This window comes from Mucilaginibacter sediminis (assembly GCF_051903035.1).
Lineage (GTDB): Bacteria > Bacteroidota > Bacteroidia > Sphingobacteriales > Sphingobacteriaceae > Mucilaginibacter.
In genome coordinates, this window is sequence record NZ_CP170602.1 from 4,783,808 (window position 1) to 4,841,478 (window position 57,671).

The window sequence follows — 57,671 nt, forward strand, 5'->3', positions numbered from 1 at the left end:
ACTCAATTGGCTTAGGGCTGGCGGTATTGTCAATAAACACACAGTTGGGCAGGTTCATGGCCTTCATCCTGGCAATAAACTCTTTCAGGTCGGCACTGTATGGTGATGCCTCTATGTCATTTTGCCAGGTATCTAAAGAGATACCATCGCTGTTAAAAGTCATTTTACGGGTATTGCTGATGCCGGCAACTTTTACCTGGATGCCGTTATTATCTTTCAGATAATCGGTATGGGCATTTAGCTGGGCAAACAAGGTTTTACCAATGTTGCCTGTACCTAAACAGAAAGCATGAAGCGTTTTGGTTAGCTGTACAAAGAAAGCATCATGTACTGCGTTTAGTGCCTTTGAAAGATCCTGGGCCGAAATGATTACCGAGATATTGTACTCTGACGAACCCTGAGCTATAGCCCTCACGTTAACTCCGTTACGACCCAGTGCATGGAACAACTTACCCGACATGCCCGGCGTCTGTTTCATATTTTCGCCCACAACAGCCAGTATGGCCAGGTTTTTTTCGATAACCAGGTGCTCCAGCTTTTTGGCCAGCAGCTCCAGTTCAAACTCCTGTTCTATCAGTTGTTTGGCCTTTTCGGTATCCTGTGGTTGTACCGCAAAGGTGATACTGTGCTCTGACGACGATTGGGTAATCAAGATGATATTGATTTGCTCCCGGGCCAACAACGAGAATAAACGACCGCTAAAACCCGATTTACCAACCATGCCGCTACCCTCTAAATTAAGGATACTGATATTGTTTATAGACGAAATGCCCTTGATAGGCAGGCTTGACGCCTTACAATCATGACGGATCACGGTACCTTCAAATTCCGGCTCGAAAGTGTTTTTGATAACAATAGGTATCTTTTTCAGGAAAGCCGGGATCATGGTTGGCGGATAGATCACTTTGGCACCAAAGTAAGAAAGCTCCATGGCTTCGGTATAGGTAAGCTCGGTTAAGGAGAATGCTTTTTTAACCATGCGTGGGTCGGCGGTCATCATACCGTTTACATCAGTCCATATCTGGATCTCTTTGGCGTTAAGCGCCGCGCCGAAAATAGCAGCTGTGTAATCAGAGCCGCCGCGGCCTAAAGTGGTGGTTTGGCCGGCGTCGTTACCTGCAATAAAACCGGTAACAAACAATATTTTATCTTTATTTTCCTGGTGTAACGTTTTAATCAGCAATTCAGTCAACTCGGTGTTTACCTTGGCATTGCCAAAAGCGCTGTCGGTTTTAATTACATCTGCAGCGTCAACATACAATACATCTTTAAAATGCTGGGCGGCAATTTTACTCACCATAATGGTCGAGCAGCGCTCGCCAAAGCTAAGCACCTGGTCGCGGGTTTTGGGGGTAAGCTCGCGTAGTGTTAATACGCCCTGCAGTAATTCCTCTAACTGGTTAAAGTGAATTTTTAAACGGGTGAAGGCGGGGTTTTGGTTTTGCACATCGAGCAGTGTTTTTACTACATCAAAGTGACGTCTTTCCAGTTCGGCCAGTTGAGCGGTAAACTCTTTACCATTGGCGGCATCTTCGGCCATCGAGGCCAGCAAATTGGTTACCCCGCCCATCGCCGATAATACAACAACCGGCTTAACTTCATTTTTCACTTCGCCTTTTAATATGTTTAAAAGCGTTTGGATACTTGCGGCGGAACCTACGGATGTGCCGCCGAATTTTAAAACTTTCATTGTGTGTTTTTAGCAATATAAATAATAAAAAAGCCTTCCTCGTTTTTGGAGGAAGGCTTCATTTGGTTTCTTTTGTTTATGTTTTACACCATACGATTATCTTCCTCCGAGTTTTATGCCGGTGGTAATAATTGTTGTAATAATGGTGTTGTTAATTGTCATACTTATAATGTCGACAAAGTAAATAGATATTTTTATAATAAGCAAGCTTTATTTTACTTTTTTAAAAACTCATGCCTCATTAACAGCATTATTCAGGACAAACGCATTTAATTGGGTTAACACAACTTAACATATTTCAGGTAAAATAATTGTAAACAATTGACAATCAATGCTTTGTACTTTACCATGGTTAACGCTAAACTGATTGCGCAATTTAGCCGCGTCCAAATATTTGTGCCTGGTGTTGGCCAATACAAGTCACTTGGGAACCTCTGTCATTTAACCAGGATCGGGCAACAAAAACAAGGTATCGCTTGATTACTCATTTCCCCACACCATAAGCTTATTCTTAAATAACAGCTTTTCACCGTTAACTATTTAGATGCATTTACCCCGCAGCATTATGGCATTAATGGTGATATAAGCATAGTATTTGTTACTTTTGAACCTTAATTACTATGCAGGGATTACTCATAAAATCAACCGGAAGCTGGTACCAGGTGCAAACACCCGATGGCCAACGGATTGATTGCCGGATAAAAGGAAAATTCAGGATGCAAGGCATCACCACAACCAACCCCGTGGCCGTGGGCGATGTAGTGGAGTTTGAAATGGAACCCGAGCAGGAAAGCGGGGTAATTACCAAACTGCACCAGCGTAAAAACTATATTATCCGCAAGGCTATTAACCTGAGCAAGCAGGCCCAGATCATAGCTGCCAATCTTGACCAGGCGTTGTTGGTAGTTACTTTAGCTTCGCCACGCACTTCATTAGGTTTTATCGACCGTTTTTTGGTTACCGCCGAAGCTTATGATATCCCCGCCCGATTGATATTTAACAAAGTAGATTTGTTTAGCGACGAAGGCCTGGAAATACTGGCCGACCTGAAAGCCGTTTACGAAAAAATTGGATACCCCTGCTTTGAAGTATCGGCATTGGAGGGCACCAATATTGATAAAGTACAGGAACTTTTAAAAGATAAGGTAACGCTGTTTTCCGGCCACTCCGGTGTAGGTAAATCAAGCCTCATCAATGCCCTTTTGCCAAACCTTGACCTGCGTACCCACATGGTATCTGAGTGGAGCGACAAAGGCATGCACACCACAACCTTTGCCGAAATGTTTGAACTGCCACAGGGAGGTTTTATTATCGACACCCCCGGCATCCGTGAATTGGGTGTCATCGACATAGAAAAAAACGAACTAAGTCACTTTTTTCCAGAGATGCGCTCGCGCATGAACCAATGCCGCTTTAACAATTGCCGCCATATTAATGAACCCGGCTGCGCTGTGCTGGAAGCTTTGGAAGAGGGCGATATTGAATTATCGCGCTATGAAAGCTATTTGAGCATTTATAATGGGAATGATACGAGGGCGTAGTTAGGGACTTAATAATGAATATAAATTGGCCATTCGAACAAATGGCAGGTTAGTTGAAATGCTCGGCCGTTCTGGGATCTGTTTTACTGAAATGGAAGCCCAAAGTAACTTCGTGCGTTGCGTTACTAAACCCCGAGATACTGGTTGACGATGTGCCAAATTGATAACTGTATCCCAGCCTGAAATTGCCCAGGGTAAATGAAACAAGCCCTGCTACCTCGCTGTTTGTGCGATAATTTATGCCCATGCCAAAGTTATCTTTAAATATAAAAGATGTGGAAACATCGGCAATAATCGGCACCCCCCTTGAATAAGCAACCAATGTAGCAGGCTTCACCTTAATGCCATCGCTTATTTCGGCAGTAAAGCTGCCCGAAAAATAATACCTGTTTCTGAAAAACCGATTATCTGTTACCGAAGCATTCCCTAACGAACGAAAAGTTAATTTGGGGGCAGATAACCCGATATAAAAATTATTACCGTAATATAATATTCCAAAACCCACGTTCGGCTTTGTTTCCCTTATATCATCTTTAAAAGCCTGATCGGTAGGATCAAGCGTAGAATAATTGGCTACATATCGTCTTAAACCGCCGTTAATTGATACCCCCAGGTACTGATCGTCGTTAACAGCTATCGATTTTGCAAAAAACGCGTCAATTTCCGTTTGATCCTCAACGGCCAAATGATCGTTCATCACAACCAGGCCCGCTGCTGCCCCTATAGTATGGAGCGGTAAATTTCCATTAAAAATAAAGGTAGATGGTGCACCTTCAATACCCACCCATTGCTTGCGTACCAACATATTTACAGATCCGTCTTTATCAACTAAAGAAAAAGCGTGGTTTAACGGGCTTAAATTATTCATGTATTGCGTATAGCTAAATGACTGCTGCGCACTTGCATGAATTGATATTATAAAGAAAATGGAACCCAGGACACAAATTTTATAATTAAAATAACGTAGGGTATTATTTTTATACATTGGCCGCTTATTAGTATTTTAACACGAAATATCCTGTTTTGCGTACCTTTTTTCCGTTTTGCTTGTAATCAATAAGATAAAAATAGGTACCCTGCTGCTGATAAACACCGGTAATATTTGAGTGGCCATCAAATACCTTCTCTTGATTATCGTAGCCAGATATCTCGAATATTTTTATGCCATCGCGGTTTGCAATCACAACGTGGTTGTCGGGATAATCGGTTATCCCAGTAATGTTTAAAAATTCATTCTTTGCATCCCCATTTGGCGATAGGGCTTTACTTACTTGTAAAACAGGAAACACATGTGTGGTATCTGTTGGTGGTATAATAACCGGAACAGAATCGACAGTGAGCGTACCGGATACATAAGTAAGATAATAATTTAAATAACTTCCCCCGCTTACAGTAATAGGATATTCGCCCACCGGCGAATTTTTATCGGCAGTAGTTGTTATTGTGGGGTAAAATAGTGTTTGGGTTGAATCATCGCCATTAACAAATCCCTTAAAATGCATAGTAAGTACTGGATTATCTGTACTCTGTACTTTTGTTTTGTCATCAGCCGTCACCACCACTTTTGCTGCGCTAATTTGCAGGTGGTGTGCCACCGGCGATGCTGTGCCGCCAGTTTGCTGGGCTGTAATAATAAGTTGACCGGTTTGTACAACATGCGCCATGCCAGTTGGCAATATTTTTAAAATAGATGTATCGCTGCTGGTATACGTTACCGGGATAGTTTTATCCGTACTGGTTCCACTAAATGAAAAATCAGGTGCGCCATATATTATAAATTGTGGTAGGTCAAAAGTTATTTTATCGGCAATCGTTTCCGTAATTAAATTATTTCTGAATATAGAAATCGTATTATCAATTAAATTAGTTACCACCAGCTCCGGCGCACCATCGCCGTCAAGATCATTTATCGCAATTCCCTGCGGACTTTTGCCTGTTTTGTATGATACTTTTGACGCAAAGCTAATGTTATTTATATCTCCGGTATTTTTATAAACAGATATCGTATTGTCATTGCTGTTACTTACAGCCATGTCTGGTTTTTGATCGCCGTCAAGGTCGGCTATGCAAACGGATATGGGCCCGTTGCCTGTGGCAAAATCTACACCTGGCGCAAACGTTATTTTGTCTACGGAAGATAGATTTTTATAAATGGTTACAATATTTGAACCTGTACAGGGAATAATTATATCGGGTTTATTGTCGCCGTTAATATCTGCTATAACAACTTTTTTGGAGTATTTACCTCCTATTAATTTTGCCGCAGCTGCAAAAGATATGGTATGTGGCGAACTGTTATTTTTAAAGATGGATATCTCCGCCGGATAATCGCTAATAGCAGTTGTTGATACAATTTCGGGCAGGCCATCACCATCCAGATCAGCAACGGCAATGGAGCCGGGTAAAAATTCGTCGGTGTTATAAAATGGCGCCACATCTTCCAAATAATTGTAATCATTTAAGGTTGTGTAATTACGTAATACTGTGTTATCATGTGTTACAACGTCTGGGCGTCCGTCACCATCTATATCGCCTACGCCAATGGCTTCTGCCGTGTAATTTTTACTATTGTATGGTGCCGGACCTACAAAAGTTACCTCGCCGGCGGCAGATGAATTTTTAAACAAAACAATCTCTCCATCAACCAAAACAACGTCTTTTTTTCCATCGCCGTCAAAATCAGCAGTAGCAATTTGTTTTGCAACATAGGGGATAGCAGGGTTTGTAGAAGTATTGTTGAATATGATTGCTTTTGCGGTACTTGAATTTTTATATAATGAAACACGGCCTACAGCTGCCCCGGCCAGTATCTCTGGCAGGCCATCGTTGTTTAAATCGGCTATTTCGACATTCGTTGGCTCTTCCAGCGTTGGGTAATCTTTTTTGGCAGCAAAAGAGAGCGAGTCGAACGCAGGATTCACTTTATCAAAACTAATATCAAAGGAATTTTGAGCATAAGCGGTCATGTTATTGGTAGTTAAAGTTATCGGCTGGTAACTGCCACCCGACGGCACCTTTACTTGTACCATATCGTTCTTTGCTGCTAAAATTGTTGCTTTTACAGCTCCAAAAAATACTGTATTGGTTGAAACTGCCGAGCCAAAGTTTTTGCCATTGATATTTACGGTGGAGCCAACAGGGCCCGCTTTAGGGGTAAACGATGTAATTACGGGCGGCATCGGGCTATAAGTAAAACCATCAAAGGTAGTGCTCCCATATGAGGTAGTTAAGGTTACAAGGCCCGACGAACCCGAACCAATTATTGCGTTTATTTGAGTACCTGAAACAATGTTGAACGAGGATGCTTCAGTTTGGCCAAATTTTACCGAAGTTGTTTTACCTAAATTAATACCATTTATGACAGCGACTGTTCCTGGGCCGCCAGCATTGGGCGAGCACGTATAAATCACTGGTGTGGCAGGCAAATCATCAGATGTTAATATACGGGCATACACCTCTGGTGCCAGGTATATGTAAATCAAATCTCCTGACGTGGTTGCTGTTAAAACGTGGTCAAATGAGTTAAACGCGCCCGATGGCTTGATTATCTTGCTGCCTGCATCCACCCATTTATCCTGAACCAGTTTTTTTACAACATCAACCGTATTTCCTTCCAGGTAATTTAGGTATGCCGCCCCATTTATATCAAAAAACAACTGAGGTTCGGTGCTGTTAATGCCAGATACCGTTTGACCTCCAACTTCAGCCCAGGTATTGTTAACAAACCTACGGACGGTTATTTTCCTGGCATTCAAGCCATCTACTCCAATGTCGGGATAAGCAATATAAGGGATGTCATCATTTGACACTTTAATGCAAATGTTATCAACGCGGGTGCTCCCAAAATAACTGTCATCTAAAGCTATCCAGGTGTCGCCAACCAGCTTTCGTACCCTCGGTGTCCTTTGCGCTATCCCCTCTGCATATAAAACATAGGGGATGCTTTGGCTGTCGAATGAAAAACTCAGGTTGTTAATAAAATTTACTGAATATTTGGCTTGCCAAACCTGTATCCAACTATTGTTTATCAATTGCTTTATTAAAAACGCTTCGCCTTGCTGTTCAGGAGCCTGTAACAAATAAATATTCCCATTGGGGGCAATTTCCAACTTTGGGATAGCAGAGTAATAGCTTATCTGTTCGCCCACGTTGACCCAATTGCTACCGTCGAATTTCTTAACTATAGCTATCCCATTTTTGTGGCCACTGGTATCCTGATATATTACGTAAGGCGTGCCGGTTGCAGTTATAGTTAACCCCGGACGATTGAAAACAACGGAGTTTATAGCTGCGGCAGAAATACCTGGCTGACCTACGTATTGCCACGAACCCGACTGATACTTTTTTACGGATAAACGACCGCCATACAATTTATCATCAAAAGCTACAAATGTGACATTTTGGGCTGATGTTTTTGCTACAGTTACCGAAGCTGATTGATATGAAATACCACCTTGACCTACACCAACCCATTTATCGTCATCCAGTTTTTTTACCACAATTTTGGTATATAAAGTAGAATCACAGTAAATTACATACGGGATTGCGTTGCGACCAATAGCAATATGATCTGCCCTTGTAGATAAAATTGATATATCGCCCTGGCCTTCACTGACCCACTTGGAGTTTATCAGTTTTTTTACCGTTGTTTGCTGCTTGCTGCCGTCTCTGAAAACCAAATACGGTGTTTCGTCAGGAGCCAGCGCCAAATCCAAAAAACTGGAATTACCTTTGGATAAACTGGTTGTATCTGTAAACCACCATTTGCCATTTTTAAATTGTCGAACTGTTGCTTTCTTATTATTGAGCGAATCCCGATAGCCAATGTATAGAATACCAGTAGATGACATGGCTAGGGCAATTTCAGATGTGCCTTCCGGAGTAAAATCAGCGTCACCAACAAACTCCCATCTATCATTGACGAATTTTTTTACACTCGCTTTAAAGTTAGTTCCTATGGTTGCATATCCTAAATAAAGCGCGCCATTTTTATCAATAACCAATTTATCGCCATGAAAATACAACGTGCCACCGTTTTTGGAATATGTGCTCGACCCGGTAATTGTATTGAACGAATCGGATCCTACGTATTGCCAATCGTCGTTGGTGAATTTTTTCACCGTAATGCCCCTTGTTGTAGCATGAAGATCTTCGTAAGCAATATATGGAGTACTGTCAGGGGCAAAGGCTAAATTTCCACCAATGCCAAAACCTGCTTGTTCTCCAACTTTTACCCATGTACTTCCAATTAGTTTACGTACTATTAATAATACCAGGTTATGGCGTATATCATCTACTGTATAACTAACATATAATGCTCCATCAGGAGCAAAGGCCATATCTATGTAATTGGTGTAGCCTTCAGAGAAACCTGGCCGACCAACGGCAATCCAATTAGCTCCATCAAGTTTTTTTACAGTTATCCTGCCTTCGTGGGTATCATCATTAAAAGCGATATATGGTATATTATTGCTACCGACGGCAATTTTGGTATAGTAGGCGTATGATATATTGGGGTTGTTATTCTGATCGAACCCTAACGGTTTCCACGTTTGTGCAAACAAAATGCATGGCAATAACAAAATCCCCACGAGAAGGGGTAGCAGATAAGGTTTCGACATTTTAGAGGATAATATAACAAATATATATATTATCCTCTAAAATGTCGAAACGATTAACTTGTAGTTTGCAATTTTATTATCCTTCCAGCGCCGTCTTAAAATCCTCCACCAAATCATCCAAATCCTCAATCCCCACCGATAATCGGATCATGCTTTCGGGGATGCCCATTTCGGCACGGCGCTCGGCACCAAGCTCAAAAAAGATAGTTTGGGCTACCGGGATAGCCAAGGTACGGGTATCGCCCAGGTTGCTTGATTTTACTACCAGCTGCAATTTATTTAAAAATGCAAGGCAATCAATACTGTCATCCAGTTCAATACTCATCAGCCCGCCAAATTTGGCAAATAGCTTACCGGCACGCTCATGCTGCGGGTGGCTTTCCAGGCCCGGGTAAAATACTTTTTTAATTTTTGGATGGCTTTCAAAATAAGTAGCCAGCGCAAATGCATTGTTGCAGGCACGTTCTAACCGGAGAGCCAATGTTTCCGAACCTACAGATATAGAGTGCGCAGCCTCGGGCGATAAGGTACCGCCAGCATCACGAAGTCCTTTTTTACGAATCTGCGTCATTCCCAAAGCCTCGGGCTTTACCTGGGTTTTAAAGCCCGGGAAAATGTTGGGGTATATGCTCCAGTCAAACAAGCCGGTATCGGTAACACTGCCGCCTAATGCATTGCCGTGACCGCCAATGTATTTGGTTAACGAGTTGATGACCAGGCCTGCCTTTACGTCAATTGGATTAAACAGGTATGGCGACGTCATGGTGTTATCTACCACATATAAAATTCCTTTTTCGCTGCAAAGTGTACCAATGCCCTCCAAATCTGCAATTTGGGTGGCCGGGTTGGCAATGGTTTCAACAAAAACCAGTTTGGTATTTTCTTTTATTTCGGCGCGAACGTTTTCAACATCTGTAGCGTCAACAAAGGTAATATCCAAACCTAGGTCGATATACGTTTGAAAAATACTGCGGCTGTTGCCAAATAAAAACGAACTGGCTACTATATGATCTGTATGTTTTATCAATGCCATAATGGTGGCCGAAATAGCCGCCATCCCGGTAGAGAACGCAATAGAAGATAAGCCCTTTTCCATTTGGGTTACTTTATGCTCCAATGCAGTAACCGTAGGGTTTCCCTGGCGCGAATAAGCGTAACCTTTCTTTTTGTTCTGAAAAATATCAACCAAATCCTGCACATCCTCGTGCCCGTAAGTAACCGAAGTATGGATTGGTTTATGTAAAGACCCATGCTCTGGCTTGCCCAGGCGGTCGGCATGTAATAGGGTAGTTGTAAAGCCTCTTTTAGTAGTCATTGTGAACCTATCAGTAAAAAAAATAATAGCGGTTGCGAACTTAAGGATTTTTATGCACACGAATTTCACGAATTAAGTCGAATTAACACAAATCCGATAGATAAAGTATTATGTAGACGACACCAATCTCCTGAACTGGGTCGAATAGGCACTAATTTGATGAGCGTGGATAAATTAATTTACCTGAATTAGTGAAATTCGATCCAATTCGTGACATTCGTGTGCATATGAGAGCAGTATTACAACGGGTTACCGAAGCAAGTTGCAAAGTAGACGATAAAATAACCGGGCAAATAGGCGCCGGCTTTCTGGTATTGCTGGGTATTGAGGATGCCGATACTGACGAGGACCTAAACTGGCTGGCCAATAAAATTGCCGGCATGCGTGTTTTTAGCGATGAAAACGGCCTGATGAACAAAGCCCTTGCCGATATCAATGGCAACATATTGCTGATATCGCAATTCACCTTATTTGCCCAAACAAAAAAGGGAAACCGGCCATCATTTATCCGGGCTGCAAAACCCGATAAGGCAATACCGATGTACGAGCAAATGATCAAATCGTTGCAAACAATCACCGGTAAAAAGGTAGCCACGGGCATTTTTGGGGCTGATATGAAGATTAGTTTATTGAACGATGGCCCGGTGACTATTGTGATGGATACCAGGGACAAAGACAATCATTAATTGCACACCAATTTTTCTAATTTTATCGAATTTCACGAATGGAATAAACACGAATTTTCACAGATTTAGGCGAATTTCACGGATTTATTTATCGCCGGGTTAGTGAAAATTAGATTCAATTAGTGAAAATCGTGTATAATAGTAAAATCGTGTCCTTTTCATTTTTATGACTGATATTTTATTCAAAGAGGAATCCTACAAAATAATTGGCGCTTGTTTTGAAGTTCATAAGATATTGGGGCATGGCTTTAAGGAGGTTGTTTATAAAGATGCCCTGGAGTTTGAGTTTAAACGGTTAGGTCTTCCATTCGAGAAAGAGAAACCATATTCCATTTTCTACAAAGAGCAAAAACTCAAACACTTTTTTGTTGCAGATTTTGTATTATATAACACGATCATTCTTGAAATAAAAACGGGAAATTATATTGGCGATCCCTATATTAAACAAACACTTAACTATTTAAAAGCCTCGGGCCTGAGATTAGGTATTGTAATAAATTTCGGCGCCCCCTCGGTAGAATATCAAAGAGTAATCATATAATTATTCCAATTCGAAAAAATTCACCCAAAAGCATTCGTGGTAATTCGCCACATTCGTGAAATTCGTGCCTCATCAAATTCGCGACAATTCGATTTAATTCGTGAAATTCGTGTTTATTTAAATTCGTGTTATGGAAATTAAAGAAGCGCAGCATCTGGTAGATAAGTGGATAAATACCACGGGCATCCGGTATTTTAATGAGTTAACCAATACTGCCATTTTGATGGAGGAGGTGGGCGAAGTAGCCCGCATTATGGCGAGGCAATATGGCGAACAATCATTTAAAAAATCGGATACAGAGGTTAACCTGGCAGATGAAATGGCGGATGTGCTTTTTGTGCTGATATGCCTGGCTAACCAAACCGGTATCGACCTCACGGATGCACTGGAAAAGAATATGGAAAAGAAAAGCATCCGTGACGCCGACCGGCATAAGAATAACGAGAAGTTAAAATAGCGATTACCGAATTATATATTTATTTTTACTATTTAACAGAATTAAATTTGTCAAATCCTGAATTTTAAATACTTTAATAAGGAAATTGTCGTTAAATCTCAAACCCAAGCTTCCTTATTATGAAAAATTATATTATCGCATTTACCTTATTGTTTGCGCTCTGTGCATGCAGAAATAAAAATGAAGCATCAAAAGTGCAGGTTGCGGATGTTATGCTGGCACCGCCGCCGATGGTAGAAGAAAAAAGTATTGGCAGCGCAAATTCTTTAGCTAAATCAACCGCAGATAAAACCGTATCACCTCAAAAAGAAACGATAGATACTTCAAAAAAAATCATTAAGGAAGGCGAAATCCGTTTCCATACCAGCAACCTTAACGCTGCAAAACAAAAAATAGTAAATTCATTACAAAGCCTTGGCGGTTATGTAGCCGAAGAAACTGAAACCAACGGCGGCGATAACAGCCAGAAAGAGTTTGATTTAAAGGTCCGCGTACCTTCAAAAAATTTCGACAGGTTCCTGGATGCGTTGCAAGCCAGTGGGGATAGCATCGACACTAAAAACATCCGCAGGAAAGATGTTACTTCGGATTTTATCGACATAGCAACCCGGTTAAAAAACAAACAGGTATTAGAAAGCAGATACCTGGACTTGCTAAGAAGGGCTACAAAAACAAGCGACTTATTGGAGATAGAGGACAAGATAGCCGAAATACGCACGGATATTGAATCGACCCAGGGACAGCTAAATTATATGACCCGCCAGGTTGCTTTCAGTTCGCTCGATATCACCTTTTACAATAAACATGGCGAACGTACAACTAACGAAAATGGCTTTAGCTACCGGTTTAAGCAGGCAATAACCCAAAGCTGGGATATTGTACAAGACTTGTTTTTTACCGTAATAACACTTTGGCCGGTTTTAGTTATAGTACTAATAGGGTTTTGGTGGTTCAGAAGATGGGCAAGAAAAAGAAAACTGGAGAAGGATGCCGAATAAAAACACGCTGAAAGCCTGTTAATTTATTGCTTTAATTTAACCAGCCGCTCCCCATCCAAAACCGGGATAGCCGTAGTAATATCTACCTGCAAACAAAAATCGATATCCTTTTGGATGCCTAATTTTTTTAGGCGCTCGCCATGAGATGTTTTTTTGAGGTAATCGTTAATATCGTGCTTACCCAACTGGTACAAATCATTGGCGGCCAGCGCTGCATCATCCAAAACATAACCGTCGGTTTTTAACTGTTCAATTACGGCACCGGCAAAAAGGGTATCCTCCAGGTTAAAATTGTTTTTCCAGCCGGCACATACCAGCAGCACGTTTTCGTTCTGCGTTTTGAGCCAATCGCTTAACGCAGTAAGGTTTAGGAACGATCCTATCACAATTTTTTTAGCTGCGCGGGATAAATGCAGCGCGTGGGTGCCGTTTGTGGTGGTAAGCACCACTGTTTTACCTGCCACCTTTTCGGCAGTGTATGAAAATGGCGAATTCCCAAAATCAAAACCCTCAACTACTTTCCCGTCGCGCTCTGCTGCCAAAAGGTAATCCAGCCCTTTCTCTCTATACGCGGAACACTCCTCAACCTGTGATACCGGGATAATAGCCTCAGCACCGTTTTCAATACCATAACATATAGATGATGTTGCCCTGAAAATATCAATAACCACTACAATGTATTCTTCCACATTAAAAAGTGGCAGCAAAGCGGGTGTAAGGCAAACTTGTAAATTCTTGGTCATTAGTCATTAGTCACTCGTCATTGGTCATAAACGCCGCCGATCAATTAGCAGTTAAACCAACTAATAACCAATGACTAATGACCGATGACTATTTGTAAAAAGGCGGCTTTACAATTTTAGCCTTGATTTTATTATCGCGGATGCTGATGAAAATTTCTGTACCTTCTTTAGCGAAAGTATTGTCAACATAACCCATGCCAATGGCTTTTTGTAGCGATGGCGATTGCGTGCCCGATGTTACTTTGCCTATGTTATTGCCATCGGCATCAACAATAGGGTAATCATGGCGGGGGATACCGCGGTCAATCATTTCAAAACCAACCAGCTTTTTGCTTACGCCTGCTTGTTTTTGTTGCTGCAAAGCTTCGGCATTGGTAAATTCTTTATTGAATTTGGTTACCCAGCCAAGGCCGGCCTCTAATGGCGATGTGGTATCGTCAATATCGTTACCATACAGGCAAAAGCCCATTTCTAAACGCAAGGTATCGCGGGCCCCCAGGCCAATTGGCTTTATACCAAATGGCTCCCCGGCTTTAAAAATTGCATTCCAAATTTGTTCTGCGTACTGGTTATCAAAATAAATTTCAAACCCGCCTGCGCCGGTGTACCCTGTAGCCGAAATAAGCACATTGTCAACACCTGCAAAAGTTCCTTTTTTAAAGGTGTAGTATTCCATGGATACCAGGTCAACATCGGTAAGGCTTTGTAGTGCTTCAGCAGCTTTGGGCCCCTGGATGGCCAGTAATGATGTACGGTCAGATATGTTTTTCATATCAACACCGCTGGTATTGTATCTGGAGATCCAGTCCCAGTCTTTATCAATATTTGATGCGTTAACTACCAGCATGTAGGTTTTCTCGTCAATACGGTAAACCAGCAAATCGTCAACAATACCACCATCCTCGTTTGGCAGGCAGGAGTATTGCACTTTGCCATCGTATAATTTGGCAGCATCGTTACTTGTAACCCGTTGGATAAGGTCAAGCGCATTATCGCCTTTTAAAATAAATTCGCCCATATGGCTTACATCAAACACCCCTACCGCCTTGCGTACGGTTTCGTGTTCGGCGTTAATACCCACGTATTGCACGGGCATATTGTAGCCGGCAAAAGGCACCATTTTGGCACCAGCTTTTATATGTACATCGGTTAAAGCAGTATTCTTCATGCGGTCAGTTCAATCAGCCGCAAAGGTAATTATTTTGAAGAGAAAATGAGCCCCATTTGTAATGCCCGCGCCAGGGCTAATGATACTTTTTTAGCTGCTGCTTATGCAGAGAGTACGGGTGGAGCACTCAGCCTTTTATAAAATTCAACCAAATCTTTTGCTACTTTATTCACATCGTGCTGCTGCTCAACCAATTTACGTGCATTAAGACCTACGTTTTTGCAAAACTCTTCATCGGATATACAACGTTCAATAGCATGGTAAAACTCCCGCTGATCATTGGCTATCATAATATTGGTGCCGTTGCTAAAGTTTATACCTTCGGCCCCCAGGGCGGTAGATATGATACATTTTTGCATAGCCATTCCCTCAACAATTTTTACCCGCATACCACCGCTTGATAAAAGCGGCACAATCATAATGGCTTTACTGTTTACAAAATCAAAGGCATCATCAACTTCGCCCTGAATAAATATTTTACCCATTACCTCGTAGTCATCAAAACGCTCGGGAATATTGTGCCCGGCCACGTAAAATTTAACACGCAGGTCTCCTTCTGTCAGGTCTTTATGAAAATTATTAATAAACCATTCTATCCCTTCGCGGTTAGGCAGCCAATCCAGCGAACCCAGGAAAAACAAACTCGGGAATTCTGTTTTACTAAAGTCGGGCCGGTAGCGGGTAAGGTCAATTCCAACAGGGAAAATCTCTACCGGAATGGTAGCGCCATATGACAGCACGGTTTTTTTATCCTCAGCGGTAAATACCGCTATCGCATCAAACTTATTAAGCTGTTGTAATTCGTAATCTTTAATCCGCCGGGCAACCATGCGCAAATATCCCCTTTTCAGCAGGTCGCTCTTTTGATGCGCAAGCCTTTCATAAACCTGGTGTTCAATATTATGCGACCGGTAAATAAGTTTGGCTTTTGATACCTTGCGGACAGCTGTCAGGTAGGGCGTAACAAACAAACCCTCAAACTGGATAATATCATACGCATTTTGCTTCAGCTCACGGATAAGCAGCTTTTCAAACTCGGCATCGTAATACCTATCAACATTGTTTGATTTTTTGCGGAACAGGTTCACGGCAGCATCAACCATAGATATGTTGATGTTGATTTTAAACGAGGTGTAATTTATTTTATCCTCCAGCTCGTCCTTTTCATGATAACTGCTGTTATACTTTTGCGCATTTAATGCCACCAGCGACACATCATGCCCCAAAGCAATTAATCCTTTTATGGTATTGCACACCACAATAGCATATCCGCCATTTTGCGGAAATGGCACACGATGTGTTAAAATAAGGATCTTCAAATGATTGATGGGTTTGTCACAAAAATACCAACCAGAAAGGGGTTATCAAAACATCTAACCAAAGTATCTTTAAAAAATACTTAGCTGCGGGTCGGTCACCCTGAAAGTTTTACGATGGTATGGCGTAAACCCAATTTTCATAACGGTTTCGCGGTGTTTTATTGTTGGATAGCCTTTATTAGTGTGCCAGTCGTATTCGGGATGTTCGGCCGCAATTTTCAACATATAATCATCACGATAGGTTTTGGCCAATATTGATGCTGCCGCAATACTGAAATATTTACCATCGCCCTGAATAATGCATTCATGCGGAACGTTTGGATATTTTTTAAACCGGTTACCGTCGATAATTAAAAACTGTGGCGCTATTTGCAATTTTTCAATAGCGCGATGCATAGCCAGGAAAGATGCGTTTAGAATGTTGATCTCGTCAATCTCAAAATTATCAACCGATGCCACAGCATAGGCAATAGCCCTTTCTTCAATCTCTGCGCGTAACCGATACCGTATTTCTTCGGATACCTGCTTGGAATCGTTCAGTAAATCGTGATCAAAATCGTGAGGAAGAATAACCGCTGCGGCAAACACAGGCCCCGCAAGGCAACCGCGGCCAGCTTCATCACATCCCGCCTCAATTAATTCATACTGGTACCTTGCTGCTAACATGTTACAAAGATAGAATAAGTATCAAGTAGTTAGTATCAAGTATCAAGACCGAAGAATAGTTCATTAACACCATTAGACAGGAATTCGTGAAATTCGTGTTCAATTCGCGCCTATTCGTGTGTATTAAATTCGCCTCGATTCGTGAAATTCGTGTGTATTAAATTCGCTTCAATTAGTGAAATTTGTGTATCTAAAATATCTTCAGCGTAAGCAGGGTGATATCGTCTATAGGTTTGCTTTTATGTCCAAGGCTCAGGTGGTCTAATAACAAATCGTTAAAATTATCGGGCGATAGGTTACCGTGGGCTTTTACAAACGAAAGCAGTTTATCTTCATTCCATACCTTAGTACTGGTTGATTCAAAGTCCATCAAACCATCGGTATAGTTTACAATAAGACTGCCTGGTTCAATATCAACCTCTCCTTCGTTCAAAAAAGGTAGGTCTTCAAAAACGCCAATCATCGTCGTTCCCAATTTTAGTGGTATAGCTTCCCCGTCAGCAAAAAGGATGGTTGGGTTATGCCCTGCATTTATATAATTCAGTTTGCGTTTCTTTTGGTTATAACGCGCCAGGAACAGGGTAATAAACCGTTCGCCCTTGGTGTTGTTAAGTACTATTTTATTAAGGCGGTCAATAATGTTTGTCAAGTCGTCTTCCACCGCGGCCCAGGCGTGCAGGCTGGCCTGAAAATTTGCCATCAGCAACGCCGCCGATATTCCTTTACCCGATACATCGGCTATACACCATAAAAATTCGCTCTCATTAAGGCGGATAAAGTCAAAGTAATCGCCCCCGATATTTTGATGGGGCAGGTATTTGGCGCCAACTTCTACTGCATTATCTTTATGAATCCTGAGCGGTATCAACATATTCTGCACTTCAACGGCAAGCTCCATTTCGCGCTGAAAACGTTCTGATTGTAAACGCTCTTTAAATAATTTTTTATTCTCCAGCGCTACTATGATCACATTCATCAGCGTCTGGATAAAGTTAAGATCGTTGCTTAGCATCTCGCCCGACGTATCAAAATCGCCGATAAGCGCATAAGCCAGGGCCTTACTTTTGTGGTATATGGGAATAAAATAATTGTACTTGCGTAGGGTAACATCCTGGTGATCGGCTATCGCGACAGGCGATTTAACTTTGCTTAATTTATCACAAGCCCTGCTTAATGCCATGGCCGATTCCATTTCGCCGCCGTATTTAGAGATGCATATAAACTTATTTTCCTTTTCTATCAGAAAACGAAGCTTGCCAACCTGCAGGTAATTTTGCAGAATAACCTCCAGCATTTGTATAAGTATGGGGGTGGAAGTATTCTTATTAATGGCCCTGGTGATCTCCAATAAGGAATTCAACTCGGATTGCCGTTTAAGCAACAGCCTTATTAATTCGTCTTCGCCAGAACTATCGTCTTTGTATTGCATTTGTTTTTAGTCGCATGACTAAAGTAAAAAAAATATTTTCAAATGCGCGTACTTTGTGATTTTATATCGAAAGCATCACGTAAACCTACTGTAACCAGGTTAAAAGCATACACTAACAACATAATAGCCAGGCCAGGAGTAATAGCCAGGAAGGCCGAATCCATAACGATGTAGCCATAATGCTCCTTAATCATGCCGCCCCAGGTAGGCATCGGTGGCTGGGCCCCAAAACCCAGGAAGCTAAGCCCTGCTTCTAACAAAATAGCCGAGGCGAAGTTTGACGATGCCAGCACCAGGATAGGCCCGGTTATGTTGGGCAAAATATGTTTGGTAATAATGCGCCTGTTATTAAAGCCAAGGGCGCGGGCTGCTTCTACATATTCAACCTGCTTCAGGCTCATTACCTGGCCGCGTACCAGCCGGGCTACCTCAACCCACATGGATAAGCCTACTGCAATAAATATTTGCCAAAGCCCTTTGCCCAATGCAAATGATATGGCAATAACCAGCAGCAATGCAGGCAACGACCATAATATGTTCATTATCCAACTTAAAGCGCCGTCAATCCACCCGCCAAAATACCCGGCTACAGAACCAACGGCTACCCCTAAAAACATGCTGATTATCACCGACATTAGCCCTACTGCCAATGAAATTCGTGTACCCAGCAACAATCGGCTCAACAGGTCGCGCCCGTAAACGTCGGTACCCAGCCAAAAGGTCCTGGTAATTATTTGTTCGCCTTTAATTTTATCAGTAAAATTCTTGTATATCTCCGCCGTTTTTTCGCAGCTGAGCGTTGGGTTTAGCAGCACTTTATTAAAATGATATCGTGGTTTAATACCCGTTACCACTTCAAAAATATTATAGGCTTTTTGATCGGGCTTATCCTCATTGCCAATATATTCGCTTACGTGGATGGAATCCTGTTTAAAATAATACCCTGTAATAGGCACTTCCCTGTAAAAAGATGGCTGCCCAAAAAGCATCCTGTTAAAAAAGCTTATTGTATCTATCTGTTCGCTTTTACGTATAAGCAACATCATGAATTTGGCGCCAGGCTTTTTAATGCTCAATTGTATAGTCATGTTGTTGGCCTGCGGGGTGTTATCGGGCATTATCAAATACCCCAATATGGCCACTAATAGGGTTATCGCAATAAAAACAAGCCCGGCCATGGCAATTTTATTACGCTTAAATGCGTTCCAGGTACGTTTAGAGGGGGTAAGCTGGGCCAATAGTTAATAGTTCCGTTTGGCTAAATATCGCTTAAATAGATACAATAAGCAATCGGCATGAGTACAAATTACATTTACATTAAAAAGGAGTGGTGAGTTCTGAGTTTTGAGTGATAAGTTAACTTGGCGCGAGCGGTATTAATCTCTTATTAAATACCGGATATTCCATTTCGAATAATGAAGGAAAAACTTCGGTGTTGGATATTCGAAATTCCGTGTTCGATATTATTTTTATTGCTGCTTTTCCTATCTTAATTACATTGGAACCTACTTAACCTCCCGCCCTTTCCATTGGTACTTTTTATTGCTGCCTATTAAACCCATATAGGCCAGGTAAACAACGTGTACCGGTATGGTAATTATAAGCAGGCTAACCAGGTAGCTACGCTTAAAAAACGAGGTAACAGGAATCAGGTAAATAGCCTCAAAAAAATATTTAAGTAAAAACTGCGCCAAAAAAAGTTTAAAAATATCGGCAAAAAACAATCCCAGGAAAAAATTCAATAGCAGGGAGATATTAAAAAGCCAGAAGATAAGAGCGACAAGAACAATCTTTTTATCCTTATATAAAGTAAATTTTGATGCCCAACGCTTACGCTGCTGCATAAACTCTTTTAAATTGGGCTTGGCATGAGTATATACAATGGCGTCTGTTTGTTTTATAAAACCAATGCGGCCGGGGTAGCGTACCGCCACTTTTTGCAATAATAATTCATCATCGCCCGATGCCAGCTGATCGATACCTTTAAACCCTCCTACTTCGTTAAATACGTCTTTACGGTAGGCCATATTGGCACCATTACAGGTTGATGCCCTTCCGTTACCAATAAAGGCGGCCCCAATGCCAATTAAAAACGAGAACTCCAGCGTTTGCATCAGCTCAAATATCGATTTCTCCTGGAAAAATGTCACGGGGGCCGAAATAAGCACCGGGTTTTCGGTTTCGTAGTAAGTTACTATGGTTGATATCCACTTGCTGTTCATCCGGCAATCGGCATCGGTGGCTACCATTAGTTCGCCGGTTGATAATTGGATTGCCTCTGTTATGGCCTTTTTTTTATAGGAGTTTAATGGCTGGTTTTCATTGAGTTTTAACAGTGTAATGCCCTGGTCTGCAAAACTTCCGATAATTGCAGCAGTGTTATCTGTAGAGTGATCGTCAACAATAATTACCTCAAGCAAATGCCTGGGGTAATCCTGGGCCAAAATATCACCTATGGTTAAATGGATAATTTCGGCTTCGTTACGGGCCGCTATAAGTATAGTAACCCGGGTATTAAAAGATGTTTTGTTTACCACTGTTGGGGGTTTTATATTAAACCACCCCTTTATGATATAAACTAAAAACAGCAGGTAAAAGGCTGTAAACAATAACGAGATTATACTAAGCGTTGCGATCAAAGAATTTGATTTTAAAAACAAATAAAGAACCTAAAATAGCAGGAATAAATAAATTTATAAGCCATATTGATGAAACACAGGAAATAACGGCCAGCTTTTGATCGGTTATGTACACAAAAAGGTGGGCGGCGGTAAACCCGCGCACACCGATATCAAAAAGATCAAGAGATGGTAAGGCAGATGTTATAAAGAAAAATAACATTAACACCAGTAGCATGGGCCCAACCTGCATTTGCGGCACCACCATCTGAAAAATGAGGTAATACTGCGTGGTGAAGGTAATATACCTTAACAAACTAAAGCACATGATCCTGATCAGTTCATGTGTTTTATACCGGCCTAAAACCTCAAAAAAGCGATGGAATTTTCTGATAAATACAATCCTGTCAAGAACATTAACTATCCATTTGATATGAAAGTAAATGATGAGCTGGACCAAAACCACAACGGCTGAAATGACAGCAAACCCCGCATAGCCCCAGGTTTTTTCATGAATAAAGTTTGCAATAAACCACACCATAGAGACAATGCCCAGCACATTGGTTATCAGCGCCTGGCTAAAGGAGCCCACAGCCATGGCGAAAATACCGGGGATACGCTTGCGGTTTGGCAAAAACATAACACGGCCACCATATTCGCCAATACGGTTTGGTGTGGTAACGGCCCAGGTAAGGCCACAAAAAACAGCTTCAACAGCTTCCCAAAGGGTAATGTTGATGAGGGCTTTGCTCACATAGCGCCATTTTAAAGCTTCCAGGAACCAGTTAACAAACATCAACAATGATACTACCGACATAGTTACTATCACCCTGGTAGCGCTAATGCTTGAAACTAATAGTTCAAACTCCTTCAGGTCATTGTTTTTTTTAGAAAACTGCCTGTAAATAAACAACGCAGATACTATAACTATGCCGGCTTTAAGCAGATAGGAAACTATTTTCTTGGTAGAAGTGGTCAAGTAGTTAAAATTTATGCAATGTTACGAAAAAATGAAGCAAGGATTAACTCGCCACCCAATAACGCAACTTTGGCATTTTTGTTTATTTTAACCTTGCTTTAAAAAACGCAATGGTATTGGCATAGGCATCTTTAGTAGCATCGCTGTTATAGGCCGGGTTGCTTGGGTTGGCAAAACCATGGTCGGCATCATACTGGTGCAGGTACAGTTTTTTGCCTGCAGCTTTCATATCATCATTAAACTTAGCCACTACTTTAGGGTTTATCCATTGGTCTTTATTAGCAAAATTGGCCAACACATCGGCGTTTAGCGTTTTCAGTTTAGCCACATCCTGCTCGGGCATGCCATAGTACATAACGCTGCCAACCAGTTGTTTGCCTGCAAGCAAGCCGGTTTGCAGGCTCCAGCCGCCACCAAAGCACCATCCAATGGTAGCAATATGTGCTTTAGCACCCGCATAAGCAATAGCGCCGTTGATGATGGCTTTGGCCCTATCTTCAACAACGGCCTGCATTAATTTACCGGCATCTTTAGGGTCGGTGGCTACTTTGCCGTCATAAAGGTCAAGATCGATGATGTTTACATTGCCCAAATCATTATAAATTTTCTCCGATTCGCGTTTTACATAATCGTTCAGCCCCCACCATTCATGAATCACCAATATATAGTTATTAGTAGGCTTTGGGGCTTTCAGCACGTAAGCGGTGGCTGTTTTGCCATCGGGTGTTTTATAGGTAATATTTGTACCAATGCTGCTTTGAAAACGGATAGGCAGCGGTTTTAAATGTGCCATCCGGAACATTGGGTTTGAGGCCAGCATGGCAAAGCGCTGGGTTGATGAAGGGTTGGCACAGCAAACCACCTTTTTGTTTTGCGCAAAGGTGAGTGAGCCAAAAGCGATTAATAACGTAAATAAGGCTAATTTTTTCATGGGTTGAGTTTTGAGTTATTTTCAATAACAGTTACGTTGGCTAATTGATTTGCGTTGCCAACTCATTTTTAAATATCCCTGCTAAAACGGGACCGGGCTTTTGAGCCCTCCATTCCCGGGAACGTTAAATGGGGCTCGCTATCCCATCACTTTGTCCGGAGTTATCGGAAGCTCCCGTACCCGTTTTCCGCTGGCGTTGTATACTGCATTGGCTACCGCGGCGGCCATGCCTATGAGGGCTATCTCGGCCATGCCTTTGGCGCCCATCGGGTTAATGATGGGGTCGGGTTTATTTACAAACAGGGCATCTATCTGTGGGATATCGGCATTTACAGGCACGTGATAATCGGCAAAGTTATTGTTGATATACCGGCCATACCGGTGATCAATAACCGACTCCTCCATCAAAGCCATTCCAATCCCCCCTATCGCGCCGCCTATTACCTGGCTACGAGCCGTTTTAGGGCTGATAATGCGGCCGCAATCGGATACGCATGCAACCTTGTCAATTTTAACAACACCTGTTGCAGCGTTCACCAAAACTTTTACAAAATGTACCGACCAGGAGTTCATGGCATACGTTTGCATCCCGTTGCCGCCATCCGTCTCGGTAATAACGTCCAGTGAAGCCAGGTTGTGTTCTTTTAATATTTTCGCATAATCGGGGTTATCGGTGCCGCCATTGCCAATCAGTTTTTGAAACTTCTCTTTCAAATCGGCGCAGGCTTTATATACTGCCGAGCCAACACTGGCCGTTGTGGCCGATCCTCCCTGCGTGGGCGCGTTGGGTAATGATGAATCGCCCAACTCAAATTTTATCTTTTCGGCTGGCATGTTCATTTGCTCTGCTGCTATAAGCACCATGGCGGTACCTGTACCGGGGCCAATATCGCTTACTGCGCTTTGCAGCAATAAGGTTCCGTTGGCTTTCATAGTAGCTTTTATTGTTGCCCTATCCCTATAGGCTCCAAACATGCCGCCGCCCATGCCATAGCCAACATACCAGCCATGCTCTTTTACCATGCCCGGTTCTTGCTTACGGTTTTTCCATCCTATGTGATCGGCCCCCAGTTCGTACGCCTCTTTCAAAAACTTGCTCGAGAATGGCTTGCCGCTATCAGGGTCTTTCTCGGCGTAGTTGCGGATCCTCAATTCAACGGGATCTATTTTCAGTTGGTAGGATAACTCGTCCAGTGCCGACTCCAGCGCGAAAGAGCCGGTGGCTTCGCCAGGCCCACGCATCCATGTGGGTGTTGCAATATCAAGCGGAACAATGTTGTATTTGGTATTTACATTGGGGCAGGCGTATAAATTCTGGCTTACGCCGGTAGGCCCTTCGGTAAAATTTTCGTACGATGAAGTTTGCCCGGCGGCTTCATGGGTAATACCAGTAAGCTTGCCATCGGCTGTAGCGCCAATGCCAATCTTTTGCCAGGTAAACGGGCGGTAACCTACTGATGTAAACATATCTGCACGGCTTAAAACCACCTTTACAGGCCTTTTTACCACTTTAGCAGCAAGTATGGCGGCCACTTCATGCGGCCAGGTACGCAAAGCGCTGCCAAATGCCCCGCCAACAAATTCCGAGTGCACCTGCACATTTTCTTTGGGGAGTTTAAACAGGCGAGCCAAATCTTGCTGGGTATCTTTAACGCCCTGGGTTTTATCCCAAACGCTTAATTTATCATCAGCATCCCAGCGGGCAATAATAGCATGCAGCTCCATAGGGTTATGGGTTACCGTAGGCACAATATATTCCTGCTCCAGTTTAAACGGGGCAGTTTTCCAGGCATCTTCGGCACCACGCTTGTAAGCACCTTCGCCATGTGGAGGAAATCCTTTTTCTATGTTATCAGGCAGGCTGGTGATATGCTTTTCGGCCTGGTATGTTGCTTTTACCAATGATGCTGCAAACAGCGCGCGCTCAAAGGTATCTGCAACTACTACGGCAACGGGCTGCCCGTTGTAATATATTTTATCGTCATAAAAAATCTTTAACGCACCCTTACCGCCCGCTTTCTTGTCTTTTTCGGGCTGGTCGCCGGGCACTTTTGGGGCATTTAAATGGGTAATTATAGCCAATACTCCTGGCGCTTTCAAAGCCGCTTTGGTATCAATGGCAGTAATGCTGCCTTTGGTAATGGTACTGCCTACCAGTACCCCATAAGCTAAACCCGCCGGTGCATATTCGGCCGAGTATTTTGCTGCACCGGTTACTTTTAGTCTTCCGTCTACCCGGCCCATGCCTTCTGCCGATGAGGGCATCGTTTTGATTGTCGCTGTTTTCATGGTGATGTTAAACTAAGCCTGCTGCATGTTTTAAAGCCTCGGTAATAGTAGCCGGCGCCAATTTTAATTTGAATGAATTATTGCCGTAACCTTTTGCCCCTTGCATAGCCAGCTGCGCCGCGTGGGCAAAACTCTCTTCGGTTGCGGGTTTGCCAACAAGTGATTTCTCAGCCTCAAAAAGCCGCCAGGGTTTATGCGCTACGCCGCCCATAGCCAGCCGGGCTTTTTTTATCTGCCCGTTATCTATTTCAAGTGCCGCAGCTACAGAAACCAGAGCGAAAGCATAGGATTGCCGGTCGCGGATTTTTAAGTAGTAGCTATTTTTGGCGAAGTTGTTAATCGGTATTTCTACCCCAACAATCAGTTCATCTTTGGCCAAACGGTTATCCAGTTCAGGATGATCTCCCGGCAGGCGATGGAATTCGGTAAAAGGCAGGCGGCGCTCGCCCTTTTTTCCGGCTATAACTACTGTCGCGTCCAGGGCAGCAAGGGCAACGCACATATCGCTGGGATGTACAGCTATGCATTGGGGGCTTGCGCCGAAAATAGCGTGCATCCGGTTAATGCCTTCCATTGCCCCGCAGCCGGTACCCGGCACACGTTTATTACAAGGCATGGTGGTATCATAAAAATACCCGCAACGGGTGCGCTGCATCATGTTACCGCCAAGCGTTGCCATATTGCGCAGTTGCGGCGATGCCCCCGCTTTAAGCGCCATGGCCAAAAGCGGTTGGTTTTGGACTACCAAATTATTTTCAGATACCGCGCTGTTGAGTGCAAGGGCGCCAATGTGAAGTCCGTTTTTAGTAATACCAATATTTTTTAACGGCAGCTGGTTTATATCAACCAGTTTATCCGGAGTAGTAACGCCCCGTTTCATCAGGTCTACCAGATTTGTACCACCCGCTATAATCTTACTGCCGGGTTTGCCCACAGCATCTAAAACTGCTTGCTGCGTTGCCGGCCTAACGAATTGAAACTGTTTCATACGGCCATCCCCCCGTCTTTTACTTCCTGTATGGCGTTTACTATATTGGGGTAAGCGCCGCAGCGGCAAATATTGCCGCTCATATATTCGCGTATTTCGTGTTCAGAGTTGGCGTGCCCCTCGCGGATACAAGCTACCGCCGACATGATTTGCCCCGGTGTACAATACCCGCACTGGAAACCATCGTGCTTTATAAAAGCCTCCTGCATAGGGTGCAGCTTATCGCCATTGGCAAGGCCTTCAATGGTGGTAATTTTTTTACCGTTCATCATGATGCCCAGGGTAAGGCAGGAGTTTACCCGTTGCCCGTCTACATGAACAGTACAGGCGCCGCATTGGCCGTGGTCGCAGCCCTTTTTGGTACCGGTCAGGTCGAGTTGCTCGCGTAATATATCCAGCAGGGTTGATCGTGGTTCAACGGATAGGTTTTGCTGCCTGCCGTTTACCTGCATTTTTAAAGGCATTTTTTCAAAAACCGCGGCAATTTGCTCATCTACATGGCTGGCCGCAGCTTTTATGGCAGTGCCCGGTGTAAGGGCTACGGCGGTTAGCAGGGTTGATTGTTTCAGGAAATTCCTGCGCGAACTATCCTTCACATCCAGGCCTTCATCAGCCCCGGTACAAGGTTTTTTGCTTTCCATAAATAATCGGCTTTTAGGAATGTTAAATTACATATTTTTAATAAAATGCTGCAACTGCAATCAATGTTTTACAACAGCTGTATTTTGTGCATGGTCACGTATTGGGTATTATTATAAAACAATTGAGGGCATATTGCCGTATAAAGCCGTAACTAATTGATTGTATGTTTACTCCCCCAATCCCCGAAAATGAAATGGACAGGGTAATGACCCTGTCGGAATTTGATTTGGACTATGGCGCCCACGCCGATAGTTTTAAAGATTTAACCAAGCTTGCCGCAAAAGTTGCCGGCACCGAAATGTCGTTGGTTAACCTCATCGATTCATATACCCAATGGACCATCTCGACCCATAACATGGACCTGGAGCAAATGCCGCGCGAGGAATCTGTTTGTCAATACGTATTAATGAGCGACGAAAATATGGAAATTGCCGACCTGAGCACCGACGAGCGGTTTAAAGATAGGCCCTACGTTACCGGCGGGCCGCACCTGCGCTATTACTACGGCATTCCACTTAATGTAGATAATCATAACATTGGCGCCTTATGCGTGGTTGATGCGCATTCGCCAAAGACACTTAACCCCGAAAAGATAGAGTTGTTGAAGATAATTGCCGGCGAAATTGTGAACAGGCTTAAATACATTAAAGTAATTGATGACCTGCGGAACAATTTATCTGAAGCAAAACAAACACAGAAAAAAGTAGCGCACGATATTCGCGGGCCGTTAAGCGGCATTATAGGCCTGGCACAGCTTATTCGTGAACAGGGCGATGAAAACCAGATGGACGAGATATTGGAGTTTATGAACCTGATACACAGAAGCGGCCGATCGATACTGGAGCTTGCAGATGAAATTTTGAGTGCGGATAAAAAAGATAAGAAAGTGCCCGAATTAAAGGGAAACGAATTTAACCAGGTGGTATTTAAAGACAAGCTGGAAAAACTATATGTGCCGCAGGCCATGAACAAACATATAACGTTTACAGTGAATACCTCGTCGGCATCAGAAACCATTCCCTTTTCAAAAAATAAATTACTGCAGATAACCGGGAACCTGATCTCGAACGCTATCAAATTCACCCCGAATAATGGCACTGTTACTGTTGACCTGGATTTGATTGAAAAAAGAAACGAAAACGTATTGCAGATAAAAGTAACCGATTCGGGTGTTGGGCTGGATGCCGATGGAATAGCCAACATATTGCAGGGCAATGCCACATCAACAAATGGTACCGGCGGCGAAAATGGGTATGGGTTTGGCTTGGCGCTTGTAAAGCACCTGGTTGAAAGCCTTAAGGGAACGTTTAATATATTTTCGGTTCCGGGACAGGGCGCCACATTTGAGGTAAAGCTACCGCAGGCATCATCGCCGGAAAAATAACATAAGCATGGTTTTTTGATATAGAACTATCACAGCAGGTAAAAAAACCTGCTAAACCAATCCCACAAAGTACAGTAAGTAGATGTATTATTAACAGCAAAGTGCCGGGTACCAATACCCGGCACTTTGTTTATTTATAATTTACCAACGGCTGCCACCGCCGCCGCCACGGCTATCTTTTGAATAACCACCGCCGCCACCGCCACGGTTACCGCCGCCGCCATAGCCGCCACCGCCGCCACGGTTGCCACCATAACCACCGCCGCCACGGTTGTCGCGTGGTTTTTTGTCTTCAGCCTGGCTAACAGCAATTGATCTGCCTCTAACATCTGATCCGTTTAAACCGGTGATTGCTAATTGTGCAGCTTCATCATCAGGCATTTCAACAAATCCGAAACCTTTGCTTCTGCCAGATTCACGGTCAATAATAATTTTTACAGTGCTTACTTCACCGTACGCTTCAAAAAGCTCTTTTAAATCGGCTTCCTCTAATTGAAAAGGAAGGCTTCCTACAAATATGTTCATCAATCTTTAATTTATAAAAGGCAAGGTTGTTTTGTTTGCCCAGTTTTGTTAACATCAAATATAGTAATAGATATTTGATGATTACTGCATGATTTTATGAATGGATGGTTTTATTTTAAAAAAAAGTTGATTTTTATTGATTTTAGGTTAAAAACAGCACTTTTTAACCGTTAAAATATAATTTGCCCGGGCCGGATATTAAATAAGGCCTTATTTATATGGCGTAGTTTATAAAAGTAATATCGTTTATTATTAAAAAAGCCCCGCGCCGATAAAATTTGATAAATTCACTGCAAATACCTTATCAACAGCTTGAAAATTACCCTTGTGCATATTTGTCATGTGACATCGCCGCCGTGGCTGCGCATATTATTTGGTTTTAAATGTTTGACCAAAACAGCGGAGCAACGCTTACCGGCTCACTTTACAAACGGGCGCGCCTTCCCCCGGATACATTACAAATACCGCAATGCAACATTGCTTAATAGTTATTAACATGGCTCCGGCAGGCAAGTCTGGTATCATGCCTCTTCTACCATCGTTTTAATATCAATATACCAATTCTACCACATACGTTTTCCCGTTCAGCGTAAAGCTGTCGCCAGCTTTTGCCCCGTTCAGTTTAATGCCCACCGGCGAACCGGGCGATACGGCGAAATAGCTTTTGCCATGAAGCGATAACGCCCCCGCGCTTATTGCCAAATAAAAATTGCCATTATTGGTAATAATTACGCTGCCTGCTTCGGCTATGGCCGATGTGCCGGTGGTACCTATGCGATTTAAAGCAACCAGTAATTTATTGGCTTCGTTAAGCTGGGCCAGGTTGCGGTTGGTTTCCTGCTGCGCCATTTCGCGCCCGGTTTCGTATTTATCGCCGGCGCTGCTTTTAGTATCGTCGTTTGATGATTTTTGTGCTTCGCTGATAGCCAGTTCGGCGGCATCCATGCTCCTGCGAACGTGGGCTACACACAGGTCATATAATTCCTTTTTCAGATTGTTCATTTTGCGCTCAACAATAGCTGCATTTTGTAAAATGCAAATAAAGTAATAAATGTTGGCTGATGGCCGGGTAAAATAACACCCGCAGTTTCGGGTTATGCAATGTAACCGACATTACATTATGCAATAAAATCTATTATTGTATTTCAGCCCTTGTTTTTTCAATAAAATAAACCATTTTTATGGCTCACTCAACAAAGCCTTTAGCCAATTTAAACCAATGAACCAAACTCCTGCGTACCTTGAATCAAAAAGTCATTATAAAATTTTAGACGGTCTGCGTGGCGTAGCCGCCTTGCTGGTAGTAGCCTTCCACGTTTTGGAGGCCAATAATGGCGGCAGCCGCTTCGCCCAGATCATTAATCACGGCTACCTGGCTGTTGATTTCTTTTTCCTGCTTTCGGGCTTCGTGGTGGCCTACGCTTATGACGATCGTTGGGGCAAAATGGGCCAATGGGAGTTTTATAAACGCAGGCTTGTACGCTTACAGCCAATGGTTATTATGGGCAGCATCATTGGGGCCATATTTTTTTATTTACAGGCATCACCCACGGTGTTCCCGCTTATCAGCGCAACACCTGTTTGGAAAATGCTGCTGGTTATGGTGATAGGCTTTACGCTTATCCCGATACCCATATCTATGGATATACGCGGCTGGCAGGAAATGCATCCGCTGGATGGCCCGGCCTGGTCGCTGTTTTTTGAGTATATAGCTAATATTTTGTATGCGGTAATAGTTCGCCGGTTTTCAAAAACGGTGCTTGCTATATTTGTGGCCATATTTGCCGGCTTGCTCATCAACTACCTGGTAACCGGGCCGCAGGGCGATGTTATAGGTGGCTGGAGTATCAATAAACAACAGCTGAGTATAGGCTTTATCCGGTTGCTTTACCCGTTTTTTGCCGGTGTGCTGCTTTCGCGCTTAGGAAAACTTATTCATATTAAAAGCGCTTTTGCGGTATGCAGCATACTTGTTTTTATTGTACTGGCTATCCCCAGGATTGGCGGCCCCGATCATCTTTGGATGAACGGTTTATACGAAGCATTTGTTATCATCGTCATGTTCCCGCTGATTGTTGCTGTAGGGGCCGGCGGCGAGCTGACCGGCAAAACTGCCAACAAAGTGTGTAAGTTTTTTGGCGAAATATCCTACCCCATCTATATTACCCACTACCCGCTAATTTATTGGTACACCGCCTGGGTTATTGATAATAAAGTGCCCATGGGCTACAGCCTTTGCATTGGCACCCTGGTGTTGGTTAGCAGTATTGTCATTGCTTATGCCTGCCTTAAACTGTATGACGAGCCTGTTCGCGAATGGCTAAGGAAACGTTTTTTGGTAAAGAAGGCCGCATAACAAAACCGGGCTTTATATTTTGTATCATAAACAAAGTGTGTGTACCGGTACGGGGTGAAACACCCTGGTACGGGGTGGTACACCACCAATAGTTAATTTTTGTAATTCAAATTAAAAAAATCCATTTTGTAAAAAGACGGTAAAACGCAAAAAGCAATTTTATGTCGGCTACGACTCACTACGACGAGGCTACGCTCCTCCGCTTCGCGCATAGAGGGGCTAAAAAATTATTTTTATTTCGTCAACCCTCTTTGCGGCCTCGGCCGGAGAGAGGGTGACCCAGCGAAGCGTCGGCCGGGTGAGTAGTAGCCAGCGTTCAACCGAACGTTCTGTAAATTCCCATACATGATGCGTGCGTACGAAGCGATAGTGATCTTTTTTTATTTTCAGACAGCACTTGGTCGACAAAGCACACTCTACTCAAATCAAACGCGATGCTCTTTTAAAAAGCCTCGTTCAAACCCAAAAAGAAACCTTTGGAGCCAAACTTGCCAAAGGCATAATCAAGGCATAAATTGGTGCGGGTAGCTTTGTTAAACAATACCCGCAAGCCACCGCCGCCGCCGGGCTGAAATTTTTGGAACAATTTAGTTCCGGCTTCGTCATTGGCGGTTTGTTCGCTAAAGAAGGCTACCCCGCTGATGAATTTATTTTTGAGGATAGGGAAACGATATTCAACCTCGCTGTAGTTAAACCTGGTACCCTTAAAATAACCGGTAGTATAGCCCCTGCCGCTGCGGAAACTGCCATCTTTTGCCGTGCCCGGCAGTTCAAGGTAGGGAATATCACCGGTGATCAGGTACGATCCCCAGTTCCAGATTGCAATAACGTGCTCCGGGTTTTCTGACGACAGGCTAAAATACTTCCTGAAATCGGTGGTAAACTGTACCGCGCTTTTGGTGCTGCCCAACCAGGTTTGGTTAACCCGGAAACCGGCATCGGCATAAATTCCCTTATAAGCACGGTTTTGGTTATCGCGGGTGGTGTATTGTACGTTAAAAAGCAAACCATCGGCCCGGTAACTGTCCCGTTTAAATCCGTGCTCATCACTATAAATATTATAGGGGGTTAAATGGTTGGTGGTATCTGCCTTGTCCTGAATTTTGGTTCGGATGTCAAACGATACGCCGGCACCCACAAACAGGTTTTTTTCTACTTCCTTATATACCTTTTCCCTCAGGTTTAAATATATCGAATGATATGCGCGGCCTTTGCGACTGGCATTAACAAGCGCCTGGTCGGCAGCGCTGCCACCGGGATCTGGCTGGCCTATTCCCAAACCAAAATCGGGTGTAACACTTTTGGCCGCCACTATATTACCCTGAAAATTCCACTTGTTGCCGGGTGTGTAAATGTTATGGTTAATATAAAAATAAAGGATGCCTTTTGTGGTATAGGATACCGAAGTTGCTGCAACCGATAATAATGTATTGGGGTCGTTACCCAATTTGCGGCCGGCTACGGCTTTTATACCCAACTGAAACCCGATGCTGGGGTTAGATGCAATATTAGGGATAACGGTTATGCCCGAAGGCTTTTTGAAAACTGAATCGGGTTTCTTTTTGGGGTGAAGAATATCTGTTACCAGGTTGCCAAAATCATACTGTTTTGAAACATCATTGGCTTTTTTCTGAAACTTCACCGAATCGGCATGGTGTTTTATCGAATCCGTTTTCAAGGTGTCGTGAGGTACTACTTCCTGCCCGTAAGCGTAGCTTTGTATGGTTACCAATACAGGCCATAATAAAATCTTCGCTAATATATAAATCCGGCTACTTCTGTTCCTTTGCTGCACTATCAGGATAATAAATATTTAAATTCCAACTAATTATGTTGGCCCTTAAATGCAGGGCCAGTTTTTTAAACCTGAAAACCACTGAAATGTTTTATGTTTTAAACCGGCAACGCTTATCCACAGGGATTTTATTCCCTGTTGTTGTTACTTTTCCTGTCATAATACCTCACTACAATATTCCTGTAACGTTTTTTATTGATATGCGTCTGCGTATTTTGAACAAGCGGCTTAATAACTTATACATACATTATTTGCCCATTGTAAACCGGGAATAAAGACGTCAAATAGTATCATATCTGAAATATTTATCCTATTTTCGGACGTTTTTTGTGTGAATTTTTAATGAATTTCTCTTTTTAATAATAAATAATTTTAGTTCATGATACATATAGGGGCGCGGTACCTTACTGCCGATGATTTTTCTAAGATCCTGTTTGATGGCGAGGAAGTTGGCTTGGATGCATCGGTTGTTAAGAATGTGGAGGTTAATTACCAGTTTTTGCAGGGTTTCTCTTCAAACAAGCTCATTTACGGCATCAACACCGGCTTTGGCCCAATGGCCCAGTATAAGGTAAGCGAAGAAAACCTGTTGCAGTTACAGTATAACCTTATCCGAAGCCATGCCTCGGGTGGCGGCAATTTAATGCAACCCCTGCTGGTTAAGGCCCTGATGATTGCCAGGTTGAACAGCTTTATGCAGGCCCGTTCGGGCGTGCATACCGATTTGCCCGAACTGCTTACCCAATTAATTAATAAAGATGTTGCCCCCAATGTTTTTGAACATGGCGGCGTAGGCGCATCCGGCGATTTGGTACAACTGGCCCACCTGGCTTTAGTATTGATAGGCGAAGGCGAATCAAGCTATAAAGGCGAACAGCACGATACTGCGGAACTGTTTAAAGAACTGGGCATCGAGCCTTTATCTATAAAAATCCGCGAAGGTTTGGCCATTATCAATGGCACATCGGCCATGACGGGTATTGGTATGGTAAACATCATCCAGGCCAAAAAACTGCTGGAGTGGTCAATCGTACTATCGTCTATGATAAACGAAGTGGTGCAGGCTTTTGATGACCATTACTCTTACGAGCTTAACGTGGTAAAACACCACCGCGGCCAAAACGAAGTGGCTGCCATTATGCGCGATGTGCTTACCGGCAGCAAAATGATTCGCGACCGGTCTGAACACCTGTATAATCCGGATAACCTTAACCAGGAAGTATTTTTAGATAAGGTGCAGGAGTACTATTCCCTGCGCTGCGTAACCCAGGTTTTGGGGCCTGTTTATGATACTATTTTTGAGGTTGAGCGTGTAGTTACCGACGAACTGAACTCGGTAAATGACAACCCGGTTATTGACCACGAAGCCAAAAATATCTTCCACGGCGGCAATTTCCATGGCGATTATGTTTCCCTGGCTATGGACAAACTAAAAATAGCTATTACCAAACTGTGTATGCTTTCTGAAAGGCAGTTAAACTACCTGCTTAACGAGAAGCTGAACCACAAATTTCCGCCTTTTGTTAACCTGGGTGTGCTGGGCTTTAACTTCGGGATGCAGGGCATGCAGTTTACGGCCACATCAACCACTGCCGAGAACCAAACCCTATCGTACCCCATGTACCTGCATAGTATCCCTAATAACAATGATAACCAGGATATTGTAAGCATGGGTTGCAACGCGGCATTAATGACCAAGCGCGTTATAGATAATACTTTTGAAGTGCTGGCCATACAAATGATGGCTATTTTACAGGCTATTGATCACCTCGATTGCAGCGAAAAGCTATCGCCGATAACCCACACCGTTTATACCGATCTGCGCGCTATATTCCCTAAATTTATTGAGGATAAGCCAAAGTACAAGGATATGGTGAACGTGAAGCAATACTTTGAAAAAGCCGAGCACGTGCACCTGATTAAAAAGAGAAACTCCCACATTTTATAATTGCAGGCATATTATTTACGTAACAATTTAATACACCAGGACGATGAAATGTGCATTAGTAACAGGCGGATCAAGAGGAATAGGCCGTGCCGTTTGCTATAAACTGGCCACCATGGGCTACTACGTGCTTATTAATTACAAAAGTAACCAGGCAGAAGCCGACAATACCTTAGCTGCAATTAAAGAAAACGGCGGTGATGGCGAGGTTATGAAATTTGACGTAGCCAACAAAGAAGATATCCGCGCTGTATTGGGCGGCTGGGTTGAAGCCAATACCGAAAAATATATTGAAGTGCTGGTAAATAATGCCGGCATTAAGGATGATACCCTGATGATGTGGATGAAAGACGAACAGTGGGACAGTGTATTAAATACCAGTTTAGGCGGTTTCTTTTATGTAACCCAGGCCGTTTTAAACGGCATGCTGGTTAAAAAATATGGCCGCATTATCAACGTAGTATCTTTATCGGGCTTAAAAGGCTTGCCCGGCCAGGTTAATTACTCGGCAGCAAAGGCAGGTGTAATTGGGGCAACCAAGGCCCTTGCGCAGGAAATTGCACGCCGCGGCGTTACTGTTAATGCAGTTGCCCCCGGCTTTATTAAAACCGATATGACCGAAGGCCTTGATGAAAAAGAGCTTAAATCCATGATACCTATTAAACGCTTTGGCTCCCCCGAAGAAGTGGCCAGCGTTGTGGGCTTTTTAGCATCGCCGGAGGCATCATATATTACGGCCGAGGTAATATCTGTTAATGGCGGTTTGTATTCATAATTAACCATTTGTTCATATAAACAAGCACACTAAATATTTCGGGATTAAATAATTTTATTTAGTTTTAAGGGAATTGTTAAATGATTAAGCCGGTATTAGCGTTATGAACAGAGTTGTGATTACAGGGATGGGGATTTACTCGTGCATTGGGAAAACCCAGGACGAGGTAAGAGACTCGCTTTTCCACGGCAAATCGGGGATCCTGCTCGATTCTATGCGCAAGGAGTTTGGTTACCGGTCGGGCTTAACCGGCTTCGTAGAAAGACCCAATTTAAAAGAAAAACTCGACAGGCGTTCGCGTATTATGCTGCCAGAACAGGGTGAGTATGCTTATATGGCCACCATTGAGGCACTGGCCCAGGCAGGCATCGATATGGATTACCTTGATCAAAACGAAATAGGCATCCTTTACGGCAACGACAGCTCGGCCAAGCCGGTTATTGATTGTACCGATATCATCCGCGTAAAAAAAGACACCATGCTGGTAGGCTCGGGAGCGGTTTTCCAAACCATGAACTCCACCGTCAGCATGAACCTGGCCACTATATTCAAATTAAAAGGCATCAACCTTACTGTTAGTGCAGCCTGCGCAAGCGGCTCGCACGCTATTGGCTTAGGCTATCACCTTATCAAAAGTGGTTTACAGGAAGGCATTATCTGCGGCGGCGCCCAGGAGCTTAACCATTTTTCGATGGGCAGTTTTGATGCGCTTTCGGCATTCTCCACATTAGAAAGTACGCCGACCAAAGCGTCGCGCCCCTTTGATAAAAGCCGCGATGGCCTGGTGCCAAGCGGAGGGGCGGCTACCGTAATTTTAGAAAGTTTAGAATCGGCACAACGCCGCGGCGCCACTATTTTAGGCGAGGTTATTGGCTACGGATTTTCGTCAAACGGCGGCCACATATCCAACCCAACCGTTGGCGGCCCGGTACGCTCATTGGCTATGGCGTTGAAAGACGCCGGCATAACCGCTGCCGATATTGATTACATAAACGCCCATGCCACATCAACCCCCGCGGGTGATGCCAGCGAGGCTAAAGCCATTCACGAGGTTTTCGGTTCGAGCAAGCCGCTGGTAAGCTCAACCAAATCCATGACAGGCCACGAATGCTGGATGGCCGGCGCAAGCGAGATTGTATACTCAATGCTGATGATGCAAAATTCGTTCATCGCACCAAACATTAACTTCGAAACCCCCGACGAGGATTCGGCCAGGTTAAACATCGCTACTACCACCATAGAACGGGATTTCGACGTATTTTTGTCGAACTCTTTTGGTTTTGGCGGAACAAATTCGTCGCTGATTATTAAAAAATATTAAACCCTTACCTAACCCACCTTATGAATTTTGCACAAATTATAGAAAAAACAAACGAGTTCCTGGCCGAAGAATTTGAGATTGATGTGGCCAAAATAACCCCCGAAGCTGTTTTAAAAGATACCCTTGAGCTGGATAGCCTGGATTATATTGACCTGGTTGTTGTAATTGAAAGCAATTTTAACTTCAAGGTGCAGCCCGAAGATTTTGTTGGCATAGTCAGCTTCCAGGATTTTTATGAGTATGTTAATACCAGGGTGAACGCCGGGGAATTGGTATAAATAATGGGGCAATACCTGGCCCTATCTACAAAATGTTTTACTGATTTTACCTGAACCATTGATAAAACCTATTAAACCTGCTGATATGTTTACCCCACCTGCCAATACCCCCGACCTTATCCCGCAAAAATTCCCTTTTGTGATGATAGATCATTTGACCTGGACGGATGAGAAAAGCAGCCGCAGCCAATTTTGTATAAAAGCAGATAATGTATTGGTTGAAGACGGTGAATTTAGTGCAGGCGGACTGGTAGAAAACATAGCCCAAACAGCTGCCGCCCGTGCCGGGTACCTGGCCCAAAACAGCCAAAAAGCCGATGCCATAGGCTATATTGGCGCTATTAAAAACCTGGAAGTGTTTTCTTTGCCTAAAATTAATGATATCTTAGAAACGGAAATTATCATTGATAATCAAATATTTGATGTAACGCTGATATCGGGAAAGGTGAAGTGTGGGGATGAAACGTTGGCGCAGTGCCAGATGAAAGTATTTATAATTCAACAATAAATAAATTAATCTACAAAATGAAACCTACAAAAAACACCTGGCTAATAGCCTTTTTACTAACAGTTGTAAGCAGCCTGCCTGCTGTAGCGCAAAGCACAAAAGCCGATATTTTTTCGGGCAGTGCTAAAATTACCTGGTTAGGGCTTGATTTTACACAAACAAAATTTATAGGTACAGCCGAAGCCAAGGTAATGGGCATTGGAAGAAAAGATGATATAACGCCCGAAGAATTCAGAGACGACTACACCGTAGGATGGAACCGCCTTTTTGTTACCGAGCAAAAGAAATATGATGTGGCCGAATCAATTCACCACAGTTCTGTTGACTATGCCCTTGATGTAGCTAAGTCTTCAAACGCCAAAGCAAAGTTTGATAAACTTTATACCGATAATCCAAGCGATTTTAAATTATTGGATGAAGCAAAAATTACGGCTATTGTAAAAAATTATGATTTCCAGAGCAAGGAAGGTATTGGCTATATATTTTTTGTAAGCGGCATGAACAAAGGCCTTGATAAGGCCGGTGTTTGGATAACCTTTGTTGATATGAAAACAAAAACGGTTTTGCTTACCAAATATTACGAAGGCAAACCAGGCGGTTTTGGCCTTAGAAACTACTGGGCAAAAGCGTTTTTAAACGTAATGAAAGATGTAAAATCTGATTATAACAGCTGGAAATAAAAAGTACTAACAGGTATGCATCTGTGCCTTTACCCGCACAGATGCATACTTTACAAAATTGACGCCGGCATAAATGTATCGGCGGTAAACAGAACGAAGAATTGCAAAAAACACTGATAAATGCCACCGAGATAAGTGTGAAGTTTAGCGAGGTTGATTCGCTGGGCATTGTGTGGCACGGGCACTATGTACGCTATTTTGAAGATGGCAGGGAAGCTTTTGGGAAAGCATACGGTATTGACTACCTTACAGTTTACAATAACCAATACGTAACCCCTATTGTAAGCATCGATTGCAAATACAAACAGGTTTTGCGCTACGGCGACAGGGTAATTATTGAAACCGAATATATACCAAGCGAAGCAGCGCGGTTAAATTTTAACTACCGCCTGTTAAACGCTGCAACCGGCGAGGTTGTGGTTACCGGCTCAACCGTACAGGTGTTTTTACAACGCGATAATTTTATGCTTCAGTTAACCAACCCTCTGTTTTTTGAAGAGTGGAAAAAGAAATATGGGTTTGTTTAATTAATTGGTAACGTTGGGGCAAACATGAAATAACGGAAAGTGTTAAGTTGTAAGTCGAAAATGACAAATCAAAAGACTTAGGCCTTCCGTTGCTTATGATTTGATAATGGCGATTACTTAATGATATTATAAATGCTTTAGGGTTTAATTGACAGCCTGCAAGCTTACTGACAATGAACACAAAAGAGTTAAATTGATGAATACAGAAAAAGTTGACGTGTTGGTAATTGGCGCCGGCCCGGCGGGTACGGTGGCTGCTTCTATTGTGAATAAAGCAGGGTTTAAAGTTAAAATTGTTGAAAAGCAAAAATTTCCGCGTTTTGTAATTGGCGAAAGCCTGTTGCCCCGCTGTATGGAAGCATTAACCGATGCCGGCTTTGTTGAAGCAGTGGAGGCAAAAGGATTTCAGAAAAAATTTGGCGCCAAGTTTGTAAAAAATGGCGTTATCTGCGATTACTTCTTTTCCGATCAGTTTACTGATGGCTGGAACTGGACATGGCAGGTGCCGCGCGCTGAGTTTGATAAAACCCTGGCCGATACCTGCGAAACAATGGGTATCCCCGTGCATTATGAAACCACGGTTACCGATATCAAGTTTAACGGATCTGATTCAATAACAACAGTCGAAGATATTGAAGGCAACCAAACACAAATCGAGGCCCGGTTTATTATCGACGGCAGTGGTTACGGCCGGGTTATCCCTAAGTTGTTTAACCTTGATAAACCATCGGGCCTGCCGCAGCGCAAAGCTTTATTTACACATACGGTAGATGTAAAGCGCAACCTGTTTGAAGAACCCAACCGCATTACCATCGTGGTACACAAACCCGGCGTTTGGGTTTGGATCATTCCATTTTCCAGTGGCGTAACATCATTGGGCTTTGTAGGCGATCCGGATTTTTTTGCCGGTTATGAAGGCGCTGATGACGAAGCTAAACTGCGCAGCCTGATTGCAGCGGAGCCTTACCTGAGCGAGCGCTTTAAAGATGTTGAATTTGTTTTTGAACCAAGGATATTACAGGCATGGAGCAGCACTACCAATACTTTTCATGGCGAAGGCTTTGTACTTACAGGCAATGTAACCGAGTTTTTAGATCCCATCTTTTCATCGGGTGTTACACTGGCAACTGTATCCAGTCAAAATGCAGCAAAATTGGTTATCCGCAAGCTAAACGGCGAAGACATTGACTGGGAAAAGGAATACACCGAAAAGGTAATGCAGGGCGTAGATGTTTTCCGCTCATATGTAAATGCCTGGTACGAAGGAACGCTTGATACCATCTTTTTTTCGGGTACTTTTGTTCCCCAGATTAAAAACCAGATCTGCTCTGTTTTGGCAGGATATGTGTGGGACCAGGAGAACCCATATGTTAAACATCATGATACAGCAATAAAAAAATTAGCACGAATTATTAAGTTAGGCGACCAAATTAACTCGCCTGTATAGTTATAAAATGGACAAATTAATGAATGATCTGAAAGAACAGATCATAGACCAGTTAAACCTGCAAGATCTTAAGCCAGGCGATATCGGCGATGATGAATCGTTGTTTGCCGATGGGTTAGGATTGGATTCGATAGATGTGTTGGAACTGATAGTTTTGATGCAAACCATCTATAAAATTAAGCTTTCAAAAGCCGAGGATGGCCCCAAAGTGTTTCAATCAGTACGTACCATGGCCGAGTACATTACAGCTAACCAGGCAGCATAAATAAACACGAATATTTGCAGGGCGGCGACAATTAAAGCGAATTTCACGAATTGGTGCGGTCACTATTCTGCTAAATAATTAAATAATAATGATCCGCGTAAATCCGTTCCATTCGTGTAATTCGTGTCTATATAATGAAAACTCATAAACTAATACTTACTGTAGCCATGCTCGCCGCCGCATTTACCGCCAGTGCGCAGCATGCAGGATATACCCAGCTTGCTGATCTTTCGGCATTTAAAGCCCAATTTACGGCTACCGCTCAAAAAACAACCAGCATTAAAAGCGATTTTGTGCAGGAGAAAAACCTGAGCATGCTATCGGAAAAGATCACATCCAAAGGGAAATTCTGGTTTAAAAAGGATAATATGGTGCGGATGGAATATACGCAACCATCCAAATACCTGATGATCATCAACAAAGACAATATTTTGGTAAAGGATGAGCAAAAGGAAAATAAAATCAATACCAAATCCAACAAACTCTTCCAGCAAATTAATAAGATCATTATCGATTGTGTGCAGGGATCAATCCTCAGCAACCCCGATTTTAAAGTAAAGGTGTTTGAAAACAAGGGGAGCTACCTCGTCGAGCTGGCGCCGCTATCAAAAGGGATTAAAGATTTTTTTAAGTCGATCAATATCTCGGTTGATAAAAAAGACAACTCGGTAAGCAATATTGATATGCAGGAGCCATCCGGCGATAATACTACCATCCACTTTATAAATAAAGAGATTAATGCAAACCTGCCTGACGCGCTTTTTGCTGCTAAGTAGTTGCCTGGTTGCACTTGCCGGCTGCACTTCGGTTTATAAAAACCTGAAGCCGGCTACAGGTAATTTCGATCATATCTACCGGTTTCGCCCCAAATTTTCGGTTGTGCTGTATAACGCCGAAATCAACGTAACAACCCACCATTTAAGCGGCTTGCTGCTGATGAAGGTGATGCCCGATAGCAGTACCCGCATTGTATTCTCGAGCGAGATGGGCGTAAAATTTTTTGATTTCGCATTTCTGAAAGATGGCAGCTTTAAAGTGTATTCCATCATTCCGCAAATGGATAAAGGCCCGGTAATTAAAACATTGCGAAAGGATTTTGATTTGATACTGATGCGCCAGGAGGGCAGCCATGAACATTATATGCTTAAGGATAACTCGCATTTATATTATGTGCTTCCGCAGGAAAAAGGCGCCAACTATTATATTACCAATATGGCCGGCGACGCCCTTTTACGAATGGAAAAATCATCCAAAAGGAAACCAGTTGCGGTTGCTACCATGGCCAATTACAAAAATGACGTACCCGATACTATAGGTATCGACCATAAAAACTTTAAATTTACCATCGGTTTAAAAAAAATAGAGCGATGAGTGGAAAGCCTAAGGCTGAAGGCTCAAAGCCCAAAGCTGAAGGCGGAAAGCTGAATGCTTTAGAATGAAATTTTGACAATATAAAAAGCACAAAGCCCAGGGCTTAAAGCAAAAAGCTTTGAGCTTTCGGCGTTGAGCTTTAAGCTAAATACATATGCTCCAGGAATCGTTTTTTCAATTTACCGCACCGCAAACAGATGGTAATACCTCAAAAACTACCATCACCCTGAATGCGGGTCACCAGATTTTTGACGGGCATTTTCCTGGTCAGCCGGTTGTGCCGGGGGTTTGTATGATGCAGATGGTAAAAGAGGTGCTGGAACTCCTTGTAGGCACCAAAACAAAACTGCTTAAAGCCGGCGATATGAAGTTTTTGGCCATACTAAACCCGCAGGTAAACAGCACCGCCGATATGCAGGTAACCTATACCACTGCCGATGATGATACGTTAAAGGTAGATGCTATCATTCAGCATGAGGCTTCCACTTTTTTTAAATTTAAAGGGGTATTTAAAAAATGAAGAAATTCAGGAACATGTTTTTTTATATCCTCCTTATTGGCGGGTTTTCCTTTTTAATTTACCTGGCATTAACGGCCGGCAGCGAACTTGAAAAGGGCCGTCACATTGTAAAACTGGCGGCAAGCAGTAAAAGCTCAGTACACCAGTTTACCGATGGGTTGATAAAAAACATTACCGGGCCCCTGGCTACCCTACTGGCGCAAATAGCCGTGATAATAATAGCGGGTAATATGGCAGGATGGGTGTGTAAAAAAATGGGGCAGCCCCGCGTTATAGGCGAAATATTTGCAGGGATAGCCTTAGGCCCATCGCTTGTGGGCCGGTTTTTGCCGGCGTTTTCGCATGCTATTTTCCCGGCCCAGTCGTTGGGATCGTTGCAGTTTTTGAGCCAGATTGGTTTAATCATATTCATGTTTGTGATAGGCATGGAGCTTGATTTGCGCGCAATTAAAAGCAAAAGCAAGGACGCCGTTGTCATTAGTCATGCCAGTATTATCATTCCGTTTACATTGGGTATAGGGCTGGCTTATTTTATCTATCAATCATTGGCCCCTGCAGGGGTACCTTTCTTTTCGTTTGGTTTATTTATGGGTATTTCCATGAGTATTACAGCGTTCCCGGTGTTGGCACGCATTTGCCAGGAACGGGGCATTAACAAAACACGCCTTGGCGCTTTGGTAATTACCTGCGCCGCTGCCGATGATATTACTGCCTGGTGCCTGCTTACGGTAGTAATAGCGGTGGTTAAGGCTGGCTCGGTAATGAGTTTTGTTTATACCGCCCTGATGGCCATTGCCTATGTGTTAATTATGCTGAAGGGCGTAAAGCCCCTTTTAAAACGCATCTACAGCCGCAACATTAGGCCGGGTTATGTGGGTATCCCGGTAGCTATGTTTTTTTTAACATTGATTATCTCATCATACGCCACGGAAAGTATAGGCATCCACGCGTTGTTTGGGGCCTTTATGGCCGGCATTGTAATGCCCGACAACATTGCCTTTCGCGGGGTGTTTGTGGAGCGTATAAAAGACGTAGCCTTGTTTTTATTGCTGCCTTTGTTTTTTGTTTTTACCGGTTTGCGTACGCAGATTGGCTTATTGGATACGCCCTACCTATGGGCTATTTGTGGTTTAACCATATTAGTGGCTGTTACCGGCAAATTTGCAGGCAGTGCATCGGCAGCGAAATTTGTGGGGCAGAGCTGGAAGGATAGCCTATCCATAGGTGCGTTAATGAACACCCGTGGCCTGGTCGAGTTGATTGTACTGAATATTGGTTACGACCTGGGCGTACTAAACAAAGAAGTATTTGCCATATTGGTGATTATGGCCCTGGTAACTACATTTATGACCGTACCAATATTAAACCTGCTGGATAAGATCTTCGGCAAATCGCCATCGGAAGATGAACTGCCTGCTGAATTGCCCGAGGATATTTTTATTTCCGGCGATCGATAAATTTAAACGGTTTGCGGCCCGATTCTTTGTACTGCATCTTCTGAATTTCATCGTACTGCACGTAGGTAACATGCGGGCTAACCCTTAATCGTGCCTGTAAATTGGCGCGGATCTTTCGGTCGCACTCATCGGTATAATTTACCGGCAGGATATGCAGCAGCACTTCGTCCATACCAATCTCGTTGGAGTAAACCTCGGCAACAAAATCCAATATTTCTTCCATCCCATTCAGCAAATCAAAAAGCGATGGTGGGTAAAGCGTGGTGCCTTTGAATTTGATCATCTGCTTTTTACGGCCTATAATTGGAGATAAACGTAAGGTAGTTCGCCCGCATTCACACGGCTTATCATCGTACAGGCAAATATCGCCGGTTTTATAGCGCAACAAAGGCATGCCTTCAACGCCCAGCGTGGTAATGGTTACCTCCCCAGGTTCGCCGGGGGCAACCTGTTGGTTATTTTCATCAAGCAGCTCTACAATCAATAATTCGGGCTGATGGTGTCCGCCCCTGCCATACCCGCATTCGGTAAATGCTGTTTGCATTTCGGTTGATGCATAAGTAGAGTATAGTTTGATATCCCAGGCATCAGTAATTTTTTTGCCAAGGATATTGAGCGAAAAATCGGTGTTGCGGATATTCTCGCCAATACAAACCGCTTTTTTTACCGAACTTGAATTGATATCGATACCATGCTCCTGGGCGTATTGGATCAGCTTGTAAATAAACGATGGCACCGCAACAATAGCGGTAGGCTTAAGCCTTAAAATGGTTTCCCATTGTAATGATGGCACCCCGGGACCAAGGCGAATAATGCCTGCCCCTATTTTACGGATGCCAGAGTAATAAGCTAAACCGGCCATAAACTGCCTGTCGAGCGTCAGCATCAGCTGGTACACATCTTCGGGCTTTCCGTCTGCGCAGGTAAAGGAGCTATATTCATTATAGGTAAGCCGTAAAAGGTCATTCTCGGTAAGGGCGATAGTAACCGGGCTGCCTAATGTGCCTGATGTTGAGCTGTATTCGATGATCTGGTCGCGGCTAACGCACATAAAATCGTCATTACGCTTTTGCAGGTCTTCCTTTACGGTCGTCGGGATCAGTTTCAGGTCATCCAGCGTTTTAATATCATCAATATTGATATTGTTTGCATCAAACAACTCCTTATAAAAAGGCGAATGAATGTTAAGGTACGCCAGTAAATCCTGCAGTTTTTGTTCCTGCATAGTCACTATTTGTTCCTGCGATATAAATGTAGATTGGTCTGTCACTTTTCGATAATTACAATGGCCGATGCGATGGTTTTAAGATGCGTTAATGATACGGAAATTTTCATTGGGCCTTGCTCATTTAATAATTCGCCGGTTTTGCCAATCAGTGTAAGTTCGGGTTTTCCATCGGCATTGTTGCTAATCTCCACTTCGTTAAAAGCTGTGCCGTTTAACCAGCCGGTACCCAATGCTTTAAAAAACGCCTCTTTGGCTGCAAAACGTGCTGCATAGTGCTGGTACTTATCAGCCTTACGTTCGCAATAAGCTATTTCATTTTCCGAAAACACCAGTTCGCGAAAGCCGCTGCCCTTTTCAATTTTGACAGCCACGCGGTCAATCTCTATCATATCTATCCCAACACCGGCAACCATCAATCAGTTTTGTTTAAGTTGTTTTTAAACGCCGTAACCTTTTTGCAGGTTCGCTCGTCATCTACAAAAATAATATTTGGTTTGTGATTTGGGTTATATATTTAAGAAGGCCCGGGCAATCGCTTTAAAACTGATGAAATTTATGGATTTACGATATATAGCGTGAATGGTCAACTGTTCGGGAATTTAAAATATTTTATTGTTCCGATACACAAAAGATGGGTAAATGTTTTTATTATTTTGTATTTTTGTAAAATTGTTTAATTAATTTTATTAATTAAACGTTATTATTTTTTCCTAAATATAGGGATTGGTGGGGGCGGGTGATGTATACAGTGCAGGAATAGGTTTAAAGCCACCGGTTAAGCCAAAGCAACAGCGAATGTAACAACCTAAATCGTTCTTTATAAACACCAACAATTGTTTTATTTTTGAAATGCCCTTTAACAGGTATATCCGTGTACACTAAATAAATAACATATTTAAAAACTTTTACAACCTATTACGTAGCATTTGGGTGTCGCCCTGATTCATCCAAAATGTTAGCTAATTAATTTAAACCATTATGCAAACTGAAGAGATCATTGCAAAAATAAATTCCTTCCTGTCTGAAGAATTTGAGGTAGATATTGATACCATTACACCCGATGCCGTTTTAAAAGATACACTTGGTTTGGATAGCCTTGACTATATCGACCTGGTGGTTGTTATTGAAACCAATTTTGCGTTTAAGGTGCAGCCCGAAGATTTTACCGGCATTGTTACCTTCCAGGATTTTTACGATTACGTAGCAACTAAAGTACAGCCAAAGGAGCTTGTTTAAATGTCGTCCTGGAAAGGAAAATCAAAAGGCAAGCCCTGGGGCTATTCAGTATTTCTGGCTATTTTAAAATATGGCGGGGTTAGTCCCGCTTATTTTTTGCTACGGTTTGTATCGTTTTACTACGTAGTTTTCTCTTACCAATCGTCAAAAAGCATTTACTACTACTTCCACAAGCGCCTTGGTTATGGGCGCGTTAAAGCACTATTTAAGGTTTACCAAAACTATTTCATTTTTGGCCAAAGCATTATTGATAAGGTAGTGGTCATGTCGGGCATCCGCAACAAATTCACCTTTGAGTTTGATGGCCGTAGTAACCTGAACCAAATTGCGGCCATGGGCAAAGGCGGCCTGCTTTTAAGCGCACACATTGGCAGCTGGGAAATAGCCGGCGATTTGCTGAAGCATATCAACACCCGCATTAACATTGTGATGTTTGATGGCGAAGACCAGCAGATAAAAGCCTTTATGGAAAGGGTTACCGGCAAACTAAGCGTTAATATTATTGTAATTAAGGATGATATATCGCACATCTTCAAAATCAATGAAGCTTTTCAGAATAACGAACTGGTGTGCATGCATGCCGACAGGTACCTGGAGGGCAATAAAACCATTACCAAAAACTTTTTGGGCGAGGATGCCAAATTCCCGTTAGGGCCATTTATCCTGGCTCAAAAATTCAGGGTTCCGGTGGCCTATGTTTTTGCCATGAAAGAAACTAAGTTTCACTATCATTTTTACGCCAGCACAATTAAGGAATATTTACATTTGGGCAAAGAAGCCGGGATAGCGCAAATGACCAATGATTTTGTGGGCGAGATGGAAAAATACGTGAAAAAGTATCCCGGGCAATGGTATAATTATTATAACTTTTGGCAATAAAACAAGTAATGAGAGGAAATGTTTGTAAGAGATGAAGTCCGTTTTTATTGTTGCCGATAATATCTTGTCGCCTATAGGCAATACCTCTGCCGAAAATTTTGATAAGCTTACCCAAAATATTTCAGGGATTAAAGAGCATCCGGCGGGCGATAAATCGGCGGTTCCCTTTTACGCGTCCTTATTTAATGATGACCGGGAGTTTTTAACTGCGCCCGGCAACTACACAAAATTTGAGCAATTGCTGATAGCTTCCATTACGGATGCCCTAAAAGATAGCGGGGTGGATAGTACCGATCCAAAAACAGTTCTTATTATCTCCACCACCAAAGGCAATATCAGCATGCTGGAAACGGACGCCAGTAACCCGGACCTAAACCAACGCATTGCATTGCCAACATCGGCCAGATTAGTTTCCGAAAAATTTGGTTTCGTAAATAAGCCGCTGATTGTTTCGCATGCCTGTATCTCGGGCTTAATGGCTATGATTACCGGGATGCGCCTGATCCAGGCCGGGCAGTATGATAATGCGGTTGTGGTTGGCGGCGATGTGATCACCCGGTTTGTGTTATCTGGGTTCCAATCATTCCAGGCTATCAGCGCTCAACCTTGCAAACCCTTTGATTTAAACCGCGATGGCATCAATTTAGGCGAGGGCGCCGCCACGGTTATCCTATCGGCAAATCAACAAAAAGAAGAAAATATTCAACTTGCGGGCGGCTCGGTTAGTAATGATGCCAACCATATTTCGGGCCCGTCAAAAACCGGCGAAGAGCTTTTTGATGCCATTAACGCAGCATTGAAAAGCGCCGGCGTTGAACCGGAGGCCGTCGATTTTATATCGGCTCATGGCACAGCTACCATTTACAACGATGAGATGGAGGCCAAAGCCATAAACCTGGCCGGCATGCAGCATATCCCGGTTAATAGTTTGAAAGGATATTACGGCCATACACTTGGCGCTTCGGGGCTTATCGAGGCCATAATAGCGGCCCATTCTTTAAAACGCAACACCATTATCCCCACCAGGGGATTTACCGAACTGGGGGTTACCCAACCACTCAACGTGGCTAAAACGTTACAACAAACACCGTTAACAGCGTGTCTTAAAACAGCATCGGGGTTTGGGGGCTGCAACGCGGCAATTGTTTTGAGAAAGAGCTGAAAGCTTAAAGCGGAAAGCTAAAAGCAAATAATAGATATAAGATTGACACAAGCACTACATATTACATCGCACTGCAACATCGGCAATAATGTCGTTCATGGCAATGGCATTCCTGTTTTTGAAAACCAGGGTGTTGATGCCGGGGCATTCCTGCTTTCGGCTTACCAGTTTCTGGAGGTTAAGTACCCCAAGTTCTATAAAATGGACAACCTGTCCAAGTTGGGTTTGCTCGCATCGGAGGTATTGCTGAAGGATAGCGGCATCGCCGAAAAATATAAGGAGCATGAAGTTGGTATTGTTTTAGCAAACTCCAACTCCAGCCTGGATGCCGACATTAAATATTACGACCAGGCCAAAACTATTGCCAGCCCAGCGCTGTTTGTGTATACTTTGCCAAATATTGTTATCGGCGAAATCAGCATTAAAAACAAGTTTAAAGGCGAGAACGCTTTTTTTGTCTTTGAGACTTTTGATGCCGCGTTTATACAGCAGTACGTGGCATATTTGCTAAATAATAATATATTGCAAGCTTGCATTTGCGGCTGGGTTGATGTGTTGCAGGAAGATTACAAAGCTGTTTTATGCCTGGTAGAAAAGGATGCAGACCTAACATCTGCGCCGTTTAGTGCAGAAAATTTAAATAATATTTACCTGTCGGCTTAATAACCGGCAAACAGATATAATAATGAGCAAAACTGTTTTTGTAGCGGGTGTAGGTGTAATTTCGGGTATTGGCAACAATACCGCCGAATGCCTTAACGCGCTCCGGAACAGCCGCGCGGGCATCGATAAAATTAAATACCTCCAAACCGTACATCAAGATACCTTCCCGGTTGCCGAAGTTAAATTGAGCAATGATGAATTGGCCCAATTATCAGGCTTTGGGCCCGGCATAAGTCGCACGGCTATGCTAAGCCTCATCGCGGCAAGGGAAGCAAAAAATGATGCAGGCATCCAAAATTTCGCATCGCTACGTACGGGTTTTATATCGGCCAACACCGTGGGCGGCATGGATAAAACCGAAGGTTTTTTTGAACAATTTATGGCCAACCCGGCAAAAGGTAAATTGCGTAATGTGGTTAACCACGAGTGCGGCAAGGTAACCGAATTGGTAGCCGATGAATTGGGGATAAAAAATTATATAAGTACCATCAGTACAGCCTGCTCATCATCAGCCAATGCCATTATGTACGGCGCAAGGCTCATCAAAAACAACATACTTGATGTGGTTATAGCCGGTGGCACCGATGCGCTTACCCGCTTTACGCTAAACGGCTTTAATACGCTCATGATATTGGATACCCAATATTGCCAGCCTTTTGACGCCAACCGCCGTGGCTTAAACCTTGGCGAGGGTGCCGGGTACATTACTTTGGTATCTGAACGGGTTGCGACAGGGCTTCAAAAAGCCCCTTACTGCACGCTGAGCGGCTATTGCAACGCCAACGATGCTTACCATCAAACGGCTTCATCGCCTGATGGCACAGGCTCTTTTATGGCGATGGACGGTGCTTTAAAAATGAGCGGGTTAAAGCCGGAGGATATCGGCTACATCAACCTGCATGGTACAGGTACCCAAAACAACGACAACTCCGAAGGGACGGCGATTAAACGATTGTTCGAACCTCACTTCCCTAAAATGAGTTCGACTAAATCATTCACCGGGCATACACTGGGCGCAAGCGCGGGTATCGAGGCTGTGTTTTCGGCGCTCTCGGCGCAACAGGGATTTATTTACCCCAACCTGCGATTTGAGACACAGATTCCTGATCATCCTTTTGCGCCCGAAACAAGTTTTACACAACACGCAGATTTAAACCACGTGCTTTCCAACTCCTTTGGTTTTGGGGGTAACTGTTCGTCATTAATATTTTCAAAACTACCGGCCTGATATGTATATCCGTTCAACAGCAAACATATCGCCCCAAAAAACATTCGGAAATGTTCCGTTCCTGGATGAAGTAGTTGCCTATGAAGGCAACCGCCTCAGCTGCCTAACGCCCGATTATAAAGAGCTCATCGATCCAAAGCTTATCCGCCGCATGAGCCGGGTTATTAAAATGGGCGTGGCATCTGCCATGGCCTGTTTGCAGGATGGAGGCGTAACCAATCCCGATGCCATTATTACAGGTACAGCCTATGGTTGCCTGGAAGATACCGGCGTATTTTTAAGTAAAATGGTTGAGCGCGGCGAAGAGTTGCTTACCCCAACATCATTTATCCAATCAACCCATAATACCATTGGCGCGCAGGTGGCTTTGCTGCTGCATTGCAACAATTACAATAACACGTTTGTAAATGGCGGCTCATCGTTTGAGTGCTCCCTGCTCGACGCGCAGATGCTATTGCAGGAAGGTGAAGCCCAAAACGTACTGGTAGGCGGTATTGACGAGATAACCGATATCAGCCACAGCATACTGAGCAGGTTTGGCCTGTATAAACGGAGCGCCATCTCCAATACCGACCTTTATAATGCCAATTCAAAAGGCACCGTTGCAGGTGAAGGCTCGGCATTTTTCCTGTTAACCAATGAAGCATCGGGAAACGACCTGGCTAAGCTGGATGCAGTAGCCACGTTTTATAAACCGGGCAGCCACGCAGCGGTTGAACAGCAAATTGAAGCTTTCCTGGCAGCACAGGACCTCAGCATGTATGATATCAGCCTGGTGGTAGCAGGTAATAACGGCGATGCACAAAATGATGCCGTTTACGATTACCTGGAGGGTTCGTTATTTAATTACTGTAATGTTGCCCGGTATAAACACTTGTGTGGCGAGTATCCCACATCATCGGCCTTCGCGTTATGGTATGCGGCGCAAATTGTTAAAACAAATACTATTCCGGGGTCGGAACCCATTACCCCGATTAAAAAAATATTGGTTTATAACCATTACCAAAACACCTGTCATTCGTTAATGTTGCTATCGGCGTGCTAACATTCAGAAACACCAATATCGCATTCCTAATCCTGCTGGGTGTTACCATCTGGGCCGACAAAACATATGGGGTAAGCTGGCTGGCATATGGGGCAATCATATTTATATACTCGCTTATTGTTGCTTATGGTTGCTATTTTGTAAGCTCCGGTTTTTTTATGCCAATGTACTGCTCGGCTAAAACAACCGATAAAGTAATAGCGATAACTTTTGACGATGGCCCGGTATCAGAAGGAACTCCGCAGGTTTTACAAATTTTGAAAGATGCCAGCGTCGAAGCCGCTTTTTTTTGCATTGGCGAACGTATTGCGGGCAATGAAGCCATCATAAGGCAAATGGATGCAAGTGGCCATATCATCGGCAACCATAGCTATACACACGCTGCCTTGTTCGATCTTTTCCCCTCAAAAAAAATGCTTGCCGAGATGCAGCAGCTGGACAACGAATTAGATAAAGTCATCGGTAAAAAAACAAAACTCTTCCGGCCGCCTTACGGGGTGATGAACCCCAACCTAAAAAACGCGATTATTAAAGGCGGCTATTTGCCCATAGGCTGGAGTGTTCGGTCGTACGATACTATGTCTACAGATGCTGATGTGCTTTTACAAAAAGTAACCCTCCAAATGAAACCTGGAGCAATCTTTTTATTTCACGACAGATGCCCGGTTACGGTGGCTATGCTGCCAAACTTTTTGGGGGAGGTAAGGGCGAAGGGATATCGGGTTGTTCGGGTTGATAAGATGCTTGGGCTCCCGGCCTACCAGTAATCTCGAATTTATTAGTTAAAAACTCACTTACACCCCGGAATTATATACTTTACCAACAAATCAAAAGCCCGTTTGGCCTTCCAGCTATTGTAATTGCCCTGGGTAAATACAACTACCAAATCTAAATCTTTAATAATCATAATGTACTGGCCGCCATTGCCCGAGGCAAAAACAACGTCTTCCGTATAACCCGGAGTTTTTACCTTTTCGTTGTACCAGTAATAGCCGTAATAAGCAGGCTGCGGAGTGGCCATTTTATTCCTGCTCAATTTAACAAACGAAAAATCGGGAATTGAAATAGTGGCTGTGGTTGATGCCCTGAGCCATTGTGCCGATACTATCCGTTTTCCCCGCCAAACGCCATTGTTTTTTACCAGCAGCCCAATTTTAATCATATCCTTTGGCAGCAGGAAAAAGGATCCGGCAGTGGCGCCATGTCCGGCGGGATCAACTGTCCAGCGGTAGCTGGTAATCCCCAACGGATCAAACAAATGTTTTTTAGCAAAGGCCATAACAGACATATGGGATGCATTACTGATAATACCACTAATAATCATTGGGTTACATGATGTATAGTTCCAAACTGTACCAGGATCGTTTTTCACAGGCAAATCCAACGAGAACTTAATCCAGTCTTTGGTTTCAACCATTTCGGTTTCGCAATCCTTACCGTCATCATCCCATTCATTACAATCAAAGCCCGACCGCATTTCTAAAAGGTTTTTGATGGTGATAAGCTGTTTCCGTGCATCATTATTGGCAAATGATTTATACTCAGGGAAAAACGCATAAACCTTTTGATCTGCATTTTTCACAAAGCCTTTATCAATGGCAATGCCCATCAGCAGGCTGGTTATAGATTTAAATGACGACCGGGAATCGTGCAGCGAATCGGCAGTATAACCGTTAAAATAATGCTCGTAAATTAGTTTGCCACCTTTGGATATCAATATGCTGTGGACGCCGGTGTATTCCTGCTTTTCGATGGCGTGGGTCATCGAATCTAACAAAGCATGCGTTTGCGCATGTGCCCAATTGGATAGAAAGAAGTAAATAAGGGCCAAGTATTTTATTGGAGACGGCATATTTCTGTTGATAATGGCTGATATAACGTTAAATCATCCAGAAGATAAGACGCATGGGATATTGGCGCGTTGCAAAGTGAATCTTTATATTATCTTAAATTGTTTTATCTGTCGCGGGGTTTTTAACTCGTGACTACCGCTGGTTTCAGCTTTCAGCTGAAGCTAAGCCGGAGGCTTAAACCAGGTTAACCCACGAGTTACGCTACGCTAACCTCGAGGGAGGTGATAGGGGCGCATAATTGCGCTTCCCGCAGGACATTCAGGATTTTCAGGGCCGATTTGCATGTGTGATTTGCACGCGGGAGACGCAATTATGCGTCTCCTACAGAAAAACAGAAATTTATGCGGGCACACTCACCAGCATACAACTATGTTGCCCGACTTTATGGGTGTTGTATATCAGTATATTTTTAAAACTACTTGCTTCGCCGTTTCTTTTTATCATATGCTGCGGCATGATTAACGCCCCGCTAACAAAATTGCAGGCCAGCCAAAGTGCAAATGACGATGCCGTTGGATACTCGCCGCACATATGCTTAAAGCGGGCTATGGTGGTATATTTATCGAACAAGCTATCGCAGGAAGTATAAAAAGGGAGCGAGCGCTTATCGCCATTTTCGCCGGTTAACAGCAAGTCTGGCTTTTCGCCTTCGGCAAGGTTTTCTTCAACAAACTTTTTAATGCGGATTTTAATCACCTCAACATCGGCGCTATGTATGGTAGTTATTGCTTTCAATTGCGCCATGGCGTTTTGTTTATTACCACTAACCATAAACATGGCCGCTCCTTCGCCAGACAGACTACCATCGGTTGTAGAACTGTACATGTCGCTGTTCAGGCAATCTTCTTTCTTAAACCAGCCCGCAAGGGTATCAAGGGTATAGTTGTTAAACGAAATTTCGTCAACGCCACCCAATAAATAGCAACTATCCGGGTTTTCATTCAGCAGCATGACTGCATCGATAACCGCGTTTTCAAAAGCCAGCCCACGGTGAACATGGGTAAGGTTATAGTTTTTGTTATTGCTGATAAAGGCTATTTGCGATGATATGGTATTGGGGGTACCCTGCACAAAACTACCCGGTGTGAGCATATCCTCGTTATACTCAATAATCTGGTTCAGGAACTTGCCGTTCTCCTCCATTCCGCTTACCTGGGTGCCTATGATAATGCCATCGGGCTGTACGGCATCTGCAAGCAGCGGCAGGGCGGCTCCCGAGCCGATGCGGGTACTTTTACTCATCCGGCGTAAAGCATTGCCTTTAAACTGCGGATAAGCAGGCTCAATGGCATACAGTTTGTTTTCAACCGAAGGGCGAAGCGTTTCAATGTCGATGTTGTCTCCAAAGGTTTGCTGCGGCGAAATACATGTGGTTTTGTGGATATACAACTTCATCATTAAGCTTTTGAAAAAATTAATGATGTACAATTCCCGCCAAAACCAAACGAATTACTCATTACATGTTTTATAGTGCCGGTGTTGTAAGCCTGCACCGGCTCAAGGCCAATATCAGTTATCGGTTCATTAAAATTCAAATTAGGGTATAGTTCCTGCCTGTCGATATTCAGAATGCTGTACACCGCCTCGATAGCGCTGGCTGCGCCAAGCGTATGCCCTGTAAAGCCTTTGGTAGATGCAAAACCGGGCAGGGTGTTAAACAGGCGCAGCATAGCGCGGCTTTCAACCTCGTCGTTATTCTCGGTGCCGGTGCCGTGGGCATTTATAAAGTCGATATCTGCTGGTTTTAACCCGGCATTATCCAATGCATTTTTCATAGCCAGGTACGGGCCATCGCCCTCCGGGGATAACGAAGATGGATGATAGGCATCATTGGCATTTCCATAACCGCTCACCTCGGCATAAATCTTTTTTCCTGTCGCATCGGCCTCTTTCTCTAATACTAAAAATGCTGCGCCTTCACCTAAATTAAGGCCTTTACGGTTTTGATCGAAAGGGGCACAAGGTTCGTCGGAAAGAATACGCAGGGCGTTAAAACCATTAACCGTGAATTTGGCCAGGCTATCGGCCCCGCCTACAATTACACGATTTGCCAGTCCGTTCTTAATCAGCCTGCAACCGTACATAATAGCATTTGCTGATGACGAGCATGCCGTATTCAGGGTGTTAATTACTCCGGTTATCCCATAACGCGTTTGTATGTATAGGTTTACCGATGCATAATCGTATGATTTTACGTATTCAATATGTTCGGCATCGCCATGGGTATTGGCGTATAACTCGTCGGTAAGGCACATGCCACCTACGGTTGTAGCACCCACAAGCGCGGTATCGGCGGCCGTTAATTCGTTTTGGGTTAACCGGGCATCGGCAATAGCTTCGTTAAACGCATGTAAGGCAAGCAGGGTGGTGCGGGTAACACCCGGTTCTGTTACGCCAAGTTTTGTTTTTAATTCCTGGGTGCCGGTCAATACTTCGCCGAAAGGCAGAAGTCCCGAATAGCGCGAAGGGAAATTGCCCCCTCCCTTAATAATTCCGGTTTTGCCTTGTACCAATGCAGTATGATTTTCAGCTACCGAGTGGCCAATAGCGCTGATCACTCCAATCCCGGTTACTACAATCCTGTCCAATTTTTTATCCGTGTTTATTTTTGCCCGTTTTGCTCAATATACCTTGCCATGGTGTTCACGTCTACAAGTACCTTGCGGCCTTCCTTAGGGTCTTGAATGTTGATGCCGTACTCGCGTTTTAACAGTACTATAAGTTCCAGTGAATCGATGGAATCAAGCCCCAGGCCATCGCCAAACAACGGCTCATCGTCTTTAATGTCTGCCGGGGTAAGATCAGTTAAATTCAGGAACTGAATGATCTGAACTTTTAACTTCTCTTTTAGTTCTGTAGTTTCCATTTGGTATCTATATTAAATTCTTTCTTTTTAAACCAATAAATGTTAGCGCCTGGAATACAAATGTAATTCCAACCAACGGAATAATGCTGATAACAACATCCTTTAATCCCGCGCCCTCTAAAAATAAGCCATAATAGGCTTCAATGCACCAATGCAATGGCGATAATGAGCTTATTGTTTTTAATGCCCCCGGCATGGCAAATGAAGGCACCATCAGGCCGCCAATAGCCGATAGTATCACTATGGATACCGCTCCAAAGCCGTTTGCCTGCTCCTGCGTATGGGCAAACACGCCCACACAAATGGCGTAACTTACCGCGCAATAGCCAACGGCCACCGTTACCAATATCAAACCGAAGATATCTGCCGGTAAGTTTAACGCGGGCAAATTAATATACGGAAAAAACCATAATCCCAACGAAAAAATCACCAAAGCCTGGAACAAGGTGACGCACAGATAGGTGATCTGCTTAGATAACAGGCCTACAGCAAAATTAGTAGGCAATGTTTTTAAACGGATAAAGCTGCCGCTAACCTTTTCCCTCACCACACTGCCACTTAACGACATGATGATAAAAAACATGGCGAATATAGTCCAGGCGGGTACATTGTGCTGGGTGGCGTTTGGCGCGGTTATACTGCCGCCCTTTGATACCGGCACCTGTTTTATTTCGGCCTTTCCGTTCAGCATTTCCTGTTCCAGCTTTTCGGGCATCTCCTTTTCGTTTATAGCAAAATAGAGTGTGCGCAGTGTTTCCCGGCTTTCCACAATCTGTAAGGCGCTGGTTAAGGCTCCGTTTACCGAAAAGCGGATAGACTCGGGTATGGAAGGATTGTAATGTAAGATCAATGGCGTAGGTGCTGTCAGCGTTTCTTCTTTAGCTGAGTCGGCCTGCAGGCCAAAACTTTTTAATGCTTTGTTGGATGATGATTTGGCTTTTGCCTCAATCTTTGCCGAAAAATCGGGCGGAATAGTAATGGCCAGCATGGCGTCGGCGTTATGCATGGCATCGCCCATTTGCTGCTCGTTTAATTTTGATGCTGCCTGCACCACTTTAAACATGCCAATTTTGCTGATGGTGGTTGTGAGTTGTTTGCTTAGCTTACCGGCATCATTATTAGAAACCACTACGGTGAGCTTGTTTTTGTTCATCAGCTGAAAGGTGCTGTTTTGAATAAGCGTAACCACAATAACCAAAATAACGGGCATGATAAACATTAGCGATATGCCTACTTTGTCGCGCAGCAATATCCTTACATCTTTTACTATGGAGGCCCAAAGCTTAAACATTAGTTCCGGTAATCCTTTCCTGTTAAGTTTAAAAACAGTTCCTCCAGGTCCTGGTGGCCATACTCTTCCAGCAAGCTATCCAGTTTTCCTTCCCTAACAATCTCGCCCTTATCAACAAGGGCTATCTGCTCGCACAGACCCTCGGCTTCGGCTAACTGGTGCGAGGTATAAATCAACGTGGTGCCCTGTTTATTCAGCTGTTTTAAATAATCAATGATAGCGTGGCGGGTTTGTACATCCACACCAACAGTTGGTTCATCCAAAAACAAAATCTTCGGATTATGAATAACCCCTATGGCCAAATTCACCCGGCGTTTCATTCCTCCCGAAAAATTTTCAACGGCTTTGTGGCTTACATCTGTAAGCCCCAATATCTCCAATAATTCAGCCGAACGATGGGCTATCTGTTTGCGGCTTAAGCCGTACCAGGCCCCAAAAAACTCCA

Annotated in this window: 54 protein-coding genes (2 of these 54 running past the window's edge); 27 read left to right on the plus strand and 27 right to left on the minus strand. The window is 43.5% G+C overall.

Translation table 11 applies throughout. The features are described 5' to 3' along the window. On the minus strand, nucleotides 1-1,690 hold the 5' portion of the coding sequence (gene thrA, locus ACFGVS_RS19590; RefSeq protein ID WP_439695246.1) for a bifunctional aspartate kinase/homoserine dehydrogenase I. Its footprint begins 761 nt before the window's first position; 1,690 of the gene's 2,451 nt are visible here — the first part of the coding sequence; its start codon is at nucleotides 1,688-1,690; its stop codon lies off the left edge, out of view. A gap of 620 nt (nucleotides 1,691-2,310) precedes the next feature. Between thrA and rsgA the strand changes: the two genes are divergently transcribed. After that, nucleotides 2,311-3,231, plus strand: coding sequence for a ribosome small subunit-dependent GTPase A (gene rsgA / locus ACFGVS_RS19595; RefSeq protein ID WP_274210758.1), 921 nt, complete (start codon nucleotides 2,311-2,313; stop codon nucleotides 3,229-3,231). Between the two features lie 49 nt (nucleotides 3,232-3,280). Here the strand turns inward: rsgA and ACFGVS_RS19600 are convergent, their stop codons facing one another. The 3 genes from ACFGVS_RS19600 to ACFGVS_RS19610 form a co-directional block, all read right to left on the minus strand. After that, entirely contained in the window at nucleotides 3,281-4,216 is a 936-nt protein-coding gene (locus tag ACFGVS_RS19600; RefSeq protein ID WP_439695247.1) for a PorP/SprF family type IX secretion system membrane protein, read from the minus strand. A 10-nt stretch (nucleotides 4,217-4,226) separates the two neighbouring features. Next, complete coding sequence (locus ACFGVS_RS19605; RefSeq protein WP_439695248.1) at nucleotides 4,227-8,852, minus strand: FG-GAP-like repeat-containing protein; 4,626 nt, start codon at nucleotides 8,850-8,852, stop codon at nucleotides 4,227-4,229. A 76-nt stretch (nucleotides 8,853-8,928) separates the two neighbouring features. Continuing rightward, nucleotides 8,929-10,167, minus strand: a complete 1,239-nt coding sequence (locus tag ACFGVS_RS19610; RefSeq protein ID WP_439695249.1) for a cystathionine gamma-synthase family protein — start codon at nucleotides 10,165-10,167, stop codon at nucleotides 8,929-8,931. 227 nt (nucleotides 10,168-10,394) lie between these two features. On the opposite strand from ACFGVS_RS19610, the gene dtd reads away from it, so the two are divergent. The 4 genes from dtd (at nucleotide 10,395) to ACFGVS_RS19630 (ending at nucleotide 12,849) form a co-directional block, all read left to right on the plus strand. Next, nucleotides 10,395-10,853, plus strand: coding sequence for a D-aminoacyl-tRNA deacylase (gene dtd, locus ACFGVS_RS19615; RefSeq protein ID WP_439695250.1), 459 nt, complete (start codon nucleotides 10,395-10,397; stop codon nucleotides 10,851-10,853). A 166-nt stretch (nucleotides 10,854-11,019) separates the two neighbouring features. Then, nucleotides 11,020-11,394 (plus strand): GxxExxY protein, encoded by a 375-nt coding sequence (locus ACFGVS_RS19620; protein ID WP_090638194.1) that lies wholly within the window; start codon nucleotides 11,020-11,022, stop codon nucleotides 11,392-11,394. Nucleotides 11,395-11,524: 130 nt separating this feature from the next. Then, nucleotides 11,525-11,851, plus strand: a complete 327-nt coding sequence (locus ACFGVS_RS19625; protein WP_090638190.1) for a nucleotide pyrophosphohydrolase — start codon at nucleotides 11,525-11,527, stop codon at nucleotides 11,849-11,851. Between the two features lie 119 nt (nucleotides 11,852-11,970). Further along, the gene (locus tag ACFGVS_RS19630; RefSeq protein WP_439695251.1) at nucleotides 11,971-12,849 is read left to right on the plus strand and encodes a DUF4349 domain-containing protein; all 879 of its coding nucleotides are present in this window, start codon (nucleotides 11,971-11,973) and stop codon (nucleotides 12,847-12,849) included. 23 nt (nucleotides 12,850-12,872) lie between these two features. Here ACFGVS_RS19630 and ACFGVS_RS19635 read toward each other — a convergent pair whose 3' ends face one another. From ACFGVS_RS19635 to ACFGVS_RS19690, 12 genes are all read right to left on the minus strand, one after another. Next, nucleotides 12,873-13,592, minus strand: a complete 720-nt coding sequence (locus ACFGVS_RS19635) for a 2-phosphosulfolactate phosphatase (RefSeq protein WP_439695252.1) — start codon at nucleotides 13,590-13,592, stop codon at nucleotides 12,873-12,875. A gap of 88 nt (nucleotides 13,593-13,680) precedes the next feature. Continuing rightward, a complete protein-coding gene (gene gcvT, locus ACFGVS_RS19640) occupies nucleotides 13,681-14,760 on the minus strand; it encodes a glycine cleavage system aminomethyltransferase GcvT (protein ID WP_439695253.1) in 1,080 nt (359 codons plus the stop codon). A 101-nt stretch (nucleotides 14,761-14,861) separates the two neighbouring features. Further along, a complete protein-coding gene (locus tag ACFGVS_RS19645) occupies nucleotides 14,862-16,079 on the minus strand; it encodes a glycosyltransferase family 4 protein (protein WP_090638176.1) in 1,218 nt (405 codons plus the stop codon). Between the two features lie 69 nt (nucleotides 16,080-16,148). Next, entirely contained in the window at nucleotides 16,149-16,745 is a 597-nt protein-coding gene (locus ACFGVS_RS19650) for a ribonuclease HII (RefSeq protein WP_274210766.1), read from the minus strand. Nucleotides 16,746-16,935: 190 nt separating this feature from the next. Continuing rightward, the gene (locus tag ACFGVS_RS19655) at nucleotides 16,936-18,174 is read right to left on the minus strand and encodes a PP2C family protein-serine/threonine phosphatase (protein WP_090638168.1); all 1,239 of its coding nucleotides are present in this window, start codon (nucleotides 18,172-18,174) and stop codon (nucleotides 16,936-16,938) included. Between the two features lie 38 nt (nucleotides 18,175-18,212). Then, entirely contained in the window at nucleotides 18,213-19,412 is a 1,200-nt protein-coding gene (locus ACFGVS_RS19660; RefSeq protein WP_439695254.1) for an ABC transporter permease, read from the minus strand. A 267-nt stretch (nucleotides 19,413-19,679) separates the two neighbouring features. Further along, nucleotides 19,680-20,711: a glycosyltransferase family 2 protein gene (locus ACFGVS_RS19665; RefSeq protein WP_439695255.1), complete on the minus strand. Its 1,032-nt coding sequence runs from the start codon at nucleotides 20,709-20,711 to the stop codon at nucleotides 19,680-19,682. An 85-nt stretch (nucleotides 20,712-20,796) separates the two neighbouring features. Further along, entirely contained in the window at nucleotides 20,797-21,771 is a 975-nt protein-coding gene (locus tag ACFGVS_RS19670; RefSeq protein WP_439695256.1) for a hypothetical protein, read from the minus strand. An 82-nt stretch (nucleotides 21,772-21,853) separates the two neighbouring features. Then, nucleotides 21,854-22,702, minus strand: coding sequence for a dienelactone hydrolase family protein (locus ACFGVS_RS19675; RefSeq protein ID WP_439695257.1), 849 nt, complete (start codon nucleotides 22,700-22,702; stop codon nucleotides 21,854-21,856). Nucleotides 22,703-22,840: 138 nt separating this feature from the next. Next, nucleotides 22,841-24,991 (minus strand): xanthine dehydrogenase family protein molybdopterin-binding subunit, encoded by a 2,151-nt coding sequence (locus ACFGVS_RS19680; protein ID WP_439695258.1) that lies wholly within the window; start codon nucleotides 24,989-24,991, stop codon nucleotides 22,841-22,843. A 7-nt stretch (nucleotides 24,992-24,998) separates the two neighbouring features. Next, a complete protein-coding gene (locus tag ACFGVS_RS19685) occupies nucleotides 24,999-25,979 on the minus strand; it encodes an FAD binding domain-containing protein (RefSeq protein ID WP_439695259.1) in 981 nt (326 codons plus the stop codon). Beyond that, a complete protein-coding gene (locus ACFGVS_RS19690; protein WP_439695260.1) occupies nucleotides 25,976-26,620 on the minus strand; it encodes a (2Fe-2S)-binding protein in 645 nt (214 codons plus the stop codon). The genes ACFGVS_RS19685 and ACFGVS_RS19690 overlap by 4 nt, the downstream gene beginning before the upstream one ends. 164 nt (nucleotides 26,621-26,784) lie before the next feature. Between ACFGVS_RS19690 and ACFGVS_RS19695 the strand changes: the two genes are divergently transcribed. Further along, nucleotides 26,785-28,005, plus strand: coding sequence for a GAF domain-containing sensor histidine kinase (locus ACFGVS_RS19695; protein WP_439695261.1), 1,221 nt, complete (start codon nucleotides 26,785-26,787; stop codon nucleotides 28,003-28,005). A gap of 141 nt (nucleotides 28,006-28,146) precedes the next feature. Here ACFGVS_RS19695 and ACFGVS_RS19700 read toward each other — a convergent pair whose 3' ends face one another. Both ACFGVS_RS19700 and ACFGVS_RS19705 read right to left on the minus strand, forming a co-directional pair. Continuing rightward, nucleotides 28,147-28,530, minus strand: a complete 384-nt coding sequence (locus tag ACFGVS_RS19700; protein ID WP_090638138.1) for an RNA recognition motif domain-containing protein — start codon at nucleotides 28,528-28,530, stop codon at nucleotides 28,147-28,149. A 549-nt stretch (nucleotides 28,531-29,079) separates the two neighbouring features. Further along, complete coding sequence (locus tag ACFGVS_RS19705; RefSeq protein WP_439695262.1) at nucleotides 29,080-29,532, minus strand: 3-oxoacyl-ACP synthase; 453 nt, start codon at nucleotides 29,530-29,532, stop codon at nucleotides 29,080-29,082. A gap of 217 nt (nucleotides 29,533-29,749) precedes the next feature. Between ACFGVS_RS19705 and ACFGVS_RS19710 the strand changes: the two genes are divergently transcribed. Beyond that, complete coding sequence (locus ACFGVS_RS19710; RefSeq protein ID WP_439695263.1) at nucleotides 29,750-30,886, plus strand: acyltransferase family protein; 1,137 nt, start codon at nucleotides 29,750-29,752, stop codon at nucleotides 30,884-30,886. A 442-nt stretch (nucleotides 30,887-31,328) separates the two neighbouring features. On the opposite strand, the gene ACFGVS_RS19715 is transcribed toward ACFGVS_RS19710, so the two are convergent. Continuing rightward, complete coding sequence (locus ACFGVS_RS19715; protein ID WP_439695264.1) at nucleotides 31,329-32,681, minus strand: BamA/TamA family outer membrane protein; 1,353 nt, start codon at nucleotides 32,679-32,681, stop codon at nucleotides 31,329-31,331. 379 nt (nucleotides 32,682-33,060) lie between these two features. Between ACFGVS_RS19715 and ACFGVS_RS19720 the strand changes: the two genes are divergently transcribed. The 13 genes from ACFGVS_RS19720 to ACFGVS_RS19780 all read left to right on the plus strand — a co-directional run bounded on the left by ACFGVS_RS19720 (nucleotide 33,061) and on the right by ACFGVS_RS19780 (nucleotide 43,775). Next, nucleotides 33,061-34,629, plus strand: a complete 1,569-nt coding sequence (locus ACFGVS_RS19720; RefSeq protein ID WP_439695265.1) for an HAL/PAL/TAL family ammonia-lyase — start codon at nucleotides 33,061-33,063, stop codon at nucleotides 34,627-34,629. A gap of 43 nt (nucleotides 34,630-34,672) precedes the next feature. Further along, the gene (gene fabG, locus ACFGVS_RS19725) at nucleotides 34,673-35,401 is read left to right on the plus strand and encodes a 3-oxoacyl-ACP reductase FabG (RefSeq protein ID WP_274210777.1); all 729 of its coding nucleotides are present in this window, start codon (nucleotides 34,673-34,675) and stop codon (nucleotides 35,399-35,401) included. 103 nt (nucleotides 35,402-35,504) lie between these two features. Next, nucleotides 35,505-36,722: a beta-ketoacyl-[acyl-carrier-protein] synthase family protein gene (locus tag ACFGVS_RS19730; RefSeq protein WP_439695266.1), complete on the plus strand. Its 1,218-nt coding sequence runs from the start codon at nucleotides 35,505-35,507 to the stop codon at nucleotides 36,720-36,722. A gap of 20 nt (nucleotides 36,723-36,742) precedes the next feature. Next, nucleotides 36,743-37,000 (plus strand): phosphopantetheine-binding protein, encoded by a 258-nt coding sequence (locus ACFGVS_RS19735; protein WP_439695267.1) that lies wholly within the window; start codon nucleotides 36,743-36,745, stop codon nucleotides 36,998-37,000. 85 nt (nucleotides 37,001-37,085) lie between these two features. After that, nucleotides 37,086-37,508 carry a 3-hydroxyacyl-ACP dehydratase gene (locus ACFGVS_RS19740; protein ID WP_274210779.1) on the plus strand — a complete coding sequence of 141 codons (423 nt, stop codon included), beginning with the start codon at nucleotides 37,086-37,088 and terminating at the stop codon, nucleotides 37,506-37,508. A gap of 17 nt (nucleotides 37,509-37,525) precedes the next feature. Continuing rightward, the gene (locus tag ACFGVS_RS19745; RefSeq protein ID WP_090638102.1) at nucleotides 37,526-38,188 is read left to right on the plus strand and encodes a hypothetical protein; all 663 of its coding nucleotides are present in this window, start codon (nucleotides 37,526-37,528) and stop codon (nucleotides 38,186-38,188) included. A gap of 101 nt (nucleotides 38,189-38,289) precedes the next feature. Next, complete coding sequence (locus ACFGVS_RS19750) at nucleotides 38,290-38,715, plus strand: acyl-CoA thioesterase (RefSeq protein WP_439695268.1); 426 nt, start codon at nucleotides 38,290-38,292, stop codon at nucleotides 38,713-38,715. Nucleotides 38,716-38,911: 196 nt separating this feature from the next. Continuing rightward, nucleotides 38,912-40,162, plus strand: a complete 1,251-nt coding sequence (locus ACFGVS_RS19755; RefSeq protein ID WP_439695269.1) for an NAD(P)/FAD-dependent oxidoreductase — start codon at nucleotides 38,912-38,914, stop codon at nucleotides 40,160-40,162. A gap of 7 nt (nucleotides 40,163-40,169) precedes the next feature. Then, entirely contained in the window at nucleotides 40,170-40,427 is a 258-nt protein-coding gene (locus ACFGVS_RS19760; RefSeq protein ID WP_090638092.1) for a phosphopantetheine-binding protein, read from the plus strand. Nucleotides 40,428-40,561: 134 nt separating this feature from the next. Continuing rightward, a complete protein-coding gene (locus ACFGVS_RS19765) occupies nucleotides 40,562-41,203 on the plus strand; it encodes a LolA family protein (protein WP_439695270.1) in 642 nt (213 codons plus the stop codon). Beyond that, nucleotides 41,166-41,798 carry a hypothetical protein gene (locus ACFGVS_RS19770; protein WP_439695271.1) on the plus strand — a complete coding sequence of 211 codons (633 nt, stop codon included), beginning with the start codon at nucleotides 41,166-41,168 and terminating at the stop codon, nucleotides 41,796-41,798. The genes ACFGVS_RS19765 and ACFGVS_RS19770 overlap by 38 nt, the downstream gene beginning before the upstream one ends. 154 nt (nucleotides 41,799-41,952) lie before the next feature. Beyond that, the gene (locus ACFGVS_RS19775) at nucleotides 41,953-42,318 is read left to right on the plus strand and encodes a hypothetical protein (protein WP_439695272.1); all 366 of its coding nucleotides are present in this window, start codon (nucleotides 41,953-41,955) and stop codon (nucleotides 42,316-42,318) included. Continuing rightward, nucleotides 42,315-43,775 carry a cation:proton antiporter domain-containing protein gene (locus ACFGVS_RS19780; RefSeq protein ID WP_439695273.1) on the plus strand — a complete coding sequence of 487 codons (1,461 nt, stop codon included), beginning with the start codon at nucleotides 42,315-42,317 and terminating at the stop codon, nucleotides 43,773-43,775. Before ACFGVS_RS19775 ends, ACFGVS_RS19780 begins: the two co-directional genes overlap by 4 nt. On the opposite strand, the gene ACFGVS_RS19785 is transcribed toward ACFGVS_RS19780, so the two are convergent. Together ACFGVS_RS19785 and acpS are read right to left on the minus strand one after the other, a co-directional pair. Further along, nucleotides 43,756-45,045, minus strand: coding sequence for a phenylacetate--CoA ligase family protein (locus ACFGVS_RS19785; protein ID WP_439695274.1), 1,290 nt, complete (start codon nucleotides 45,043-45,045; stop codon nucleotides 43,756-43,758). The two genes, ACFGVS_RS19780 and ACFGVS_RS19785, sit on opposite strands and share 20 nt — an antisense overlap. Further along, a complete protein-coding gene (gene acpS / locus ACFGVS_RS19790; RefSeq protein WP_439695275.1) occupies nucleotides 45,042-45,416 on the minus strand; it encodes a holo-ACP synthase in 375 nt (124 codons plus the stop codon). The genes ACFGVS_RS19785 and acpS overlap by 4 nt, the downstream gene beginning before the upstream one ends. Before the next feature lie 565 nt (nucleotides 45,417-45,981). On the opposite strand from acpS, the gene ACFGVS_RS19795 reads away from it, so the two are divergent. From ACFGVS_RS19795 to ACFGVS_RS19825, 7 genes are read left to right on the plus strand one after another with little or no spacing between them, the layout of a single operon-like run. Beyond that, nucleotides 45,982-46,239 (plus strand): acyl carrier protein, encoded by a 258-nt coding sequence (locus tag ACFGVS_RS19795; RefSeq protein WP_274210789.1) that lies wholly within the window; start codon nucleotides 45,982-45,984, stop codon nucleotides 46,237-46,239. Then, nucleotides 46,240-47,118 carry an LpxL/LpxP family acyltransferase gene (locus ACFGVS_RS19800; RefSeq protein WP_439695276.1) on the plus strand — a complete coding sequence of 293 codons (879 nt, stop codon included), beginning with the start codon at nucleotides 46,240-46,242 and terminating at the stop codon, nucleotides 47,116-47,118. 31 nt (nucleotides 47,119-47,149) lie between these two features. Next, nucleotides 47,150-48,280 (plus strand): beta-ketoacyl-[acyl-carrier-protein] synthase family protein, encoded by a 1,131-nt coding sequence (locus tag ACFGVS_RS19805; RefSeq protein ID WP_439695277.1) that lies wholly within the window; start codon nucleotides 47,150-47,152, stop codon nucleotides 48,278-48,280. Between the two features lie 42 nt (nucleotides 48,281-48,322). Further along, nucleotides 48,323-48,943: a beta-ketoacyl synthase N-terminal-like domain-containing protein gene (locus tag ACFGVS_RS19810; protein WP_439695278.1), complete on the plus strand. Its 621-nt coding sequence runs from the start codon at nucleotides 48,323-48,325 to the stop codon at nucleotides 48,941-48,943. 22 nt (nucleotides 48,944-48,965) lie between these two features. After that, on the plus strand, nucleotides 48,966-50,171 hold the full coding sequence (locus ACFGVS_RS19815) for a beta-ketoacyl-[acyl-carrier-protein] synthase family protein (RefSeq protein ID WP_439695279.1): 1,206 nt from the start codon (nucleotides 48,966-48,968) through the stop codon (nucleotides 50,169-50,171). Between the two features lies 1 nt (nucleotide 50,172). Continuing rightward, entirely contained in the window at nucleotides 50,173-51,216 is a 1,044-nt protein-coding gene (locus ACFGVS_RS19820) for a beta-ketoacyl synthase chain length factor (protein ID WP_439695280.1), read from the plus strand. Then, a complete protein-coding gene (locus ACFGVS_RS19825; protein ID WP_274210795.1) occupies nucleotides 51,210-51,983 on the plus strand; it encodes a polysaccharide deacetylase family protein in 774 nt (257 codons plus the stop codon). Before ACFGVS_RS19820 ends, ACFGVS_RS19825 begins: the two co-directional genes overlap by 7 nt. 23 nt (nucleotides 51,984-52,006) lie before the next feature. Here the strand turns inward: ACFGVS_RS19825 and ACFGVS_RS19830 are convergent, their stop codons facing one another. From ACFGVS_RS19830 to ACFGVS_RS19855, 6 genes are all read right to left on the minus strand, one after another. Beyond that, the gene (locus ACFGVS_RS19830; protein ID WP_439695281.1) at nucleotides 52,007-53,068 is read right to left on the minus strand and encodes a serine hydrolase domain-containing protein; all 1,062 of its coding nucleotides are present in this window, start codon (nucleotides 53,066-53,068) and stop codon (nucleotides 52,007-52,009) included. 340 nt (nucleotides 53,069-53,408) lie between these two features. Further along, nucleotides 53,409-54,467: a hypothetical protein gene (locus tag ACFGVS_RS19835; RefSeq protein WP_274210797.1), complete on the minus strand. Its 1,059-nt coding sequence runs from the start codon at nucleotides 54,465-54,467 to the stop codon at nucleotides 53,409-53,411. After that, nucleotides 54,467-55,657: a beta-ketoacyl-[acyl-carrier-protein] synthase family protein gene (locus ACFGVS_RS19840; protein ID WP_439695282.1), complete on the minus strand. Its 1,191-nt coding sequence runs from the start codon at nucleotides 55,655-55,657 to the stop codon at nucleotides 54,467-54,469. The genes ACFGVS_RS19835 and ACFGVS_RS19840 overlap by 1 nt, the downstream gene beginning before the upstream one ends. Nucleotides 55,658-55,671: 14 nt before the next feature. Beyond that, nucleotides 55,672-55,935 (minus strand): phosphopantetheine-binding protein, encoded by a 264-nt coding sequence (locus tag ACFGVS_RS19845; protein WP_090638009.1) that lies wholly within the window; start codon nucleotides 55,933-55,935, stop codon nucleotides 55,672-55,674. Between the two features lie 7 nt (nucleotides 55,936-55,942). After that, the gene (locus ACFGVS_RS19850; protein WP_439695283.1) at nucleotides 55,943-57,226 is read right to left on the minus strand and encodes an ABC transporter permease; all 1,284 of its coding nucleotides are present in this window, start codon (nucleotides 57,224-57,226) and stop codon (nucleotides 55,943-55,945) included. Beyond that, nucleotides 57,226-57,671 carry the 3' portion of an ABC transporter ATP-binding protein gene (locus ACFGVS_RS19855; RefSeq protein WP_439695284.1) on the minus strand. It continues 301 nt past the right edge of the window, so the window shows 446 of its 747 coding nt (coding positions 302-747); its start codon lies off the right edge, out of view; the stop codon is at nucleotides 57,226-57,228. The genes ACFGVS_RS19850 and ACFGVS_RS19855 overlap by 1 nt, the downstream gene beginning before the upstream one ends.

Coding starts and splice junctions, on each gene's coding strand:
- ACFGVS_RS19835 (WP_274210797.1), bottom strand. CDS start 54,467: ATGATGAAGTTGTATATCCACAAAACCACATGTATTTCGCCGCAGCAA.
- ACFGVS_RS19700 (WP_090638138.1), bottom strand. CDS start 28,530: ATGAACATATTTGTAGGAAGCCTTCCTTTTCAATTAGAGGAAGCCGAT.
- ACFGVS_RS19775 (WP_439695272.1), top strand. CDS start 41,953: ATGCTCCAGGAATCGTTTTTTCAATTTACCGCACCGCAAACAGATGGT.
- rsgA (WP_274210758.1), top strand. CDS start 2,311: ATGCAGGGATTACTCATAAAATCAACCGGAAGCTGGTACCAGGTGCAA.
- ACFGVS_RS19850 (WP_439695283.1), bottom strand. CDS start 57,226: ATGTTTAAGCTTTGGGCCTCCATAGTAAAAGATGTAAGGATATTGCTG.
- ACFGVS_RS19730 (WP_439695266.1), top strand. CDS start 35,505: ATGAACAGAGTTGTGATTACAGGGATGGGGATTTACTCGTGCATTGGG.
- ACFGVS_RS19760 (WP_090638092.1), top strand. CDS start 40,170: ATGGACAAATTAATGAATGATCTGAAAGAACAGATCATAGACCAGTTA.
- ACFGVS_RS19805 (WP_439695277.1), top strand. CDS start 47,150: ATGAAGTCCGTTTTTATTGTTGCCGATAATATCTTGTCGCCTATAGGC.
- ACFGVS_RS19815 (WP_439695279.1), top strand. CDS start 48,966: ATGAGCAAAACTGTTTTTGTAGCGGGTGTAGGTGTAATTTCGGGTATT.
- ACFGVS_RS19630 (WP_439695251.1), top strand. CDS start 11,971: ATGAAAAATTATATTATCGCATTTACCTTATTGTTTGCGCTCTGTGCA.
- ACFGVS_RS19765 (WP_439695270.1), top strand. CDS start 40,562: ATGAAAACTCATAAACTAATACTTACTGTAGCCATGCTCGCCGCCGCA.
- ACFGVS_RS19795 (WP_274210789.1), top strand. CDS start 45,982: ATGCAAACTGAAGAGATCATTGCAAAAATAAATTCCTTCCTGTCTGAA.
- ACFGVS_RS19635 (WP_439695252.1), bottom strand. CDS start 13,592: ATGACCAAGAATTTACAAGTTTGCCTTACACCCGCTTTGCTGCCACTT.
- ACFGVS_RS19720 (WP_439695265.1), top strand. CDS start 33,061: ATGATACATATAGGGGCGCGGTACCTTACTGCCGATGATTTTTCTAAG.
- fabG (WP_274210777.1), top strand. CDS start 34,673: ATGAAATGTGCATTAGTAACAGGCGGATCAAGAGGAATAGGCCGTGCC.
- ACFGVS_RS19710 (WP_439695263.1), top strand. CDS start 29,750: ATGAACCAAACTCCTGCGTACCTTGAATCAAAAAGTCATTATAAAATT.
- ACFGVS_RS19735 (WP_439695267.1), top strand. CDS start 36,743: ATGAATTTTGCACAAATTATAGAAAAAACAAACGAGTTCCTGGCCGAA.
- ACFGVS_RS19705 (WP_439695262.1), bottom strand. CDS start 29,532: ATGAACAATCTGAAAAAGGAATTATATGACCTGTGTGTAGCCCACGTT.
- ACFGVS_RS19755 (WP_439695269.1), top strand. CDS start 38,912: ATGAATACAGAAAAAGTTGACGTGTTGGTAATTGGCGCCGGCCCGGCG.
- ACFGVS_RS19680 (WP_439695258.1), bottom strand. CDS start 24,991: ATGAAAACAGCGACAATCAAAACGATGCCCTCATCGGCAGAAGGCATG.
- ACFGVS_RS19675 (WP_439695257.1), bottom strand. CDS start 22,702: ATGAAAAAATTAGCCTTATTTACGTTATTAATCGCTTTTGGCTCACTC.
- ACFGVS_RS19740 (WP_274210779.1), top strand. CDS start 37,086: ATGTTTACCCCACCTGCCAATACCCCCGACCTTATCCCGCAAAAATTC.
- ACFGVS_RS19610 (WP_439695249.1), bottom strand. CDS start 10,167: ATGACTACTAAAAGAGGCTTTACAACTACCCTATTACATGCCGACCGC.
- ACFGVS_RS19625 (WP_090638190.1), top strand. CDS start 11,525: ATGGAAATTAAAGAAGCGCAGCATCTGGTAGATAAGTGGATAAATACC.
- ACFGVS_RS19800 (WP_439695276.1), top strand. CDS start 46,240: ATGTCGTCCTGGAAAGGAAAATCAAAAGGCAAGCCCTGGGGCTATTCA.
- ACFGVS_RS19830 (WP_439695281.1), bottom strand. CDS start 53,068: ATGCCGTCTCCAATAAAATACTTGGCCCTTATTTACTTCTTTCTATCC.
- ACFGVS_RS19695 (WP_439695261.1), top strand. CDS start 26,785: ATGTTTACTCCCCCAATCCCCGAAAATGAAATGGACAGGGTAATGACC.
- ACFGVS_RS19650 (WP_274210766.1), bottom strand. CDS start 16,745: ATGTTAGCAGCAAGGTACCAGTATGAATTAATTGAGGCGGGATGTGAT.
- ACFGVS_RS19655 (WP_090638168.1), bottom strand. CDS start 18,174: ATGCAATACAAAGACGATAGTTCTGGCGAAGACGAATTAATAAGGCTG.
- ACFGVS_RS19690 (WP_439695260.1), bottom strand. CDS start 26,620: ATGGAAAGCAAAAAACCTTGTACCGGGGCTGATGAAGGCCTGGATGTG.
- ACFGVS_RS19770 (WP_439695271.1), top strand. CDS start 41,166: ATGCAAACCTGCCTGACGCGCTTTTTGCTGCTAAGTAGTTGCCTGGTT.
- ACFGVS_RS19605 (WP_439695248.1), bottom strand. CDS start 8,852: ATGTCGAAACCTTATCTGCTACCCCTTCTCGTGGGGATTTTGTTATTG.
- ACFGVS_RS19820 (WP_439695280.1), top strand. CDS start 50,173: ATGTATATCCGTTCAACAGCAAACATATCGCCCCAAAAAACATTCGGA.
- acpS (WP_439695275.1), bottom strand. CDS start 45,416: ATGGTTGCCGGTGTTGGGATAGATATGATAGAGATTGACCGCGTGGCT.
- ACFGVS_RS19685 (WP_439695259.1), bottom strand. CDS start 25,979: ATGAAACAGTTTCAATTCGTTAGGCCGGCAACGCAGCAAGCAGTTTTA.
- gcvT (WP_439695253.1), bottom strand. CDS start 14,760: ATGAAGAATACTGCTTTAACCGATGTACATATAAAAGCTGGTGCCAAA.
- dtd (WP_439695250.1), top strand. CDS start 10,395: ATGAGAGCAGTATTACAACGGGTTACCGAAGCAAGTTGCAAAGTAGAC.
- ACFGVS_RS19845 (WP_090638009.1), bottom strand. CDS start 55,935: ATGGAAACTACAGAACTAAAAGAGAAGTTAAAAGTTCAGATCATTCAG.
- ACFGVS_RS19600 (WP_439695247.1), bottom strand. CDS start 4,216: ATGTATAAAAATAATACCCTACGTTATTTTAATTATAAAATTTGTGTC.
- ACFGVS_RS19620 (WP_090638194.1), top strand. CDS start 11,020: ATGACTGATATTTTATTCAAAGAGGAATCCTACAAAATAATTGGCGCT.
- ACFGVS_RS19780 (WP_439695273.1), top strand. CDS start 42,315: ATGAAGAAATTCAGGAACATGTTTTTTTATATCCTCCTTATTGGCGGG.
- ACFGVS_RS19745 (WP_090638102.1), top strand. CDS start 37,526: ATGAAACCTACAAAAAACACCTGGCTAATAGCCTTTTTACTAACAGTT.